This is a genomic window from Billgrantia antri (assembly GCF_019430905.1).
Lineage (GTDB): Bacteria > Pseudomonadota > Gammaproteobacteria > Pseudomonadales > Halomonadaceae > Halomonas > Halomonas antri.
The window spans coordinates 1-56,883 of sequence record NZ_JAHYCA010000007.1 but is presented as its reverse complement, the minus strand read 5'-3'; the positions used below and the strand labels follow the sequence as shown (position 1 = coordinate 56,883).

Annotated in this window: 51 protein-coding genes and 1 other RNA gene (1 of these 52 only partly in view); 31 read left to right on the top strand and 21 right to left on the bottom strand. The window is 64.4% G+C overall.

Annotated features, from left to right (window positions below; all coding sequences use genetic code 11):
- From KPL81_RS17335 to KPL81_RS17320, 4 genes are all read right to left on the bottom strand, one after another.
- On the bottom strand, positions 1-326 hold the 5' end (the start) of the coding sequence (locus KPL81_RS17335; protein WP_219793251.1) for a transporter family protein. 754 nt of this gene lie to the left of the window's left edge; 326 of the gene's 1,080 nt are visible here — the first part of the coding sequence; its start codon is at positions 324-326; its stop codon lies off the left edge, out of view.
- A gap of 37 nt (positions 327-363) precedes the next feature.
- On the bottom strand, positions 364-1,722 hold the full coding sequence (locus KPL81_RS17330; RefSeq protein WP_219793250.1) for a sigma-54 interaction domain-containing protein: 1,359 nt from the start codon (positions 1,720-1,722) through the stop codon (positions 364-366).
- A gap of 53 nt (positions 1,723-1,775) precedes the next feature.
- Positions 1,776-2,447 (bottom strand): LuxR C-terminal-related transcriptional regulator, encoded by a 672-nt coding sequence (locus KPL81_RS17325; RefSeq protein ID WP_209475087.1) that lies wholly within the window; start codon positions 2,445-2,447, stop codon positions 1,776-1,778.
- A gap of 472 nt (positions 2,448-2,919) precedes the next feature.
- Complete coding sequence (locus tag KPL81_RS17320) at positions 2,920-4,296, bottom strand: sigma-54 dependent transcriptional regulator (RefSeq protein ID WP_219793249.1); 1,377 nt, start codon at positions 4,294-4,296, stop codon at positions 2,920-2,922.
- A gap of 416 nt (positions 4,297-4,712) precedes the next feature.
- Here KPL81_RS17320 and rdgB point away from each other — a divergent pair, with 416 nt between their 5' ends.
- The 4 genes from rdgB (at position 4,713) to KPL81_RS17300 (ending at position 8,176) form a co-directional block, all read left to right on the top strand.
- Entirely contained in the window at positions 4,713-5,324 is a 612-nt protein-coding gene (rdgB, locus tag KPL81_RS17315) for an RdgB/HAM1 family non-canonical purine NTP pyrophosphatase (protein ID WP_219793248.1), read from the top strand.
- Positions 5,324-6,523 carry a radical SAM family heme chaperone HemW gene (gene hemW, locus KPL81_RS17310; RefSeq protein WP_219793247.1) on the top strand — a complete coding sequence of 400 codons (1,200 nt, stop codon included), beginning with the start codon at positions 5,324-5,326 and terminating at the stop codon, positions 6,521-6,523. Before rdgB ends, hemW begins: the two co-directional genes overlap by 1 nt.
- A gap of 28 nt (positions 6,524-6,551) precedes the next feature.
- Positions 6,552-7,235, top strand: a complete 684-nt coding sequence (locus KPL81_RS17305) for a YiaD family glycine zipper/OmpA-like lipoprotein (RefSeq protein WP_219793246.1) — start codon at positions 6,552-6,554, stop codon at positions 7,233-7,235.
- 95 nt (positions 7,236-7,330) lie between these two features.
- Positions 7,331-8,176: a 23S rRNA (adenine(2030)-N(6))-methyltransferase RlmJ gene (locus tag KPL81_RS17300; protein WP_219793245.1), complete on the top strand. Its 846-nt coding sequence runs from the start codon at positions 7,331-7,333 to the stop codon at positions 8,174-8,176.
- A gap of 9 nt (positions 8,177-8,185) precedes the next feature.
- Here the strand turns inward: KPL81_RS17300 and mnmE are convergent, their stop codons facing one another.
- The 4 genes from mnmE to rpmH all read right to left on the bottom strand — a co-directional run bounded on the left by mnmE (position 8,186) and on the right by rpmH (position 11,988).
- Positions 8,186-9,556 carry a tRNA uridine-5-carboxymethylaminomethyl(34) synthesis GTPase MnmE gene (gene mnmE / locus KPL81_RS17295; protein WP_219793244.1) on the bottom strand — a complete coding sequence of 457 codons (1,371 nt, stop codon included), beginning with the start codon at positions 9,554-9,556 and terminating at the stop codon, positions 8,186-8,188.
- Between the two features lie 106 nt (positions 9,557-9,662).
- On the bottom strand, positions 9,663-11,351 hold the full coding sequence (gene yidC, locus KPL81_RS17290; protein ID WP_219793243.1) for a membrane protein insertase YidC: 1,689 nt from the start codon (positions 11,349-11,351) through the stop codon (positions 9,663-9,665).
- A 117-nt stretch (positions 11,352-11,468) separates the two neighbouring features.
- Entirely contained in the window at positions 11,469-11,840 is a 372-nt protein-coding gene (gene rnpA, locus KPL81_RS17285) for a ribonuclease P protein component (protein ID WP_209475100.1), read from the bottom strand.
- Positions 11,841-11,853: 13 nt separating this feature from the next.
- The gene (gene rpmH / locus KPL81_RS17280) at positions 11,854-11,988 is read right to left on the bottom strand and encodes a 50S ribosomal protein L34 (RefSeq protein WP_010626003.1); all 135 of its coding nucleotides are present in this window, start codon (positions 11,986-11,988) and stop codon (positions 11,854-11,856) included.
- A 473-nt stretch (positions 11,989-12,461) separates the two neighbouring features.
- On the opposite strand from rpmH, the gene dnaA reads away from it, so the two are divergent.
- From dnaA to gyrB, 4 genes are all read left to right on the top strand, one after another.
- On the top strand, positions 12,462-13,934 hold the full coding sequence (dnaA, locus tag KPL81_RS17275; protein ID WP_219793242.1) for a chromosomal replication initiator protein DnaA: 1,473 nt from the start codon (positions 12,462-12,464) through the stop codon (positions 13,932-13,934).
- 63 nt (positions 13,935-13,997) lie between these two features.
- Positions 13,998-15,101, top strand: coding sequence for a DNA polymerase III subunit beta (dnaN, locus tag KPL81_RS17270; protein WP_219793241.1), 1,104 nt, complete (start codon positions 13,998-14,000; stop codon positions 15,099-15,101).
- Positions 15,102-15,185: 84 nt separating this feature from the next.
- Positions 15,186-16,310, top strand: coding sequence for a DNA replication/repair protein RecF (recF, locus tag KPL81_RS17265; protein ID WP_219793240.1), 1,125 nt, complete (start codon positions 15,186-15,188; stop codon positions 16,308-16,310).
- A gap of 3 nt (positions 16,311-16,313) precedes the next feature.
- Positions 16,314-18,734, top strand: a complete 2,421-nt coding sequence (gene gyrB / locus KPL81_RS17260) for a DNA topoisomerase (ATP-hydrolyzing) subunit B (protein ID WP_219793239.1) — start codon at positions 16,314-16,316, stop codon at positions 18,732-18,734.
- A gap of 125 nt (positions 18,735-18,859) precedes the next feature.
- Here the strand turns inward: gyrB and gmhB are convergent, their stop codons facing one another.
- The 3 genes from gmhB to glyQ all read right to left on the bottom strand — a co-directional run bounded on the left by gmhB (position 18,860) and on the right by glyQ (position 22,674).
- Positions 18,860-19,414: a D-glycero-beta-D-manno-heptose 1,7-bisphosphate 7-phosphatase gene (gene gmhB / locus KPL81_RS17255; protein WP_219793238.1), complete on the bottom strand. Its 555-nt coding sequence runs from the start codon at positions 19,412-19,414 to the stop codon at positions 18,860-18,862.
- Between the two features lie 176 nt (positions 19,415-19,590).
- Positions 19,591-21,657: a glycine--tRNA ligase subunit beta gene (gene glyS / locus KPL81_RS17250; RefSeq protein WP_219793237.1), complete on the bottom strand. Its 2,067-nt coding sequence runs from the start codon at positions 21,655-21,657 to the stop codon at positions 19,591-19,593.
- A complete protein-coding gene (gene glyQ, locus KPL81_RS17245) occupies positions 21,658-22,674 on the bottom strand; it encodes a glycine--tRNA ligase subunit alpha (RefSeq protein WP_240549358.1) in 1,017 nt (338 codons plus the stop codon).
- A 98-nt stretch (positions 22,675-22,772) separates the two neighbouring features.
- On the opposite strand from glyQ, the gene rfaD reads away from it, so the two are divergent.
- Together rfaD and waaF are read left to right on the top strand one after the other, a co-directional pair.
- Positions 22,773-23,738: an ADP-glyceromanno-heptose 6-epimerase gene (rfaD, locus tag KPL81_RS17240; RefSeq protein ID WP_219793236.1), complete on the top strand. Its 966-nt coding sequence runs from the start codon at positions 22,773-22,775 to the stop codon at positions 23,736-23,738.
- Positions 23,735-24,784 (top strand): lipopolysaccharide heptosyltransferase II, encoded by a 1,050-nt coding sequence (gene waaF, locus KPL81_RS17235; RefSeq protein ID WP_219793235.1) that lies wholly within the window; start codon positions 23,735-23,737, stop codon positions 24,782-24,784. The genes rfaD and waaF overlap by 4 nt, the downstream gene beginning before the upstream one ends.
- Positions 24,785-24,790: 6 nt before the next feature.
- On the opposite strand, the gene KPL81_RS17230 is transcribed toward waaF, so the two are convergent.
- Positions 24,791-26,470, bottom strand: a complete 1,680-nt coding sequence (locus tag KPL81_RS17230) for a sulfatase-like hydrolase/transferase (RefSeq protein ID WP_219793234.1) — start codon at positions 26,468-26,470, stop codon at positions 24,791-24,793.
- Between the two features lie 151 nt (positions 26,471-26,621).
- Between KPL81_RS17230 and KPL81_RS17225 the strand changes: the two genes are divergently transcribed.
- On the top strand, positions 26,622-27,401 hold the full coding sequence (locus KPL81_RS17225; RefSeq protein ID WP_219793233.1) for a glycosyltransferase family 2 protein: 780 nt from the start codon (positions 26,622-26,624) through the stop codon (positions 27,399-27,401).
- Here KPL81_RS17225 and KPL81_RS17220 read toward each other — a convergent pair.
- Entirely contained in the window at positions 27,355-28,458 is a 1,104-nt protein-coding gene (locus tag KPL81_RS17220; RefSeq protein WP_219793232.1) for a glycosyltransferase family 9 protein, read from the bottom strand. The genes KPL81_RS17225 and KPL81_RS17220 overlap by 47 nt on opposite strands.
- A gap of 43 nt (positions 28,459-28,501) precedes the next feature.
- Here KPL81_RS17220 and KPL81_RS17215 point away from each other — a divergent pair, with 43 nt between their 5' ends.
- Positions 28,502-29,626 (top strand): glycosyltransferase family 4 protein, encoded by a 1,125-nt coding sequence (locus KPL81_RS17215; protein ID WP_240549357.1) that lies wholly within the window; start codon positions 28,502-28,504, stop codon positions 29,624-29,626.
- Here KPL81_RS17215 and KPL81_RS17210 read toward each other — a convergent pair.
- Positions 29,617-30,312, bottom strand: coding sequence for a 3-deoxy-D-manno-octulosonic acid kinase (locus KPL81_RS17210; protein ID WP_219793231.1), 696 nt, complete (start codon positions 30,310-30,312; stop codon positions 29,617-29,619). The genes KPL81_RS17215 and KPL81_RS17210 overlap by 10 nt on opposite strands.
- Between KPL81_RS17210 and KPL81_RS17205 the strand changes: the two genes are divergently transcribed.
- The 3 genes from KPL81_RS17205 to waaA are packed head-to-tail and all read left to right on the top strand — an operon-like array spanning position 30,311 to position 34,132.
- Positions 30,311-31,408, top strand: coding sequence for a glycosyltransferase family 9 protein (locus KPL81_RS17205; RefSeq protein WP_219793230.1), 1,098 nt, complete (start codon positions 30,311-30,313; stop codon positions 31,406-31,408). The genes KPL81_RS17210 and KPL81_RS17205 overlap by 2 nt on opposite strands.
- Positions 31,398-32,828 (top strand): bifunctional D-glycero-beta-D-manno-heptose-7-phosphate kinase/D-glycero-beta-D-manno-heptose 1-phosphate adenylyltransferase HldE, encoded by a 1,431-nt coding sequence (hldE, locus tag KPL81_RS17200; RefSeq protein WP_219793229.1) that lies wholly within the window; start codon positions 31,398-31,400, stop codon positions 32,826-32,828. Before KPL81_RS17205 ends, hldE begins: the two co-directional genes overlap by 11 nt.
- The gene (waaA, locus tag KPL81_RS17195; RefSeq protein ID WP_219793228.1) at positions 32,828-34,132 is read left to right on the top strand and encodes a lipid IV(A) 3-deoxy-D-manno-octulosonic acid transferase; all 1,305 of its coding nucleotides are present in this window, start codon (positions 32,828-32,830) and stop codon (positions 34,130-34,132) included. Before hldE ends, waaA begins: the two co-directional genes overlap by 1 nt.
- A gap of 25 nt (positions 34,133-34,157) precedes the next feature.
- Here the strand turns inward: waaA and rpiA are convergent, their stop codons facing one another.
- Positions 34,158-34,832, bottom strand: coding sequence for a ribose-5-phosphate isomerase RpiA (gene rpiA, locus KPL81_RS17190; RefSeq protein WP_219793227.1), 675 nt, complete (start codon positions 34,830-34,832; stop codon positions 34,158-34,160).
- A gap of 170 nt (positions 34,833-35,002) precedes the next feature.
- Here rpiA and ilvA point away from each other — a divergent pair, with 170 nt between their 5' ends.
- Entirely contained in the window at positions 35,003-36,517 is a 1,515-nt protein-coding gene (gene ilvA / locus KPL81_RS17185) for a threonine ammonia-lyase, biosynthetic (protein WP_209475130.1), read from the top strand.
- 362 nt (positions 36,518-36,879) lie between these two features.
- Here the strand turns inward: ilvA and KPL81_RS17180 are convergent, their stop codons facing one another.
- The 3 genes from KPL81_RS17180 to KPL81_RS17170 form a co-directional block, all read right to left on the bottom strand.
- A complete protein-coding gene (locus KPL81_RS17180) occupies positions 36,880-37,509 on the bottom strand; it encodes a 5-formyltetrahydrofolate cyclo-ligase (RefSeq protein ID WP_219793226.1) in 630 nt (209 codons plus the stop codon).
- Positions 37,510-37,517: 8 nt separating this feature from the next.
- A non-coding RNA gene (ssrS, locus tag KPL81_RS17175) (6S RNA) lies at positions 37,518-37,702 on the bottom strand.
- A 36-nt stretch (positions 37,703-37,738) separates the two neighbouring features.
- On the bottom strand, positions 37,739-38,059 hold the full coding sequence (locus KPL81_RS17170) for a cell division protein ZapA (RefSeq protein ID WP_219793225.1): 321 nt from the start codon (positions 38,057-38,059) through the stop codon (positions 37,739-37,741).
- A 157-nt stretch (positions 38,060-38,216) separates the two neighbouring features.
- On the opposite strand from KPL81_RS17170, the gene KPL81_RS17165 reads away from it, so the two are divergent.
- The 4 genes from KPL81_RS17165 to KPL81_RS17150 all read left to right on the top strand — a co-directional run bounded on the left by KPL81_RS17165 (position 38,217) and on the right by KPL81_RS17150 (position 42,770).
- On the top strand, positions 38,217-38,792 hold the full coding sequence (locus KPL81_RS17165) for a UPF0149 family protein (protein ID WP_219793224.1): 576 nt from the start codon (positions 38,217-38,219) through the stop codon (positions 38,790-38,792).
- A 40-nt stretch (positions 38,793-38,832) separates the two neighbouring features.
- On the top strand, positions 38,833-40,170 hold the full coding sequence (pepP, locus tag KPL81_RS17160) for a Xaa-Pro aminopeptidase (protein WP_219793223.1): 1,338 nt from the start codon (positions 38,833-38,835) through the stop codon (positions 40,168-40,170).
- Positions 40,171-40,246: 76 nt separating this feature from the next.
- On the top strand, positions 40,247-41,458 hold the full coding sequence (gene ubiH / locus KPL81_RS17155) for a 2-octaprenyl-6-methoxyphenyl hydroxylase (protein WP_219793222.1): 1,212 nt from the start codon (positions 40,247-40,249) through the stop codon (positions 41,456-41,458).
- A 64-nt stretch (positions 41,459-41,522) separates the two neighbouring features.
- Positions 41,523-42,770, top strand: coding sequence for a UbiH/UbiF/VisC/COQ6 family ubiquinone biosynthesis hydroxylase (locus KPL81_RS17150; protein ID WP_219793221.1), 1,248 nt, complete (start codon positions 41,523-41,525; stop codon positions 42,768-42,770).
- Positions 42,771-42,812: 42 nt separating this feature from the next.
- On the opposite strand, the gene KPL81_RS17145 is transcribed toward KPL81_RS17150, so the two are convergent.
- The 3 genes from KPL81_RS17145 to gpmI all read right to left on the bottom strand — a co-directional run bounded on the left by KPL81_RS17145 (position 42,813) and on the right by gpmI (position 46,946).
- Positions 42,813-44,117, bottom strand: a complete 1,305-nt coding sequence (locus KPL81_RS17145) for a S41 family peptidase (protein WP_219793220.1) — start codon at positions 44,115-44,117, stop codon at positions 42,813-42,815.
- A gap of 71 nt (positions 44,118-44,188) precedes the next feature.
- Complete coding sequence (locus KPL81_RS17140; RefSeq protein WP_219793219.1) at positions 44,189-45,352, bottom strand: murein hydrolase activator EnvC family protein; 1,164 nt, start codon at positions 45,350-45,352, stop codon at positions 44,189-44,191.
- 25 nt (positions 45,353-45,377) lie between these two features.
- Positions 45,378-46,946, bottom strand: a complete 1,569-nt coding sequence (gene gpmI / locus KPL81_RS17135) for a 2,3-bisphosphoglycerate-independent phosphoglycerate mutase (protein WP_209475148.1) — start codon at positions 46,944-46,946, stop codon at positions 45,378-45,380.
- Between the two features lie 319 nt (positions 46,947-47,265).
- On the opposite strand from gpmI, the gene KPL81_RS17130 reads away from it, so the two are divergent.
- From KPL81_RS17130 to KPL81_RS17080, 11 genes are all read left to right on the top strand, one after another.
- Entirely contained in the window at positions 47,266-47,688 is a 423-nt protein-coding gene (locus KPL81_RS17130; RefSeq protein WP_219793218.1) for a rhodanese-like domain-containing protein, read from the top strand.
- A 40-nt stretch (positions 47,689-47,728) separates the two neighbouring features.
- Positions 47,729-48,256 (top strand): protein-export chaperone SecB, encoded by a 528-nt coding sequence (secB, locus tag KPL81_RS17125; protein WP_209475152.1) that lies wholly within the window; start codon positions 47,729-47,731, stop codon positions 48,254-48,256.
- Positions 48,257-48,267: 11 nt separating this feature from the next.
- Complete coding sequence (locus KPL81_RS17120; RefSeq protein WP_219793217.1) at positions 48,268-49,023, top strand: 16S rRNA (uracil(1498)-N(3))-methyltransferase; 756 nt, start codon at positions 48,268-48,270, stop codon at positions 49,021-49,023.
- 138 nt (positions 49,024-49,161) lie between these two features.
- Entirely contained in the window at positions 49,162-50,079 is a 918-nt protein-coding gene (gene kdgD / locus KPL81_RS17115; RefSeq protein ID WP_219793216.1) for a 5-dehydro-4-deoxyglucarate dehydratase, read from the top strand.
- A gap of 48 nt (positions 50,080-50,127) precedes the next feature.
- Positions 50,128-51,120 carry a TRAP transporter substrate-binding protein gene (locus KPL81_RS17110; protein WP_219793215.1) on the top strand — a complete coding sequence of 331 codons (993 nt, stop codon included), beginning with the start codon at positions 50,128-50,130 and terminating at the stop codon, positions 51,118-51,120.
- 58 nt (positions 51,121-51,178) lie between these two features.
- Complete coding sequence (locus KPL81_RS17105; protein WP_219793214.1) at positions 51,179-51,712, top strand: TRAP transporter small permease; 534 nt, start codon at positions 51,179-51,181, stop codon at positions 51,710-51,712.
- 1 nt (position 51,713) lies between these two features.
- The gene (locus tag KPL81_RS17100) at positions 51,714-52,994 is read left to right on the top strand and encodes a TRAP transporter large permease (protein ID WP_209475161.1); all 1,281 of its coding nucleotides are present in this window, start codon (positions 51,714-51,716) and stop codon (positions 52,992-52,994) included.
- 34 nt (positions 52,995-53,028) lie between these two features.
- Positions 53,029-54,165, top strand: a complete 1,137-nt coding sequence (locus KPL81_RS17095) for a mandelate racemase/muconate lactonizing enzyme family protein (protein WP_219793213.1) — start codon at positions 53,029-53,031, stop codon at positions 54,163-54,165.
- Complete coding sequence (locus KPL81_RS17090; RefSeq protein WP_240549356.1) at positions 54,162-55,034, top strand: amidohydrolase family protein; 873 nt, start codon at positions 54,162-54,164, stop codon at positions 55,032-55,034. Before KPL81_RS17095 ends, KPL81_RS17090 begins: the two co-directional genes overlap by 4 nt.
- Positions 55,035-55,063: 29 nt before the next feature.
- On the top strand, positions 55,064-55,861 hold the full coding sequence (locus KPL81_RS17085; protein WP_219793212.1) for an NAD-dependent epimerase/dehydratase family protein: 798 nt from the start codon (positions 55,064-55,066) through the stop codon (positions 55,859-55,861).
- Between the two features lie 45 nt (positions 55,862-55,906).
- Positions 55,907-56,662 (top strand): FadR/GntR family transcriptional regulator, encoded by a 756-nt coding sequence (locus KPL81_RS17080; RefSeq protein ID WP_240549355.1) that lies wholly within the window; start codon positions 55,907-55,909, stop codon positions 56,660-56,662.
- Positions 56,663-56,883 lie beyond the last annotated feature (221 nt).

Below are 56,883 nucleotides of genomic sequence, written 5' to 3'. Positions count from 1 at the left end.
GTCCAGACGTCCCGTTCGGCCTCTTCGGCGCTGAACACCCCAATAAGAAGGGTGCTGAGAATCTCGACGCCGCGAAAGGTCAGGCGGTTGACCCCTGAATGGGAGTACTGCAGCGAAGGTTCCAATACCAATCTTCCGCGTGGCGTCAGTACGCCACCGATGTCCGCGATGGCCTGGACTTCGGGCTGCTCGGGCGGCGCCTCAACCGGCGCTTGGCCTACCGGCGACGTGATGCCGCCCGGAGCTGCGGTGTCCTGGGCCGCGACGCCCTGAGAAAGGGCGAGACCCAGTGCGGTGTTGAACAGCAAGAAGTTAATTTTATTCATGTTTCTCTTCCCTTGAAGTTCCAGTTCCGAGGAACCGTCATGGTGGATGTCGGTCATTGGTTCGCTGGATGTCATACTTGTCCAGCAGGCGGTAGAGGGTGACGCGAGAGACCCCTAGCTCTCGCGCTGTGCGTGCAATATTGTACCGGTTTCGCTTGAGCGCATTGAGGATGGTGTGGCGTTCGGCCTGCTCTCGGATTTCCTCCAGGGTGGGTGGCTGATGAGGCGTGCCAGGGTTGGCGATCGGTATGTCCTCCTCCTCGATATGGGGAGGATTCGACATGAGCATGGCGCGGCAGACCGTATTCATCAGTTCGCGAATATTGCCCGGCCAGTCATGGTTCTGCAGGAGCGATATGGCTTGAGGACTGAAACCCTCAAGCCCATCAGGCCGGTACTGGCTGAACTGCTCGAAGAAGTGTTCGACGAGTGGCGCAATGTCCGCTTTTCTTTCTCGTAGTGGTGGAATCGTGATCTCGAGCACGTTCAGGCGGTAGAAGAGATCCAGCCTGAAACGTCCCTCTTCTACGAGGGTAGGGACATGCCTGTTCGTCGCCGCAACGATGCGCACGTCAGCCTGGGTTTCCTTGCGGCTGCCGAGACGGAAGAAGCAATGACTCTCGATGAAGCGCAACAGGGTCGCCTGGAGGTCATAGGGAAGCTCGCTGATCTCATCCAGGAACAGGGTGCCCCCGGAGGCGGCCTCGATCTTCCCCATGCGCTGGCAATGGGCATCCGTGAATGCGCCCTTTTCGAAGCCGAAGAGTTCGGATTGAATCAAGTTGGGCGGAATGGCCCCGCAGTTGATCGCAACGAACGGAGCATGCGCACGGGAGGAAAGCTCATGGATGGCCCTGGCGGCCAGCTCCTTGCCAGTCCCCGATTCGCCGCTGATGAACACTGGGGCATCGACGTCAGCCAAGGTCCGGATCTTCTTCACGACCCGACGCATGCTGGGTGAGGTACCGATCAAGCTCTTCTTGGCAACATGGAGAACGGCTTTCCTGTCGGCATTGAGTGATACGGCACGCTGCCGGTAAATGCTGCGCAACAGGCAAACCAGACCGGCCAGATCCTCTTGGAAATGAACGCTGTGGAACATCCGGGCAAGTGCCGGACGAATACGGGGATCGCTGGCTTGACGTGGATTGGCCAAGGCTACCCAGTCAAAGCCGCTGTCGAGAACCAGGCTTTCCAGCATCGACACGTGATCCGCATCTTCTTCCAGAAGCTGCACGAGTCCGACATCGAAATCGTCATTTGCCATGGCATGGCGTGCTTGCTGATGATTCTCGGCGAGCGTAACGAGACAACCCTGCTCGTCGAGTGCCGCCAGCATCTTGCATGAGCGTTCAGAAACCCGGTCCAGCAGCATGACGTTGGGGGGCGTTTCCATGACGGATATCCCTATTGGCTGCGCTCAAGCATTACTTCAATTCCTGGCCTGCCTCAGTGGCGTGCCTCGCGCTTATAGCTGGGAGGTACGCTGAACAGGTTCCGTCTGGCCCAGTTCATGGCTTGTAGCCGGTTGTGAACCTTTATTTTCCTGAAGATGTTGTAAAGATGGGATTTTACGGTATGTTCGCTGACGAACAGTTTTTCGGCGATCTCCGAATTGGTGGCTCCCGTGCCGAGAAGCCCGATGATCTCCAGTTCACGCTGGGTCAATCCACAGGCTGGACGATAGGAGTTCATCTGCTGGCGACGTAGAAGCTGGATCATGCGAGACATCAAAGTTCGCGACATCCAGAGACTGCCGCTCTGGAGTGCCTCGATTCCCTTGCAGATTAGCTCTACGCTGTCGTTCCGATAGAATATGCCCTGTAGGTTGAGTGACGAGAGCAGCTCGACGGCGTGTCCCTCGTCGCGCACGTTGAAGGCCGCGAGGCTGATGGTTTCCTTGCCATCCGCTGCCGCCTGCCAGCGCTGCATGTTGGCTTCGCCCAAGTGGTCCAGATCGAGTATCACCAGGACGTTATCTCCCTCACTCATGGATGGCATGGCCTCGGTATCGACAGCGACGACCTCATGCTCCAGCTGTTGCTGGAGGTGCTCGATGAACAGCTTCGACTGGGGATTGATGGCGGTTACCAGAAAGATCCGAAAGTCCATGCTTGTCATGATCCCTTCCCCCTTATTTATTCGTAGTCCTACATGTAAAGAAATGTAAATTTTGCCGCCATTTTCGAGTCTCGGTCAAAAACAGCAAGGTGGTTAATATGTTTTTTTCATGAAAATATTCTGCTTATTACTTTTCTCTATGTAGTCTCATACCAAGCGCTGCCTCCTCTGGTACTGAATTGACTAGGCACGCGGGTCCACTTTTTTCTTAGCTGCAGAGTTATTTTCAGTAAAAACAATAATTTATAAATATTCGCCCGTGTGATGGAGGTGCCTCTTAGGACAAAATTCCCCATTGCTCTCGCCTCCTTGAGGTATGAGAGTGTAGCGGATAGAGAAGTATTTTTTTCATACTAAACGACAGTGGAAAGCACCATTCTGCGCTGCCCTGACCAACCCATCCTCGCCCTAGGTGGGCACCCATAGGGCTGCGCCGAGATACCCGTTGGTGCGGCCGCAAGGAGCAGCAGGCTCATGCCGAGGTGAAGGGACAAGCGGTCTCTTCGGTCGTTCTGTCCAGGCCGTGCTTTTCAATCAGTCGATAAAGCGTTACCCGTGATACGCCCAGTTCTTCGGCGGCTTGCTTGACCTTTTGCCTGTTGCGACCCAGGGCTTGTCGCAAGGCATCTCTCTCGGCGCAGTTGCGAGCCTCCTCCAGGGTCACGACATGGCGACTGGATGCGCGTCGTTCTAGGCCCAGATCCGACGGCTTGATCAGACGCTGCTCACACATGACCATGGCGCGACGTACACGATTGATGAGCTCCCGAATATTGCCCGGCCAGTGATGCTGCTGCATGAGTACCAGAGCATCCTGGCTGAAACCCTGTACTTTCAAGGATTTTTCTTCGGCGAATTTATCGAAGAAAAACCTGGCCAGGATTTCTATGTCCTCCTGGCGTTCTCTCAGCGGTGGAATGGCGACCTGCAGCACGTTGAGGCGATGGTAGAGGTCCTCGCGGAACCGTCCCTCCTCGATTGCCTTCGTTAGATCCACGTGGGTAGCCGAAAGGACGCGAACATCGACGTGTACCTCTTCGAGTGCACCGATGCGCTGAATCGTTTTTTCCTCGAGAAAACGCAGCAGATTGACTTGCAGTTCAAGGGACAGGTCACCGATCTCGTCGAGGAACAACGTGCCGCCCGAGGCGGCTTCGATCTGGCCGATCTTACGTTGGTTGGCGCCGGTGAAGGCACCTTTCTCATGACCGAACAGTTCGGACTGAATCAGGTTGCTGGGTAGGGCACCACAATTCACGGCAACGAAAGGCGCAGTAGCGCGTCGTGAGCGTTCGTGTATGGCGCGGGCGGCAAGTTCCTTGCCCGTGCCCGACTCACCGCTGATGAATACGGGAGCCTCCACGGAGGCTACCCGGCGTATGGTGTCGAACACCTTTTGCATGACCGGTACCGTGCCGACCATGTCGAATTCGGTCTCCCTTGGCCGTTTTGATGCGGCCTCCTCCTTCCTGAGCCGTTTCATGGCCACTGCGTGCCGCAGGAGGCAATCGACCTGCTCGATGTCGATCGGCTCCGCCTGGTAGGCCATGAAAAGGCTTCCCAGCGCTTTGCAGATCCAGGGGTCGTCGAGCACGGACTCACGCACCATGGCGATCCACTCCATTCTCGATCGAGCGATCAACTTTTCTATATTTTTCAGTTCGTTAGCTTGGTCATGATGAAGAAAGCAGATACCTGCCTCATGTTCGGTTTCATTCAGCAGAGATTGTGCCGCTTCCAGGCTCTCGGCAAGGTTGATATGCCACCCTTTGCCTGCCATGCGCTCAATGAATCTTTGCCTGTCATCTGACACGGAATCGATCAACAAGAGTGCTGTGTCTTTTTCCATGAGTCGCTCGTCTTCATTGAATACGTAATAGGATTCCTTCTGCTCCTAGCGAGCTACAGCGAAACCGTCGAAGGCTAGGTTGGATAGAAGGAAATTTCTGGAAAATAGCGACCAGCCGTCACTGGTTGATCTAATATTACTAATGTAAGTGTCAGTTAGTTCTGCTCGGGTTTTCATCAACTGATCGACGCATTTCCATCCGGCAGTCGCGCCACACTGTTGCCACCCTACGCAAGCCCAGTGTAAAGATAGGTTACAAAAACGGTATCAACAAGCTGCAGGTGCATTGCCTCGTGGTCGTCTTGTAACGACTTTTATATTGTGCTTCGACGCGCAAGTCGCGACAGCGAAGGCAGTTCTGCCAAGTCCTTGCGTCGTGTAACATACTGGAGTGACATCCTGCATGAGGAGCGGTTGTGTCCCCCACAGATGAGCTGGTTCTGGCCAGCGCCAATCCCGGCAAGATCCGCGAGTTCCGCCAGCTTTTCGCTGACCTGGGATTACGTGTCCGTCCCCAGTCGGAATTCGGCGTGGTCGATGTCGAGGAAACCGGGCTCACCTTCGTCGAGAACGCCCTGCTCAAGGCGCGTGCCGCCAGTCGTGCCAGTGGCCTGCCGGCACTGGCCGACGACTCGGGGCTCGAGGTGGATTTCCTTTCGGGACGGCCGGGCATCTATTCGGCACGCTACGCCGGAGAACCCAAGAGCGATGCGCGCAACAATGCCAAGCTGCTGGAGGCCCTGAGCGGGGTATCGGGGCCCGCTCGTAGCGGGCGCTACTGGTGTGCGCTGGTCTACCTGCGTCACGCCGACGATCCGGTACCGCTTATCGTTCAGCGCAGCTGGGAAGGGGAGATTCTGCAGCAGCCGCGAGGAGAGGGGGGATTCGGCTATGACCCGCTGTTCTGGCTGCCGTCGCTCGGCAGGAGCGTGGCGGAGCTCGATAGCGAGGAGAAGAACCGCCTCAGCCACCGCGGACGTGCCCTCGAAGCGATGCTGGCGGCCCTGCGCGAGGCGAGCCGGCGCTGATGCCAGCCGCAATTCGGGACGTATCGATTCTGCCCCCCCTGGCCCTCTACGTGCACGTGCCCTGGTGCGTGCGCAAGTGCCCCTACTGCGATTTCAATTCTCATAGCGTCGGCAGGGGAGGCGAGTTGCCGGAAGACGAGTATCTGGCCGCCCTGCTCGACGATCTCGATGCCGACCTGCCGCTGGCGGCGGGCCGGCCCCTGGTCAGCATCTTCATCGGCGGCGGGACGCCGAGCCTGATGTCGGCTGGGTTCTACCAGCGCCTCCTCGCTGAGCTGGCCCGGCGCCTGCCGTTTGCCGAAGACATCGAGATCACCCTGGAAGCCAACCCCGGCACGCTGGAGCGCGGGCGTTTCCGGGGCTACCGCCGGGCTGGCATCAATCGGCTATCGCTCGGCGTGCAGAGTTTCCAGTCGGCCCAGCTCGAGGCCCTGGGGCGCATACACAGCGGCGAGGATGCCGTGACCGCGGTCGAGGAGGCGCGCACGGCCGGCTTCGACAACCTCAATCTCGATCTGATGCACAGCCTGCCCGGGCAGACCCCCGAGCTGGCCCTGGCCGACCTGGAGCGTGCCCTGACGCTGACGCCGGAGCATCTTTCCTGGTACCAGCTCACCCTCGAACCCAACACCGAGTTTCACTCCAGGCCACCAGTGCTACCGGAGGAGGAAGTGCTGTGGGACATCCAGGACCTTGGCCATGAGCGGCTCGAGGCCGAAGGGTTGTCGCGCTATGAGATTTCCGCCTATGCGCAACCCGGGCGACGCTCCCGGCACAACCTCAACTACTGGCGCTTCGGTGACTACCTGGGCATCGGGGCCGGCAGTCACGGCAAGCTGAGTGCCGTGGACGAGTCGGGGCGGCTCCAGATAGAGCGCCGCTGGAAGACGCGCCAGCCCGAGGCCTACCTGCGCCGCCGTCGCGATCCACGCGGCTTCGTGGCCGGCAGCAGCCGGGTCGGTGAGGCCGAGCTGCCGCTCGAGTTCGCCATGAATGCGCTGCGCCTCGTCGACGGCGTGGCCATGGCTGACTGGCAGGCCCACACCGGGCGCCCTCTCGCGGTGCTGAACGAGCGGCTCGCTGTGGCATACGAAAAAGGACTTCTTGTGGAAGATCGCGAAAGGCTTCAGGCTTCACCGCGAGGTCTATTATTCTTGAACGAGTTGCTGGCGCTCGTGGACGACGCCGGCACGGAATGATCTCGTTACCCTGATCTGGAGATTGCTCATGCTCAAAGCTACCCGATTCGTTGCCCCTCTTGCGGCTGCCTTGCTGCTTGCCGGTTGTGCCACCACCGATCCTTATTCGGGGCAGACCCAGCGCAACAAGACCCTATCGGGAGCCGGGATAGGGGCAGCGGTTGGTGCCGCCGCCGGTGCTCTCTCGGGCGACGGCAGCACCAGCCGACGCGATCGCGCGCTGATCGGGGCCGCCGTGGGTGCGGCGGCGGGTGCCGGTATCGGTGCCTACATGGATCGCCAGGAGCAACAGCTGCGCGAAAGCATGCAGGGCACCGGCGTCGGCGTCGAGCGCCGCGGCGATGATATCGTGCTCAATATGCCCAGCAGCGTGACGTTCGGCTTCGACTCCAGCGATCTTACCGTACAGGCGCGCAATGCGCTCAATGACGTGGCCAACGTGCTGACCCAATATACCGATACCCGCGTCAACATCGCCGGGCATACCGACAGCACGGGCGACGACGCCTATAACCAACGCCTCTCTGAGCGCCGTGCCCAGGCCGTCGGCGAGTACTTGGCACAGTCGGGCGTGGCACGCAACCGACTCTCCATGACCGGTTACGGCGAGAGCCAGCCGGTAGCAAGCAACGATACCGAGGAAGGCCGAGCCCAGAACCGTCGCGTCGAGATCACGCTGACGCCGATCGAGTCACAATTCCAGCAGCAGTAAGCGCCAAACGCAGGCGTTGCCTTGCGGGCCCGCCACTGTGGATGAGTGGCGGGCCCGCTTGTCTGTGCCCCTGACGGCGCGTGAGGTTACCGTTCATGCTCTCCTATCAGCACGCCTATCATGCTGGCAATTTCGCCGACGTTCACAAGCATCTCGTCTTGTACGCCGTCGTCGATCACTTGCTGCGCAAGGCCTCGCCGATCACCTTCCTCGATACCCATGCTGGACGCGGCGTCTATCCGCTGGATGCGCCCGAGACTCAGCGCCTCGGCGAGTATCGACATGGTGTGTTGCCGCTGTGGCAGGAGCGGGGGCGTCTGGCTGACGAGCCGCTGCTGGCGAGCTGGCTCGAGGCCATCGCCCGCGTGCAGCCCGATTCAAGCCGGCTCGAGCGCTATCCCGGTTCGCCCTGGTGGCTCGGTCAACGGCTGCGCAAGGACGATCGGCTGCAGCTGTTCGAGCTCCATCCGGGAGAACACGAGCATCTGACCCTGCAGCGGCTTCCCGTCAACGTCAGGCGGTCGCATGCCGACGGCCTGACCGGGCTGCTCGCCGGACTGCCCGCCGCCACGCCGCGGCTGTGCGTGCTGATCGACCCCAGCTACGAGCGCAAGGCGGAGTATGGTGAAGTCGCCGAGACACTGCTGGCAGCGATGCGCAAGGTGCGTCACGCCGTGGTGCTGGTGTGGTACCCGTTGCTGCCTGCGGCGCGCCACCGCGAGCTGCTCGAACACCTGCGTGACGGCGGGCTGCGCAAGATCTGGCGCAGCGAGCTGACCCTTCATGAGCCGGGCGAGGAGCGCGGCATGTACGGTAGCGGTATGCTGGTAGTCAATCCGCCTTGGGGGGTGGACGAGCGTCTCGCCGCGGCCATGGCTCGGGTCGTACCACTGCTGGGCGCGACTAGCCGCTACACGGCCGACTGGTGGGTGGAGGAGTAGCGCCGCCGGCTACTTGCCGATACAGAAGCTGCCGAAGATTTCGCCCAAGAGATCGTCGGCGCTGAACTCGCCGGTGATCTCGCCCAGCGCCTGCTGGGCGTCGCGCAGATCCTCGGCCAGCAGCTCGCCGGCGCCGTAGCCGGATAGCTGTGCCTCACCGCTCTCGAGGGCCTGCTGTGCCCGGTCGAGGGCCTCCAGATGGCGGCGGCGGGCCGAGAAGCGCCCCTCGGTGGTCGTGGCGTACCCCATCACTGCCTTGAGGTGCTCTTTCAGGTTGCCGATACCCTCGCCGGTTCGCGCCGAGAGGCGAATCACCGGTGGAGAGGTGGACAGCTCGGCTGTCGGGGCCTCGCGACTGGCATCGATCTTGTTGCGCACCAGGGTCAGGCGCTCTGGGTCGGGCAGACGCGCAACGAACTCGGGCCAGATCGCCATGGGGTCGGTGGCGTCGGTGGTGGCGGCGTCCACCAGCAGCAACACGCGATCGGCCTTCTCGATCTCGGCCCAGGCGCGAGCCACGCCGATCCGCTCGACTGCATCCGGTGTGTCACGCAGCCCCGCCGTGTCGATTACGTGCAGCGGCATGCCGTCCAGGTGAATATGTTCGCGCAGTACGTCGCGGGTGGTACCGGCGATTTCCGTGACGATGGCTGTCTCCTGCTCGGTGAGGGCGTTGAGCAGGCTCGACTTGCCGGCGTTGGGGCGCCCGGCGATCACCACGCTCATGCCTTCACGCATCAGTGCCCCCTGGCCGGCGGCGGCACGCACCTCGGCGAGTTCGGCCTGAACGACGCCGAGCATCTCGGCCACCCGGCCGTCGGCGAGAAAGTCGATCTCCTCCTCGGGGAAATCGATCGCCGCTTCCACGTACATGCGCAATTCGATCAGCCGCTGCACGAGTGCCTCCACGCGGCGTGAGAACTCGCCCTGCAGTGAGCGTAGGGCGTTCTCCGCCGCCGTTCTCGAGCTGGCCTCGATCAGATCGGCGATGGCCTCGGCCTGGGCCAGGTCCAGCTTGTCGTTGAGGAAGGCGCGTTCGGAAAACTCACCGGGCCTTGCCAGGCGGGCACCGAGCTGTACGCAGCGCTCCAAGAGCAGGTCCATGATCACCGGCCCGCCGTGCCCCTGCAGTTCCAGCACGTCCTCGCCGGTGAAAGAGTGAGGGCCGGAAAAAAAGAGGGCTATGCCTTCGTCGATGACTGTGCGGTCGCCGTGAAAGGGGCCGTAATGGGCGCGACGGGGCTCGGGGCAGTGGCCCACCATGGCCTCGGCGATCGTCGTGCACTGCGGCCCCGAGACGCGGATGATGCCCACCCCGCCGCGCCCCGGCGGGGTGGCCAAGGCGGCGATGGTGTCCGGGTGATAGAGCGGATCCGACATGGGTTGGCCCTGTTGATGGTGAGGCACGTGCCGCATTGTCCCGTTGCGGGCTCTGAAACGCCAGACCCCCGCGAGGGCGGGGGTCCGGGATGTTGCCGGGGTGCGCTCAGCGCTTGCTCTTGGCTGCCTTGCCCACACTGGGGTCGTTCTCGATCTTGCGCGTGATCACGTACTGCTGGGCGATCGAGATGACGTTGTTGACCACCCAGTAGATGACCAGGCCGGCCGGGAACCACAGGAAGAAGAAGGTGAAGACGATCGGCAGCATCTTCATGATCTTCGCCTGCATGGGGTCGGGCGGCGTCGGGTTGAGCATTTGCTGCACGAACATCGAGGCGCCCATCAGGATCGGCAGGATGAAGTACGGGTCCTTCATCGACAGGTCCTGGATCCAGAACATGAAGGGCGCGTGGCGCAGCTCGACCGATTCCAGCAGCATCCAGTAGAGGGCGATGAAGACCGGCATCTGCACCAGTATCGGCAGACAGCCGCCCAGAGGATTGATCTTCTCCTTCTGGTAGAACTTCATCATTTCCTGGGACATCTTCTGGCGATCGTCGCCGTATTGTTCCTTGAGCCGCTGCATCTCGGGCCCCAGCTTGCGCATGCGGGCCATGGACTTGTACGCCTTGGCGGAGAGCGGCCACATGGCCAGCTTGACCAGGACGGTCAGGAAAACGATGGACCAGCCCCAGTTGCCGATGATGTCCTGGATATGATCGAGCAACCAGAACAGCGGATTGGCAATGAACCACAGCCAGCCGAAGTCGACGGTCAGGCGCAGGTTGGGCGCCACTTCCTCGAGGTAGCTCTGCACCTTGGGGCCCATGTAGAGCGTGGCGCCCAGGCGAGCCTCGCCGTCGGCGGAAACCGTGGTGACCGGACCGGCGAACGCGGCGACGTTGCGGTTGCGCGAATCCGTGGTGGCGTATTGCAGGTTCTGCTGATTCTGTGAGGGGACCCAGGCCGAGACGAAATAGTGCTGGATTATGGCCACCCAGCCACCCTGGACGTCACGGTTGTTGAAATTGCCCGCCTGGACATCATCGAAATCGACTTTCTGGTAGCGATCCTCAGGTGACGAGTAGGCGGCACCGAGGTAGGAGCTCATGCCCATCGAGACGCCGCTCGAGGGATCGGGGCTATTGTCCCGCGCGAGCTGGCCGATGAAGCGCGCCGTGACCGGCTCCTCGGTGTTGTTGGCCAGGTAATAGCTGACGTCCACCGCGTAGCTGCCGCGCTCGAAAGTGAAGCGCTTGATCACGTCGACACCGTTCACTTCGCCGCGGAGATCCACGTCGAGGCTGCCCTCGTCGTCGGTCAGACGATAGCTGGTGTTCTCCGCAGTGAAGCCGATACGGCCGCCATGGCCGTCTACCTGCAGTCCTGAACGAGCCACGTAGCTGCGCGTCTCGTTGTCCGAGAGCAGCACGTAGGGGCGATCGGAGCCGAGCGCAGCGCGATGCTGGGGCAGGGCAGCGTAAACGATGTCACCTCCCTGGGGATCGATGCGGACATCGAGCACGTCGGTCACGACGGCGATCAGATCGCGAGAGCCACTCGTCTGCTCGGTCTCGGTCGGCATGTCGCCGGCCATCTGCCGTTCCGCCTGAGGAGCGGCGGGCACGGCCAGGCCATCCTCGTTGGCTGGCTGCTGTTCATCGGCTGCCGGTGCGGTGATCGCGGGAGCATCGGGCTCAGGAGCAACCTGGCCATAATCCTGATTCCACTGCACGACAAGCAAATAGGCGAGCACGGCCAGTGGGATCAGCAATAGGAGTCGTTTTACGTCCATGAGGGTTCTGCCCGGTGGGTAGTGAACATGCCGCTGGAACGAAATCCGCTGTCATGTAGGAAAGGTCGATAGCCTGACGAGACAGGCTATCGAGGCGGAGAAAGACTCCGTATCCGGTCAGGAGGCCATCGACTTTCGGGCGTCACGCTCCAGGCGACGCCACATGCCGTAGAACTGGCGATGCAGCGTTGCTCTGTCCAGCTCGTTCGCGCCACGCCGAGCCAGCAGGACAATGTCGACGGCGGGTAGCGAGCACTGCTGCAGGCGAATGGATTCTCGAGCGAACCGCTTGAGGCGATTGCGATCCACAGCCTTGCGCACGTTCTTCTTGCTGATGACCAGGCCAAGGCGGGGGTGGTCCAGTCCATTGGGGCACGCCAGGGCCATCAGCCCCTTGCCATGTACCTTGAATGAAGCGTGATCGAAAACGTATCGATAATCCCCGGCAGTCAACAAGCGCAGCTGCTTGGGGAAGCCATGACCGGACACGCGCAATCCGCTATCAGGCGCTCAGACGCTTGCGGCCCTTGGCGCGGCGGCGAGCCAGAACGGCGCGACCATTCTTGGTGGCCATGCGCGCACGGAAACCGTGGACACGCTTGCGCTTCAGAACGCTGGGTTGAAAGGTACGTTTCATAACACTCGATTCCCACGTGGTTTATTGACGGAACGTCTTACAGGAATGCCCTGGCTCCCATCAGGAACCAGGGGCAGATTCGGTTCAAGACCGGAAATTGTAGAGACTTCGGCTGTCCGACGCAATTGTTCCGCTCGATCCGAGGGGCTGGCGCGGTGGATAGGCGGGGCAAGATCGCGGGTGCTGGCGCCATGTCGGTTCGGCATACGCTGTGGTCAATATTGGGGACGGGCACTGTTGATAAGTCCTAACTTTGATGCCTAATCAACTAGGTAGGCAGTGCCCAGGAGTGTGGAAAAACCGTTCGCAAATGCTTTTCTGCCGAACTTGGCTCCCCATTTGGCGACATGATGCGATGCGTCTCTCTTGCCGGCGTTTTCCACAGGGACGGCAGGTGACGAACCGCATGTGGATAACCCGCCGGGCGAAGGATACAATGTCCGGTCATGCATCAACGGGTATGGTGAGGTCGAGTGTCTCTTGCTCTCTGGCAACAGTGTCTGGATTACCTGCAGGACGAGCTGAACGCACAGCAGTTCAATACCTGGATTCGCCCGCTTCAAGCCGAAGAGGGGGAAGCCAGCGAGTTGCGTCTGCTGGCGCCCAATCGCTTCGTCCGCGACTGGGTTGGTGACAAGTATGCCAAGCGCATCAATGAGCTGCTCAGGGACCTGGCTCCTGCCAAGCCGCCGCGGGTAGTGCTGACAGTCGGCAGCCGCAAGGCGGCGGCGGTCAAGCCGCAGCCGCGCGACCTGGGGACGCCGGTGTCGGCCAGCCCCCATTCCCCCCTGGCCCCGGCCGTGCAGGTACCGCCGCGAGGTGATATCGGCGACGAGCGCGAAATCGACCAGATGCGCGAGGAGGGAGCTACGGCGCGGCGTTCCGGCGGCGATCGCGAAGTGCAGGTCGAGGGCAGCCTGAAGCACAGCAGTGGGCTCAATCCCGGCTTTACCTTCGAAACCTTCGTTGAGGGCAAGTCCAACCAGCTTGCCCGCGCCGCGTCGAGGCAGGTGTCGGAAAATCCCGGTGGCGCCTACAACCCGCTGTTCCTCTACGGCGGCGTGGGCCTCGGCAAGACTCACTTGATGCACGCCGTGGGCAACGCCTTGGCGGCCCGGCGCGAAAACGCCCGTGTCGTCTATCTGCACTCCGAGCGCTTCGTGGCCGACATGGTGAAGGCGCTACAGCTCAACGCGATCAACGACTTCAAGCGTTTCTATCGCAGCGTCGATGCGCTGCTGATCGATGACATCCAGTTCTTTGCCGGCAAGGAACGCTCCCAGGAGGAGTTCTTCCATACGTTCAATGCCTTGCTCGAAGGCGGTCAGCAGATGATCCTCACCTCGGATCGCTATCCAAAGGAGATCAGCGGCGTCGAGGAGCGGCTCAAGTCGCGCTTCGGCTGGGGGTTGACCGTGGCCATCGAGCCTCCCGAGCTGGAGACGCGGGTCGCCATCCTGATGAAGAAGGCAGACCAGGCCAAGGTGGATCTGCCCCATGATGCCGCATTCTTCATTGCCCAGAAGATCCGCTCCAACGTACGCGAGCTGGAGGGGGCGCTCAAGAAGGTCATTGCCGACTCCCACTTCATGGGCAAGCCCATCACCCAGGACTTCATCCGCGAGTCGCTGAAGGATCTGCTGGCGCTGCAGGACAAGCAGGTGGGAGTGGATAACATTCAGCGTACCGTTGCCGAGTATTACAAGATCAAGCTGGCCGATCTGCTCTCCAAGCGTCGCTCACGCTCGGTGGCACGGCCGCGTCAGGTAGCCATGGCGCTGGCCAAGGAGTTGACCAATCACAGCCTGCCGGAAATTGGTGACGCCTTCGGCGGGCGTGACCACACGACGGTACTGCATGCCTGTCGCAAGGTTCAGGCGCTGCAGGAGGAGAGTGCCGACATTCGTGAGGACTACAAGAACCTGCTGCGCTTGTTGACCAGCTAGCGGCAGTCATTCAACGCCCAGCATTGCCCGACACCCATCTACAGGACGAGACGTGGAGCCGACATGAGATTTTCCATTACCCGCGAAGCGCTGCTACGGCCGCTGGCATTGGTGGCAGGCGTGGTGGAGCGACGTCAGACCCTGCCGGTACTGTCCAACGTACTGATTCAAGTCGACCAGGAGCAGGTGGCCCTGACCGGCACCGATCTCGAGGTTGAACTGATTGGACGCACGGCAGCGTCGCAGGTCGATGTAGCAGGTGCCGTTACCGTACCGGCCCGCAAACTGATGGACATCTGCAAGTCACTGCCCGATCAGGCCGAACTGCAGTTCAGCCTGGAAGATGGGCGTGCCGTACTGCGAAGCGGCCGCTCTCGTTTCACCCTGTCGACGCTACCGGTCGCCGAGTTTCCCAATATCGAGGACAGCGCCGGTGACGTGGAGCTCAGTTTGCCACGTGGTACGCTGAAGCATCTCATCGATGCCACGTCCTTCGCCATGGCCCAACAGGACGTGCGCTACTACCTGAATGGCATGCTGCTGGAGCTGCGTTCCAACCTGGTGCGTACCGTCGCGACCGATGGTCATCGACTGGCCGTCTGCTCGCGCCCGGCGGAAATCCAGGTGGAGCCGGCCCGCAAGCTGATCGTGCCGCGCAAGGGCGTGCTCGAGCTGGTGCGGCTGCTCGATGACAGCGACGAGCCGGTAACGCTGACGCTCAGTGCCAGCCACGTGCGTGCGCATACCGGTGATTTCACCTTCACCTCGAAGCTGGTCGACGGCAAGTTCCCCGACTACGAGCGCGTGGTGCCGCGTGGCGGCGACAAGGTCTTCATCGCCGAACGTGCCGAGCTGCGGCAGGTGCTATCGCGTACCTCGATTCTCTCCAACGAAAAGTACCGTGGCGTTCGCCTGCACCTGCGGGAGGGCAATCTGCAGGTAATGGCCAACAACCCCGAACAGGAGGAGGCCGAGGAGAACGTGGCCGTCGAGTACGGGGGCGATGGCCTCGAGATCGGGTTCAATGTTGGCTATCTTATTGATGTTCTTAATGTTATTGGCGAAGACAGGGTGCAGATGACACTCGCTGACTCGAATAGCAGCGCCTTGATGGAGGAGCCCGGCGGTGGCGATGCGCTGTATGTCGTCATGCCGATGCGGCTGTGAGGCAGCCATCCTGACCCTCTCTCCCTGCACCCGGACGAGCCATGGTTCGTCCGGGTGGTGCTGCCCAACTGCGCGCGACCCTTCATGCTGATCGACCGCCTCGCCTTTGCCGGTCTGCGAAACCTGGAAATGCTCGACGTCACGCCGAGTCCCGGCATCAACCTCATCGTCGGTCGAAACGGTAGCGGCAAGACCAGCCTGCTCGAAGGATTGTTCATTCTTGGCATGGGTCGCTCCTTTCGCACACGCCAGCTCAGGCATGCCATCGCTCATGACAAGGAGGAGATGACTCTCTTCGCTCGCCTTGGTGGCGAGCCGCCCGTGCCCATCGGGGTGCGTCGCGCACGGCATGCGGCCGAGCTGGAGCTGCGCATGGGAGGAGAACGCGTTTCACGCCTGGCGAAATTGATCGAGGCGCTGCCCTTGCAGCTGGTCAACCCCGACGCCTTTCGTCTGCTCGAAGGAGCTCCGGCCGGTCGGAGAGAGTTCCTCGACTGGGGTGTGTTTCACGTGAAACACGACTTTTATGATGCCTGGCGCCGCGCCAAGCGTGCGTTGAAGCATCGGAATGCACTCCTCAGGCATGGTAGAATGGATGCCAATAACTTGGCCGTCTGGGAGCAGGAGCTGGCTGCTTGGGGGGGGCGGGTCGATGAACTGCGCCGCGAATGGATAGCCAGTTTCATCCCCGTTTTCGAGGAGACATTGGGTAGCCTGATCGATCTCCCCGACCTGACCCTGCGTTATTCTCGCGGCTGGGACAAACAGCGCTCGTTACGGGAAGTGCTCGAGCAGGGGCGAGCGACCGATCAGCAGATGGGCTTTACCCAGAACGGCCCGCAGCGTGCCGACCTGCGCATCCGGCTGGGTCGTCGCCCTGCCGTCGAAGTATTGTCGCGGGGCCAGCAGAAGTTGGTAGTAAGTGCGCTCAAGTTGGCGCAAGGAAGATTGTTGGAACGTACGACCGGGCATGGCTGTCTCTACTTGGTCGACGACCTGCCTGCGGAGCTGGATGCCGAGCATCGTCGTGTGTTTTGCCGACTTCTCGAAACCATGCGCTGTCAGGCTTTTATCACCAGTGTCGAACACGATGCCTTGGCGGGATCATGGAAATCCCGTACGCCGATTGCGATGTTTCACGTGAAACAAGGCGTGTCGGGAGCAGGGCAGCTAGTGCCACGGGCACAGATAGACTTCACGACGGAGTAGTCAATGAGCGAGCAAGCTTACGACTCATCGAGCATCAAGGTTCTCAAGGGGCTGGATGCCGTGCGCAAGCGTCCCGGGATGTATATCGGCGATACCGATGACGGGACAGGTCTGCACCACATGGTGTTCGAGCTGGTGGACAACTCCATCGATGAAGCCCTGGCCGGATATTGCAGTGAAATTCGCGTCATCATTCACCCGGACGAATCCATAACCGTCAGCGACAACGGTCGCGGCGTGCCTACCGATATCCACGAGGAAGAGGGCGTGTCGGCGGCGGAGGTGATCATGACGGTGCTGCACGCCGGCGGCAAGTTCGACGACAATTCCTACAAGGTGTCAGGCGGGCTTCACGGCGTCGGTGTGTCGGTGGTCAATGCGCTCTCCGAAGAGCTCAAGCTGACCATCTGGCGAGCGGGGCAGGTCCACGAACAGATCTATCGGCACGGGGTTCCCGAAGCGCCGCTGGCCGTGGTCGGCAAGACCGAGAAGACCGGTACCCGGGTTCACTTCAAGCCCTCTTCCGATACCTTCGCCAATATCGAGTTTCACTACGACATCCTGGCCAAGCGACTGCGCGAACTCTCCTTCCTCAACTCCGGTGTGGCGATTCGCCTGATGGATGAGCGAAGCGGAAAGGAGGAGCTGTTTCACTACGAGGGCGGGCTCAAAGCCTTCGTCGACCACCTCAACAGCAACAAGACCGTGCTCAACCCGGTGTTTCACTTCGAGGCCGAGCGCGAGGACGGCGTCGTGGTTGAAGTGGCCATGCAGTGGAGTGACTCGTTCGCCGAGAATATCTTTTGCTACACCAACAACATACCGCAGCGCGACGGCGGCACCCACCTGGCCGGTTTCCGTGCCGCGCTGACACGCACGCTCAACGGCTACATCGAATCCGAAGGCTTGCTCAAGAAGTCGAAGGTCGCCACGTCCGGTGACGATGCTCGTGAGGGACTGACAGCGATCATCTCGGTCAAGGTGCCGGATCCGAAGTTCTCTTCGCAAACCAAGGACAAGCTGGTTTCCTCCGAAGTGAAGACGGCGGTAGAGCAAGAGATGGGGCGGCTGTTCTCTGACTATCTGATCGAGAGTCCCAACGATGCCAGGGCAATCGTCAACAAGATGCTCGACGCCGCCCGTGCCCGGGAAGCCGCACGCAAGGCCCGCGACATGACCCGCCGCAAGGGGGCCCTGGACATCGCCGGATTGCCCGGGAAGCTCGCCGACTGTCAGGAGAAGGATCCCAGCCTTTCCGAGCTGTTCCTGGTCGAGGGGGACTCGGCCGGTGGCAGTGCCAAACAGGGTCGCGACCGCCGCACCCAGGCGATCCTTCCGCTCAAGGGCAAGATCCTCAACGTCGAGAAGGCTCGCTTCGACAAGATGCTCTCCTCCGCCGAGGTGGGCACGCTGATCACGGCGCTTGGCTGTGGCATCGGCCGCGAGGAGTTCAATCCCGACAAGCTTCGCTACCATTCGATCATCATCATGACCGATGCGGACGTCGATGGATCGCACATCCGCACCCTCCTACTGACCTTCTTCTTCCGCCAGATGTCACAGCTGATCGAGCGCGGGCATGTGTTCATTGCTCAGCCGCCGCTCTACAAGATCAAGCGAGGCAAACAGGAAACCTACCTCAAGGACGAGCAGGCCCTGGTCGACTATCTGACCACGACGGCCATGGACGGAGCCAGACTCTACGTCAATCCCGAGGCGCCGCCGGTCACCGGGGCGCAACTCGAATCGCTGGTCGGTCAGTACCGCGATGTGATGAAGCGCATCGATCGCCTTTCGCGCGTCTATCCCAACGAGGTCTTGCGCAAGGTCGTGCACGCCGCACGCCTCGAGGGGGAGGCGAGCCTCAAGGACCGCGTCACCATGCAGAACTGGATCGCCTATCTGCAGGCAGAGATGGACGCGCTGGTGGCCTACGAGGGCGGGCCGCGCTACACCTTCCGCCTGGAGGAGGATGCAGAACGCGAGCTCTTCCTGCCGGCGGTGACGCTTACGGCGCATGGGGTCAGCTCCGATTACGTCTGGGGTATCGACTTCTTCACTAGCGCCGACTATCGCGCCATGGCGGCACTGGGCGAAACGTTGGAGGGGTTGCTCGACGAAGGTGCCTATATTGCACGTGGTGAACGCAAGAAAGGCGTGGCCACGTTCTACCAGGCGCTCGAGTGGCTGATGGCCGAGGCGCAGCGGGGGCTTTCGGTGCAGCGCTACAAGGGCCTGGGCGAGATGAACCCGGACCAGCTGTGGGAGACCACCATGGACCCCGAGACGCGCCGTCTGCTGCGGGTCTCGATCGAGGATGCAGTCGCCGCGGACATGATGTTCAACACCCTGATGGGCGATGAGGTCGAGCCGCGCCGTGCCTTTATCGAAAGCAATGCGTTGGTGGCTAATCTGGACGTCTAAGACGCTGCGGTGTTTCACATGAAACACTGCTTAAAGAAAGAGGGTCAGTTCAATCTGAACTGACCCTTTTCTTTTGCGATGTGAAACCTGCTGCTCTGTGGTCGGTAAACAAAGTCATCGGTCACTCAGCACTTGTCGAGCAACCAGTCCACGAAACCGGCCAGCTCGTCAAAAATCAACGCACCCTCGAGCCCCTCTCCCTGAGCTTCTGTCTTGCTTCCCTTGCCGGTTCTGACCAGTACCGGGCGGCAGCCCATCGGCTCTCCGGCCTGAAGATCGCGCAGGCTGTCGCCCACCATCCAGCTGCCGGCGAGGCTCTCCAGTCCCAAGGCAGCACGAATTTCCTCGAGCAAGCCGGGGAGAGGCTTGCGACATGAGCAGCCGTCATCGGGACCATGTGGGCAGTAGGCGATATACGCTATTTCGCCGCCTGCATCACCGACCTGTTTCTCGAGCTCGGCATGCATGGCTTCCAGCGTTGCTTCATCGTAGTAGCCGCGAGCGATGCCGGACTGGTTGGTGGCGATGGCGACGTCCCAGCCGGCGCGTGACAAGCGTGCGATGGCCTCGATCGAGGAGGGGTAGGGGATCCACTCATCCAATGACTTGACGTAGGCATCGGAATCCCGGTTGATGACGCCATCCCTGTCGAGGATGACGAGCCTGGAAGCATCGGGCATGTCGAGCACCTGGGCTAGAAAGCAGAAGAAAGAGAAGTGTTCCACGTGAAACACGTCTTGCCAAGGACCGGCAGACGTAGCTGACATACTCGGTTGCGTTTCACGTGAAACATCAGAAAGGAGAATAAAAAACCGGCCGGGCAATGGCACCGCGGCCGGTAAGGTGACAGGCGCTGTTACTGCTGAAGCAGAGCGATATCGGCGACCTCGAGGAAGAGTGCCTGAAGCTGGGCCAGCAGTGCCAGGCGGTTGCGACGAATGGCATCGTCGTCGGCCATGACCATGACATCGTCGAAGAAACCATCCACCGGAGCTCGCAGGCCAGCCAGGATGTCCAGTGCCTCGCGATAGCGTCCCTCGGCGAACAGCGGCATGACTCGCTCGCGGCTCGACGAGACGGCATCGAACAGAGCCTGCTCGGCGGCTTCCTGCAACAGCTTGGCATCGACCTGACTGCCGACTTCATCGGCCTGTTTGGCCAGGATGTTGGAGACCCGCTTGTTGGCGGCTGCCAAGGCAGCAGCTTCCTCGCGTTGAGTGAAGGCATGCACGGCCCGCGTGCGGCGGGCGAAGTCCAGCGGCTTGGTCACCGGGCGGGCGCGAACCGCGAGGTAGACCTCGGCGGGAATGCCCTCGTCCTGCCCCCAGGCGCGGAATCGATCGAGCATGTAGCCGAGCACTTCCTCGACCAGATTCTCCGCATAGGGCAGCTCCTGGTGCTGTGCGGCGGCCAGCTCGAGGAGCTCGCGCAGGTCCAGATCCAGCTCTGCTTTGATCAGGATGTTGAGCACACCGATGGCGGCGCGGCGCAGGGCGAACGGGTCCTTGGTGCCGCTGGGGCGTTGGCCGATACCAAAGATACCGGTCAAGGTGTCCAGGCGGTCGGCCAGGGCCAGGGCCTGGCCGGTGGAGCTGGCCGGGATCTCGTCGCCGGCGAAGCGCGGCAGGTACTGCTCCTCGAGCGCCTGGGCGACTTCGGCGGGCTCGCCGTCATGGGTGGCATAGTAGCGTCCCATGATGCCCTGAAGCTCGGGGAACTCGAGCACCATCTCGGTAACGAGGTCGCACTTGGCGAGTTCGGCGGCACGCCGAGCCTGGGCCACGTCGCCACCGATCCGGCCCGCGATGAAGGCGGCGACGGCGGCGCTGCGATGAGCCTTGTCAGCCAGCGTACCAAGTTGCTGCTGGAACACCACGCTGGCCAGGCCGCCGATGCGTTCGGCCAGCGGCTGCTTGCGGTCGGTGTCGAAGAAGAAGGCAGCGTCTGCCAGGCGCGGACGAATGACCTTCTCGTTACCCTCGATAACCAACTGGGGATCCCGGCTGTCGATGTTCGAGATGGTGATGAACTGCGGCCTGAGCCGACCCTGCTCGTCAAGCAGATGGAAGTACTTCTGGTTGGCCTTCATCGAGGAGATGAGGCACTCCGAAGGCACCTCGAGGAAACGCTCGTCGAAGCTGCCGGTGAGTGCCACCGGCCATTCGACCAGTCCGCTGACCTCGGTGAGCAGCGTCTCGTCGATGACGGCCTGAGCCTCATGAACCTCCGCTTCAGCCAGCACCTGCTCGCGGATGCGCTCACGACGCAGTTCGCGGTCGGCCAATACCCAGGCCTGCTCGAGTGCCTCGAGATAGGCGTCGGCATGACCCAATTCAATGGGCTCGGGTGCGTGGAAACGATGTCCTCGGGTGATACGGCCGGCCTTGAGCCCCAATGCTTCGGCTTCGACCACCTCGCCGCCGTAGAGCATGACCAGCCAGTGCACCGGCCGCGAGAACTCGACCCGGGAGGCACCCCAGCGCATGTTCTTGGGTACCGGCAGGGCAGAGATCGCCTTGTCGACGATGGCGGGAAGCAGAGCCGTGGTGGCTTCTCCACGCTGCCGCTCGCGATAACCGAGCCAAGTGCCTTTATCTGTTTCGAGATGGATCAGATCGCCCACTTCGACCCCACAGGAGCGGGCAAAGCCTTCGGCGGCCTTGGTCGGCTGACCATCCTTGAAGGCGGCGGCGAGCGCCGGTCCGCGGCGCTCCACTTCGCGGTCCGGCTGCTTGTCGGTGAGTTCGGTCACCTGTACCGCCAGACGACGTGGCGTGGCATAGGCACGAACGGCGTTGAAGGTCACCTCGGCTTCGGCAAGGCCGCGGCGAAGGCCCTCGGCCAGCGCGTCCGAGAGCGAATCTATGGCGCTTGGCGGCAGTTCCTCGACGCCCAGTTCGATCAAGAAGGTGTTGGCGGCCATTTACGCGTCTCCCTGTTCGGCGGTCGTGTCCTGGGCCAGCAACTCCTGGCGCAGGGCCTCGGGGGCCAGCGGAAAGCCGGCCGCCTTGCGTGAGGCGTAGTAGGCGTGGGCCACGTCGCGGGCCATGGTGCGCACGCGCAGAATGAAGCGCTGACGTTCGGTTACCGAGATGGCGTGGCGAGCATCGAGCAGGTTGAAGGTGTGCGAAGCCTTGAGCACCTGCTCGTAGGCGGGCAGTGGCAGGTTGGCCGCGAGCAATTTGGCGCACTCCTGCTCCTGGTGATCGAAGGCGGCGAACAGGGCCGGTACGTCGGCATGCTCGAAGTTATAGGCTGACTGCTCGCGCTCGTTCTGCAGGTAGACGTCGCCGTAGGTGACCTTGGTGCCATCCGGGGCAATGGTCCATATCAGGTCGTAGACGCTGTCGACGTTCTGCAGGTACATGGCGATGCGCTCGAGTCCGTAGGTGAGCTCGCCGGTCACCGGGAAGCACTCGAGGCCGCCGGCCTGCTGGAAGTAGGTGAACTGGGTCACTTCCATGCCGTTGAGCCAGACTTCCCAGCCCAGGCCCCAGGCGCCAAGGGTCGGCGACTCCCAGTTGTCCTCGACGAAGCGAATGTCATGCACCAGCGGATCGAGGCCGAGGCGAGCGAGCGAGCCCAGGAAGCGCTCCTGCAGGTCGTCAGGGGAGGGCTTCATGACGACCTGAAACTGGTAGTAGTGCTGCAGGCGGTTGGGGTTCTCGCCGTAGCGGCCGTCAGTGGGGCGCCGCGAAGGTTGCACGTAGGCGGCGTTCCAGGTTTCCGGGCCGATGGAGCGGAGAAAGGTGGCGGGGTGGAAGGTGCCGGCCCCTACCTCCATGTCCAGCGGTTGAAGCACCACGCAGCCTTGTTCTGCCCAGTACTGCTGAAGGGCGAGTATCAGGCCCTGGAACGTGGTCGCGTCTGGCGTCGACCCTGTAGCCGAGGTCGACGAAGATGTCGAGAGCGTCTGCGATGGGTTTGGCGAGGGAGTCATGTGGAAGCACCGTTGGCCATGAATTCACTGGGCGTCAAGTATACAATCACAGGCACATCGGTTATAGGCGCAGCGGCTGCGCCCCAGTGAGGTTCACAATGATCGTAGTGACAGGTGGCGCCGGCTTCATCGGCTCGAATCTGGTCAAGGCCCTCAACGCGCGCGGGCGCAATGACGTGCTGGTCGTCGACGACCTGCGCGACGGCACCAAGTTCGTCAATCTGGCGGACTGCACCCTGGGTGATTATCTCGACAAGGACGACTTTCGCGAGCGTGTCGAGGCGGCGCTGCGCGGCGAGCCCTCTCGCCTGCCGCCGATCGAGGCGATCTTTCACGAAGGCGCCTGCTCGGACACCACCGAGTGGGATGGGCGCTTCATGCTCGACAACAACTTCGAGTACTCCAAGGTGCTGCTGCACTACTGCCAGCAGCAGGGCATCCCCTTCCTCTACGCCTCCTCGGCGGCCACCTACGGCGGCAGCCAGGTCTTCCGTGAGGAGCCCGAGTACGAGAAGCCCCTCAACGTCTATGGCTACTCCAAGCTGCTGTTCGACCAGTACGTGCGCCAGCACTGGGACAGCTTCAGCAGCCAGGTGGTGGGCTTCCGTTACTTCAACGTCTACGGGCCACGCGAGCAGCACAAGGGCAAGATGGCGAGCGTTGCCTACCACAACCACACCCAGGTGCGTGCTGGCCAGGACCTCCGCCTGTTCGGCGCCTGGGACGGCTATGAGGCCGGCATGCAGAGCCGCGACTTCGTCTATGTCGGCGACGTGGTCGACGTCAACCTGTGGTTCCTGGACAACCCCGGCAAGTCCGGCATCTTCAATCTCGGCTCCGGCCGCGCCGAGCCGTTCAAGGCCATCGGCGAGGCGGTCATCGATTTCTACGGCCGTGGCCGCATCGAGTACATCGATTTTCCCGAGGAGCTCAAGGGTCGCTACCAGAGCTATACCCGGGCGGACATCTCGCGCCTGCGCGAGGCGGGCTACGCACGCGAGTTCCATACCGTTGCCGAAGGCGTGAGGGCCTACCTTGAGTGGCTGAACGGGGCGCAGGGATGAGGCAGGCGGCAACGCCGACATCTCGCATACTGATCGTCGGTCCTTCCTGGGTCGGCGACATGGTCATGGCGCAGAGCCTCTTCAAGAGCCTCAAACAGCGTCAGCCCGAGTGTCGCATCGGTGTGGTGGCGCCAGGTTGGTCGCAGCCGATCCTCGAACGCATGGAGGAGGTCGACGAAGTGGCGACCCTCGATGTCGGCCACGGCGAATTCGGCTGGGGTACCCGGCGCGCCCTGGCGCGACGGCTGCGGGGTCGCTTCGACAGGGCCATCGTGCTGCCGCGCTCATGGAAGTCGGCACTGGTGCCGTTCCTGGCCCGTATTCCCCGGCGTACGGGGTACACCGGCGAGCAGCGCTATGGCGTGATCAACGATCGGCGCGAACTCGACAAGACGGTGCTGGACCAGACCGTCAAGCGCTTCGTGGCGCTGGGCCTGGCGGCGGAGGAGGTGCGGCATGGCGAGTTTGCCATTCCCCGCCCGCGGCTGAGTGTCGATGCCGACAACCTGATCGAGCTGCGCATCCGCCTGGGACTGACGTCTCGTCCGGCCATCGGCCTGATGCCCGGCGCCGAATACGGCCCGGCCAAGCAGTGGCCGTTGGGGCATTTTCGCGAGCTGGCCGAGCGCCTGGTGGCCGAAGGTTTCGAAATACGCGTGCTGGGCGGGCCCAAGGATGTCGCCGCCGGGGAGGCCATCGCCGAGGGGGTGGCTCACGTGCACAATCTTTGCGGCCAGACTCGGCTGGCCGATGCGGTCGACCTGCTCGCCGATTGCCAGCAGGTGGTGACCAACGACTCCGGTTTGATGCACGTGGCCGCAGCGGTGGGCACCCGAATCCACGCGCTCTATGGCTCATCGTCGCCGGGCTATACGCCACCGCTGACCGATAGCGCCGTCGTACACTATCTGGGATTGGACTGCTCGCCCTGCTTCGAGCGCCGTTGTCCGCTGGGCCACACCAATTGCCTGGTGCAGCTCTCACCCCAGCGGGTGCTGGCCGCCATACTGGCTGCACCCTCCCCGAAGGTCTTCGCCAGCGGCTGATGCGTCCTACTGTACCTGGGCCGGTTCCTCGCCGGTGGCATCCTCGGGGGTCTCTACCACCTGCTCCTGGATCACTTCCTCCTCAGGTGCCTGGCTGGGAGGGGCAAGGCCCTCCCAGAGCCGTTCCTGAAGCACGATCTCTTCCCGCATCCGGGCGTTGAAGAATTCCGCACCATGCTCCTCGAGCAGGGTTGGCTCGTCGGAGAGCAGCGAGACGCCGAGGCCGGCGCGATGCCAGTCGATGGTGAAGCCCATGGCCTCGAGGATGGTGGGGAAGGCATCGACCATGGAGGCTTCGCGGCGCTGTCGTCCTTGAGGAATGCCGGGCCCCAGCAGGATGAAGGTGTTGTCCCGCTCACCTTCGATCAGTTGCTCCCAGGCCGATACGCGCATGGTCAAGTGATCGCTGGCAATGACCACCAGGGTGTCGTCGAGCAGTCCCTCGGCCTCGGCCCGGGCAAGGAAGTCCCGGGCCAGCCAGGTCGAACATTCCACCGAAAACAGGATGTCGACGCCATCGAACTCGCCCTGACGGTCGAGGCAGGCCTGGGCGGGATAGCCGTAGGGGGCATGACCGGCCAGGGAGAGGGTGACCAGGCCCCAGGGGCCGTCCTGTGCATTCAGGTGGCGGAGCTCCTCGAGGCTGTAGTCGTAGAGAGAATCATCATAGAGCCCCCAGTTGTTGACGTATTCGGGGTCGTCGAGGCGGGGCTGCAGCTCCTCGCGGCCAAGCACGTTGTCGAAGCCGTGCCCTTCGTAGAACAGCCCCTTGCCAGCGAAATTGACGCTGGCGCCACCCATGTAGGTGAGCCGGTAGCCCTGTGCCGAGAGCAGGTCGCCGAGACAGTCGACACCGGGCACCACCTTGTCCAGCGGCGAGAACTGGCGATCGTGCAGCAGCCCGGCCGGCATGAGTGGCGTGCCGCACTGGCTGGCGATCATGCCGGCCATGGTCCAGCCGGTATTGTCGACCTGCTGGATGCCTTCGAAGACCAGGCCACGCTCACCGAGCTGGTCGAGAATGGCATAGGCATCGCCGAAGCGTTCGCGGTCGGCGTAGGTGCGCTCGATGCTCTCCAGATACAGCACCAGCAGATTGGGAGGATCGCGGGGAGACTCGAGCAGAACCGGCTCGACGTAGTGGCGCTCGAGCCAGGCGCCGGGCTTGGTGACGATGGCGGCGCCGCGCTGGCCCATGCCATAAAGCAGCGGGTTGCTCACCAGCAGCACGAGGGCCAGCAGCGGCTCGCCGCGGCGCCAGCGATGGTCATGGCGTATCAGCCAGGTGAAGGAGACCAGCAGCGCGGCCATGGAGAGGGTATAGAAGAATGCCGCGCCGATCCGGCTGACCCCACCATGGTCGGCCATGCCGGCCTGCAGATGGAAGAATACCGCGCTCAGGTCGACGATGCCGAAGCTCTGGGCGAGATAGAGATACAGCCCCCATAACGCAATGGGAAGCAGCGCCCAGGGCCACTTGCGCGGCGGGGCCGAACGCGATGCCGGGCCGGGCGATCCCCAGCGAAAGGTGTAACCCAGTCCCATCCAGGCCAGCGTCAGGAAGGGCATCCCCCAATGGGGCACCCGAGTGAGCAGGATAGTGGCATGGCTCAGGCACAGCCCGATGACCAGCAGCGATAGCCAGCGCGGGCGAGCCAGAGCGAGAAGTGCAGCCGTAATCGTCATGTAGTGGATTCTTCCATTGAATTCGCTCCCAGATTACAAGTCGCCCCCGTCTTGTACCACGTATCGTCTGGCGGGTGGCCAACCACCGGTTTGCCGGCCTCGCGGCCACGGCAGTAAACTGGCCAGCCGCCGAACCGACGAGGAGAGGTCGATGACCCTGGCCGCGGTACTGATCGTCAAGAACGAGGCTGCCCACCTGCGCGCCTGCCTGGAGACGCTACGCTGGGCCGATGAAATCGTGGTGCTGGATGCCGGCAGCCAGGATACGACCTGCGCCATCGCCCACGAGTTCACCGACAAGGTGAGGGTGAATGCCGACTGGCAGGGGTTCGGCGTGCAGCGCCAGCGCGCCGAGGCTGCGGCCGAAAGCGACTGGATTCTCATGGTCGATGCCGATGAGCGGGTGTCCCCCGAACTGGGTGAAAGCATAAGGCGCGCCGTGGCCACCGGCGAACCGGCTATCTACACCTTGCCGCGTCTCTCCTGGTGCTTCGGCGATTTCATTCGCCACTCCGGCTGGTATCCCGACCGGGTGGCGCGGCTCTATCCCAAGGGCAGGGCAGGCTATGATGACGCCCTCGTCCACGAGAAACTGACCAACCCGCACGGACTGCCGGTCAAGGCATTGTCGGGGGATCTGCTGCACTACACCTACCGCGACCTGCGCCACTATCTGGAGAAGTCGGCCCACTATGCCCAGGCTTGGGCCGAGCAGCGAGCCGCTCGCGGCAAGCGGGGCAGTCTCGCGGCCGGCCTGGTGCATGGGCTGGGCTGTTTCCTGCGCATGTACCTGCTGCGAGCGGGCTTTCTCGACGGTCGCCAGGGGCTGCTTCTGGCGCTGCTGTCGGCACACTCCACCTTTGCCAAGTATGCCGACCTGTGGATCAGGACGCAGACCTTGCCGCCACCCGACGACGCACCAGGGCGCTGATCGCGTCGGCCGCGTTTTGCAGGTCGATGGCCGCCATGTCGCTCTCGCCTGCGTCTGTCGGCGGGCTGAAGGCGAGGCGGAGCGTTGCGTCATTGCAGGTCTGCCAGCGCAGGGCCGTGGCCGAGCGGTGGGCCGGATAGAAGCCCGCCGTGGCAAGGTTGAGGCAGCCGGCGATATGCAAGGGCCCGGTGGAGCCGGCGATCAGAAGATCGGCGACGGCGAGCGTCATGGCAAAATCCGCCAGGCTCTCGCGCGATGGCAATACCGCGGCTTGGAGTCCCTGGGCGCCGAGCGAGTCGCGCAGTTCGCAAGCGGTCGGTTCCTCACCGGGGCCGGCCGTGAGCAGCCACTGCGGGCGAATGCCACGCACGGCAAGACGCGAATCGACGGCTATCGCCAGCTCGGCGTACTGGGTCGATGTCAGATTCACCGCCGAGCCGCCGCTACCGGCATGCAGGAACAGCCAGGGGGCGCACGTATCGAGGGCCAGCTCGGTGGCGAGCGACTCGCGCCGGGCAACTGTCGTGCCGGGAGGCAGTGGCCAGAAAGGCGGGGATGGACGAGGGGCCGGAGTGCGACCCGTGGCCCCGAGCAGCGCCTCGGCGAGTTCGATGTTGTACAGGTATTCCGGTTTAGCCGAGCGTGACCTGCGCTGGACGATACGATGATTGTAGAATAGCTGCGCCCATTTGGTGGCGGGCGCCAGGCGACACGGAATACCGGCGCGCCAGCCCAGCCAGCCGATACGCGGGGTGGAGAACAGCGTCAGCATGGCCGTGAAGCGTTCGCGGCGCAGCCGCTCGAGTAGCTCGCGCTGCGCTGCTCTTCCGGTATCGCCGGGATCGAGAATCACCTCATCGATCCATGGGCACTGCCGCGCCAGTGGCGCCGTATAGCTCGGTACCAGTACGCTGACCCGTGCTTCGGGCGCGCTGGCCTTGAGGCAGGCGAGTGCCGGCCAGGCGAGCATGAAGTCGCCAAGCTTGTCGTTGCGCACCACCAGGATGTGTGGCGGATCCGTTGCGTGGCGACCGGCCACGGTGGAAGAAGACATCATCTGGGCTCCCGAGCCCCGGTTGATCGACACGAAGGAGAAAGCCTTGGCGCACAAGGTCATGCACATCTGCCTTTCGGACGGCTGGGGCGGACTCGAAATGTATCCTGCGCGGATTATACCCGAGCTGCAACGCCAGGGGTGGGAAGCGCATGGTCTGGCGCTGGCCGGCTCCCGGGTAGCCGTGAGTCTGGCGGCCGCCGGCATCGAGCCGCTGACGGTGCCTTCGAGGGGCCGGGCCCTGCTGCAGGTGGGCCCTGTGCTGACCTACCTGAAGCGTCACGGCATCGAGGTGCTGCACTGCCATAAGTCCAGCGACCTGCGCCTGGGGGCTCTGCTGGCGAGCCTGCGACCGGGGCTCAAGCTGTTCTTCACCGACCACATGGGCGTGACCCGGCCGAAGAAGGGGCTCTACCATCGCTGGGCCTATGGGCGCGTCACGCGGCTGTTCGCCATCAGCGAAGCGACACGTGCTCGCAACCTGGCGGCCTTTCCGCTGCCTGCCACACGCATCCAGCGGCTCTACCTGGGCATCGACCTGGCCCCCTACGCCCCGCAGCTGGACGAGGCGGCACGTCAATCGTTGCGACTCGAGCTGGGCGTGCCGGTCGGCAGCGTGGCAATCGGCCTGCCGGGGCGGTTGACCGACGGCAAGGGCCACGAGGTGTGGCTGGAGGGACTGGCCAGACTGCGTGAGCTTGCATCCGACCTGGCCTGGCACGGGGTATTGATCGGCGGGCTGACGGCCGGTGAGGGCAGCGAGGAGAGCTATGTGGCGCGACTGCGCGAACGCGTGGTTGCTCTGGGGCTGCAGGAGCGAGTGACCTTTACCGGCTTTCGCCATGACCTGCCACGGCTGTTCGAAGCATTGGACGTGGTCTGCGTGCCGTCGCGCAACGAGGCCTTCGGCCTCACCGTGGTCGAGGCGATGGCCGCCGGCAAGGCGGTCATCGGGGCCGACAGCGGGGCGATTCCCGAGCTGCTGGAGGCCGATAGCGGGCGTCTCGCCGCCCCAGACTCACCTGACGCTTGGGCTGCGGCCATGGCGGAGCTCGGGCGGGATGCGGCACTGCGCAGCCGGCTTGGCCAGGCGGCCAGGCTCAGGGCCGAACGTCAGTTCGGGGTGACGGCTCACGTGGCAGCCCTGGGCGAAGCGTACTCTCAGGCGTAACCACGACGAATCGCCGCCATGTGTTCGGTGGCGCCGAACTTGGCCAGCGAGCGGTCCAGGCGATCGAGGTTGGCCTCGCGCCAGGGGCCGGGCGCGCGCAGCCGGCAGCGGTCGAGGTCGATCAGCCAGACGGCGCCGTCGGCATCGACAAGCAGGTTGCGGGCATTGAGGTCGACGTGGTCGAGGCCGGCCTCATGAAATTGGCGCACGGTGGCTCCGACCCGTTCGAGCAGGGCCGGCTCGATATCGTCCAGATGCTCGGCCAGAGCGCGAGCGCCGGTAATTCGCACCGTGATCAGGGCCGCCGAGTAGGTCGGCCCAAGGCGGGTCACGCCGGCTGCCACCGGTCGCGGTACCGGCAGGCCCTGGGCGTGGAGGTGGGCAGTGAGGCGCAATTCGCGGAAGGCGCGAGTTCGCTCGAGCCCCGTCCACAGGTAGCGTGTCGTGCTGATCCGAGCGGCCAGGCCGCCGCGGCGATAGGGGCGCAGTACCCACTGCTCGCCACCGGCATCGAGAAACAGGCTGCTGCCGCGACCAGGGGCTGCACCGATCACCCTCCCGGCGCGATGCCAATGGTCGGGCTCGAACAGCGCGGGTCCGATTTGTGGCGCCGACTCGGCGTCACATACACTGTCCGCATCATATAGAATGAAAACCTTTCCCGTCCGACATGTTGCCAAGTGCATGAAGCATCCTCTGCCTGCCCAACCGCGCCATATCGCCGTGCTGCGACTCTCCGCTCTCGGCGACGTATGCAATCTGGTACCCACCGTACGCGCGCTGCAGCGCCAGTGGCCCGACGCTCGCATCACCTGGATCATCGGCAAGGCGGAACACAGTCTACTGGCCGGCCTATCGGGGGTCGAGTTCGTCGTCTACGACAAGGCCTCGGGGCTGGCCGGCATGCGCCGGCTGTGGCGAGAGCTCGACGGTACCCGCTTCGACGTGTTGCTGCACATGCAGCAGGCGCTGCGGGCCAGCGTGCTCTCGCTGGGGCTCAAGGCCGACGTGCGGGTGGGCTACGACAAGGCGCGGGCCAAGGATGCCCAGCACTGGTTCACCCATCGGCAGCTGGCCCCGCATCCACGAGCCCATGTGCTGGAGTCGTTTCTCGACTTCGCTCGCCTGATGGGAGTGGAAGATCTATCGCTCGAATGGGACCTGCCGTTACCCGGCGAGGCCATCGAAGAAGCCGGCGCCATCACCGGCGATGCGCCTTACCTGTTGATGAGCCCCTGCGCCAACCCGCGGCTGCGCAACTTCCGCAACTGGTCGGCCGAGGGCTACGCCGCCGTCATCGAACATGCCTGGGCCCAGTATGGCTTGAAGACGGTGCTCACCGGCGGTGGCAGTACGCTGGAGCGGGAGATGGGCGAGCGTATCGCGGCGCTGTCGCGTCCGGAGGCGGTAATCGACGTCATCGGTGCCACCTCGCTCAAGGGCCTGCTGGCGCTGATCGCCTCCGCCCGGGTCGCAATCGCGCCGGACTCCGGGCCGGTGCACATGGCCAACGCCATGGACACGCCGGTGGTGGGCCTGTTCGCCACGACCAACCCGGATCGCGCGGCACCCTATCGTTGGCGCGATTTCGTGGTAAACCGCTACCCCGATGCCGTGCGCGCCTACCTGCACCGTGAGCCCGACGAAATCACCTGGGGCCAGCGTGTGCGCCACCCCGATGCCATGTCACTGATTCGCATCGACGACGTCGTCCAGCGGCTCGATGCGCTGTTGACGCGTTCGGACGACCGCAAGGAAGAGGAACGACCCGATGAAGCTTGACCTGACCGCGCTGGAGCAGGCGCACGTGCTGGTGGTGGGCGACGTGATGCTCGATCGCTACTGGCAAGGCGCCACGTCGCGCATCTCACCGGAAGCCCCGGTGCCGGTGGTGCGGGTGGAGGAGAGTGAGGACCGCCCCGGCGGAGCGGCCAACGTGGCGCTCAACATCGCTTCCCTGGGTGCACATGCCGCGCTGAGCGGCATGGTCGGCGACGACGACAATGCCCGCCGCCTGGTCGAGCGCATGCAGGCTGCCGGCGTCGAGACCTATTTCGAGAGCAGCCCGGGGATTCCCACCATCACCAAGCTGCGTGTGATGAGCCGCAACCAGCAGCTGATCCGCCTCGACTTCGAAGAAGGACTCGAGGAGCTCGATACCCACGGGTTGCTGGCGCGAGTCGAACAAGGGCTTCCCGACTGTGACCTGGTGATTCTCTCCGATTACGGCAAGGGGACCCTCAACCGGGTCGAGGAGCTGATCGCGCTGGTGCGCGGTGCCGGCAAGCGGGTGCTGATCGACCCCAAGGGCAACGACTTCGCCAAGTACCGCGGCGCCAGCGTGATCACGCCCAATCTGGCCGAGTTCGAGGCGGTCGTGGGTCACTGCCGTAGCGATGACGAACTGGCCGCCAAGGGAGCGGCGCTGTGCGCGGAGCTCGGGCTCGAGGCGCTGCTGATCACCCGTAGCGAAAAGGGCATGACCCTGATTCGTGGCGATCACGAGCCGCTGCACCTGCCGACCCGGGCGCGTGAGGTGTTCGACGTCACCGGGGCCGGCGACACCGTGATCGGCGTGCTGGGGCTGGCACTGGCGGCCGGCCACGGTTTTCCCGAGGCCATGACCCTGGCCAACCTGGCCGCCGGCTTGGTGGTGGCCAAGCCCGGTACCGCCACGCTGTCGATTGCCGAGCTCTACACCGCGGTACATGGCGACAAGCTGGCCGAATTCGGAGTCATCGGCGAGGCGCCGCTGGTCGAGGCGGTGCGCGCCGCCCAACTGCGCGGTGAGCGGGTCGTCATGACCAACGGCTGCTTCGACATCCTGCATGCCGGCCACGTGGCTTACCTGGAGCACGCCCGCCAGCTCGGCGACCGGCTGGTGGTCGCAGTGAACGATGACGCCTCCATCGGCCGGCTCAAGGGGCCCAGACGCCCGATCAACCCGCTCGCCCGTCGCATGCAGGTGCTGGCCGGCCTCGGCGCGGTGGACTGGGTGGTGCCGTTCAGCGAGGACACCCCGCAGCGGCTGATCGAAGCAGTGCTGCCTGACGTGTTGGTCAAGGGCGGCGACTACCGCGTCGAGGACATCGCCGGCGGCGAGGCGGTGCGTGCCGCTGGAGGTGAGGTCAAGGTGCTGGGCTTCGAGGATGGGGTATCCACCACCGCCATGATCGCTACCATCCTCGACCGCGAAAGCTGATGAGGGCAGTGTCCGGGAACTGGCCCCGCTGGCTTTACTCGGCGGCGCTCTATCTGCTGTCGCCCCTGGTCTGGCGGCGTGTCTGGCGTGAGCATGCACACACTAACCTGCGCCGGGAGCGGCTCGGGTTGATAGCGCGCCCGTCTGCGGCTGCGCCCCGCCTGTGGTTGCACTGTGCCTCGGTGGGCGAGGTGCAGGCCGCCCGGCCGCTGATCGAGGCGCTGCTGGCGCACTATCCCCGCCATGAGCTCGTGGTCACCACCATGACCGCCACCGGCGCCGAGCGGGTGCGCGCGCTGATGGCAGCGCGGCGCCAGGCTGGCCAGCCCGAGCGGTTGCAGCACCACTTCGTGCCGCTCGACTACCCCGGTGCCGCGCGGCGTTTCGTTGCACGGTTGTCGCCCTCGCTCGCCCTCTTCTTCGAGACCGAGATCTGGCCCAACCTGCTGGCGGCATGTCGCCGCCATGGCGTGCCCACGGCGGTGGTCAACGGGCGGCTGTCACCACGGGCTTTTCGCGGCTACCGTCGCTTGCGTCCGTTGATGGCGACGGCTCTGGGGCAGCTCGATTGGCTGGCCGCCAAGTCGCGCGGCGACGCCGAGCGCTTTCGTGCACTGGGCATGCCGACCACGCGAATCGATGTGGTGGGGTCGCTCAAGTACGACCTGACTCCGGATGACGCTTCGAATGAGGCCAGCAAGCGCCTTTGCACGCACCTGGGTTCGCGCCCGGTGTGGGTCGCCGGTTCGACCCACCCCGGGGAGGAAGAGCAGCTGCTGGAGGCGCATGCGCGCCTGCGCCAGTCCTATCCCAACGCCCTGCTGATACTGGTACCACGCCACCCGCAGCGCTTCGCGGCGGTGGCCGAGCTCACCCGGGAATCCGGCATGAGGCTGGCACGGCGCTCGCTGGGCGAATGGCCTGACGAGCGTACCGCCGTCTACCTGGGTGACACCATGGGCGAGCTGCTCACGCTCTACGGTGCGGCCGATCTGGCCTTCGTCGGCGGCAGCCTGGTGCCGGTCGGCGGGCACAACCTGCTCGAGCCGGCGGCCATGGGCGTGCCGGTGCTGACCGGCCCCGAGCTTGCCAACTTCGCCGACATTGCCGAGACCCTGCGCCAGGGGGGCGCGCTGGTCGAGGTGGCCGACAGCACGTCATTGGCCGATACCCTGGTCACCCTGTTCCTCGACGAGGCCGAGCGTCACCGCCTGGCCGAGGCCGGCCTGGCGGTTGTGGCGGCCAATCGCGGTGCGCTGGCTCTCACACTGACCGGGTTGGAACGCCTGCTGCCCGGTAAGTGAGTGTCCACTCACCGTCTGGCGGCGATCAGGCGGGGGTCAGGCGCTCCACCCCCTGCTCGGTCCCCAGCAGCAGCACGTCGGCACCGCGGGCGGCGAACAGGCCGTTGGTGACCACGCCGACGATGGCGTTGAGGCGTGCCTCCATGCCTACCGGGTCGTCGATCATGAATTCGTAGCAGTCGATGATCTGGTTGCCGTTGTCGGTCACCACCCCTGCGCGGTAGACCGGGTCGGCACCCAGCTTGACCAGTTCGCGCGCGACATAGGAGCGGGCCATGGGAATCACCTCCACCGGCAGCGGGAAGCTGCCGAGGCGCTCGACCCTCTTCGAGCCATCGGCGATGCAGATGAAACGCTCGGCACAGGCTGCCACGATCTTCTCGCGGGTCAGCGCGGCTCCGCCGCCCTTGATCATGTGTAAGTGAGCGTTCACTTCGTCTGCGCCATCGATGTAAAAGGGTACCGTACCCACACTGTTGAGTTCGAACACCTCGATGCCGTGGCTCCGCAGGCGCTCGGCGCTGGCCTCCGAGCTGGCCACGGCGCCCTTGAAATCGTGGCGTAGCCGAGCGAGGCGGTCGATGAACAGGTTGGCGGTAGAGCCGGTGCCGATGCCAAGGATGGTGTCGCGCTCGAGTTTCGATTCGATTTCCGCGATGGCGGCGGCGGCCACGGCGTCCTTTAGTTCGTCCTGGGTCATGTCGTGCTCGCGTCAATGGGTGGCGGGTACGGCGCCATTATAGGCCAGACGGGGCCTGCTGCCGACGCGTTCGCTGGACGGCAAGGTTGCAGAGATGCTACCTATAGGGGTTCTCTGCAATGCAGCAGACGCTGCCGCTCCTCTGCGCCACTTCCTTCCGGGACATCAGGATGCTCGAAGCTACCGTCAAGAAGATCCTCCAGGCTCATGTCTACGAAGCCGCTCGTGAAACGCCGATCTCACCTGCCCCCTTCCTTTCACGGCGCTTCAACAACCAGATTCTGATCAAGCGCGAGGACCTGCAGCCCGTCTATTCCTTCAAGATTCGCGGCGCCTACAACAAGATGGCGCAGCTCTCCGAGGAGCAGAAGGCCAAGGGCGTGATCGCCGCCTCGGCCGGCAACCATGCCCAGGGACTTGCCATGGCGGCCAAGCTGATGGGCGTCAAGGCGGTGATCGTCATGCCGCGCATCACGCCGGAGATCAAGGTCCAGGCGGTACGGGCCCGCGGAGCCAAGGTCGTGCTCAGGGGCGACGCCTTCGCCGCCGCCGCCGAGCACGCCCAGGAACTGATCGCCGAGCACGGTTACACCTACATTCCCCCCTTCGACGACATCGACGTGATCGCCGGACAGGGTACCGTGGCCATGGAAATCCTGCGTCAGCACAGCGGGCCGCTGGATGCCATCTTCGTGCCGGTAGGCGGCGGCGGACTGATTGCCGGCGTAGCGGCTTACGTCAAGTACCTGCGACCCGACATCAAGGTGATCGGCGTCGAGGCCGAGGACAGCGCCTGCCTCAAGGCGGCGCTTGCGGCCGGCAAGCGCGTATCGCTCGACCAGGTCGGCGTGTTTGCCGAGGGCGTGGCGGTGGCGCAGATCGGCAAGGTGCCGTTCAAGATCGTGCGTGACCTGGTCGACGACGTCATCACCGTCAACGCCGACGAGATGTGCGCGGCAGTCAAGGACATCTTCGACGATACCCGTGCGGTATCGGAGACTTCGGGGGCGCTGTCGCTCGCCGGCCTCAAGAAGTACGTCCAGCAGACCGGCGTCGAGGGCCAGACCCTGCTGTGCATCAATTCCGGAGCCAATACCAACTTCGACCGCCTGCAGCACATCGCCGAGCGCACCGAACTCGGCGAGCAGCGCGAGGCGATCCTGGCCGTGACCATCCCCGAGCGTCCCGGCAGCTTCAAGAAGTTCTGCCGCACCATCGGCAAGCGCATGGTCACCGAGTTCAACTACCGCTATGCCGATCCCGAAGAGGCGCATATCTTCGTCGGCGTTCAGGTGAAGCCGGGTGGTGATGATCGTCAGGCGGTGATCGACAAACTGCTCGAGGCCGGCTACCCGGTAGTCGACCTCACCGACAATGAGCTGGCCAAGCTGCATATCCGCCATCTCGGCGGCGGGCGCCCCAAGGAACACTTCGATGAGGAGGTCTATCGCTTCGAATTTCCCGAGCGCCCCGGGGCCTTGATGAATTTCCTCACCCACTTGCCCCAGGACTGGAACATCTCGCTGTTCCACTATCGCAATCATGGCGCTGCCTTCGGTCGCGTGCTGGTCGGAATGCAGGTTCCCAACGGGGATCGCTCACACGTCGAGGAGTATTTCGACGAGATCGGCTATCGCTACTGGAAGGAGTCCGACAACGACGCCTACCGCCTGTTCATGGCCTGAACCCGAAAGGGGGCGTGTTGGTAAGTGGTAACTTACGCCAAAGGCGGGAATTGGCTTGAGTTTCGTTATGTAATCGAAGCATGAACCAGTTGTCTTCAACCCGTGACAAGCCCTATAGTCGGCGCTGTCGCGGGCTTCCTGCGACGAGGTTCAATAACGGGAACGTCAGGAGCAGGTAACAATGAAGCGTAAGCCCGATCTGGTCATGGCACTGGTGCTGGCGTTTGGCATCGGTGTGGTGGTCACTGGCTATGCCCAGGCGCTGGCAGGCGGCTGAGTCGGCAAACAGTGCCATGATCAGACAAACTGAGAACCGGTCGAAGCGAGGCTTCGGCCGGTTTTTTATTTGCTGTTGCCCCGGGTCAGGGGCGTACGAGCCGCCTGTCGCTGACGATGGCATCCAGCGGTACGTCCCAGGGGGCGACGGGCAGGCGGTCTACTCGCTGGCATTCGTGGGCCAGCCCGATCAGCGTGGGGCGCGGCCCGGGGCGGCGGGTGAAGGCGAGGCTGCGGTCGTAGAAGCCGCCGCCCATGCCCATGCGCTGGCCCCGGTCGTCGAAGCCCACCAATGGCAGCAGGATCAGATCCAGCGCCCAGGTCGCCACCCGTCTGGCCCGGTGGGCACCATGGCGTGTGTGCGGCTCGGGAATGCCGAAGCGGTTACGCCGCATGGGCGTGCCAGGGTGATAGTGCACGAACCACAGACTGTTGTCCGACAGCGGCTTGAGTACGGGAAGGTAGACACGGACGCCGCGGCGGGTCAGCCAGGGGATCAGCGGCCGGGGATCGATCTCGCCATCGTTGGGCAGGTAGAGCGCCACGCGTCTGGCACGGCGGACCTCCGGCAGCTGGCGCAGGCGCCGGCACAGGGCACGGTCGGCCTGTTGGCGTTGGCGCGGGCTCAGCGCACGCCGCCGCCGCCGAAGTTCCTGGCGCAGCTGACGCCGGGAAGAGAAGGTCTCGGAGACGAGAGCGTCTTGCAGGGCATGCATATTCGGTAGAGTTCCCCAGAGTGCCGCTGTCGTTCTGGCCCTTGAACCCTTGGTTCAAGGTGGGTGGCCGCAGCCGAACCGTCAGGCTTTCCGACGCACGGACATGCACACGGGTCCGGCTAGCCAATGGCCGCCCTGGGTATTGCTCATAGGCTCGAGGGACTTTAACGACTGGCCAACACCCCAGGGAACACCCTCATCCTATCAGAGCTCACGGGCGGGTCCAATGTCATTCGGCGGGAGTTGGGTGACTCGGCACCGCGCCCGCCATGGCCTGTTCCAGGCGTTCGCTCAGCCGGTCGAGCTGCTGCTCCTCGCTGCGTCGTGTATCCAGCACTTCGAGCAGTTCATGGGTGATGTTGAGTGCGGCCATGAGCGCCACGCGTTCGCTGCCAAGCAGGTTATTCTGGGAGTGAATCCCCTGCATGGCCCGGTCGAGATAGCGGGCGGCCCGCTCCAGCTTTCGCTCTTCGCCGGGATTGCAGGCGAACATGTAGTGTCGGCCCAGCAGGGTCACCTGTGCGGTGGGGCGAGTGGCATCGTCGCTCATGGCGGGCTCCAGTGTCGGCTTGTTGGCCCGATGCGTTAACATCCGGTGAAACAAGACACATCAATTCAGTCATTCACTATAAGAGAGCCCTTCGCAGGCGGTCAACGCAGCGCGGCCTGCGGGAGGCAACTCACGGCAAATCGACTAGGGGTTCTGCATGTCACTGAGCGACGATCGTCCGGACTTTTCCACCATCGCCGACCTGTTCCTTTCCCATGGCAGCATGCAGTCGCCGGCCTTTCTCGACGGTCGGCTGTGTGCCGAGCTGGCGCTCCACGATCTCACCGCCGAGGCCTGGCTGGAAGAGGTCTGTCATGGGCTCGGCGTCGAGCAGCCTCGCGATCGCGAGAGCGCCGAGACGCTGCTGGCCTGGCGTCGCCAGACGCTGGATGCGCTCGCCGATAGTTCCCTCAACTATGAACCGTTGCTGCCCGACGACCTGTTTTCGCTGGCCGAGCGTGCCCGAGGGCTGCAGGAGTGGACACTCGGCTTCCTCGAGGTGATCGAGGATACCGGCGACGCGCCGCGACAGGGCTGGTCGCAGGCGCTACGTGAAGCGATCGACGATCTCGGGGCGCTGGGCGATATGGAGACCGATATCGACGACAGTGCCGAAAACGAGAACGACCTCTTCGCGCTGACCGAGCATGCCCGCATGGCGGCCATGCTGCTTTACACCGAACAGCACCCGGGCCAGCCGCAGGTGGAGTCCGGCGAGCCTACGCAGCATTGATGCCCGCATTTTCCTTTTCCTTAGCTCGCAAGGAGCCATGATGCTACCCGATCCCCTCCCCCGGCCTGTGCCAATCGGCAATGAGGAATACCGTGCCCGCCGGGCGGCGCTGATGCGGCAGTTGCCGCCGGACAGCGCCGTGCTGCTGCCCGGAGCCGGGCTCGTCACCCGCTCTCGCGACAGCGACTACCCCTTCCGCCAGAACAGTGACTTCCACTATTTGACTGGCTTTCCCGAGCCCGACGCCCTGCTGCTGCTGTTGCCGGGGCGTATCGAAGGCGAGAGCGTGCTGTTCTGCCAGGAGCGCGACCCGAGCCTGGAGGCCTGGACCGGCATACGTCTGGGGGCCGAGGGGGCCGTGCGCGAGCATGGCGTCGATCAGGCCTACGAGAACGGCGAGCGCGACGCACGCCTGGAGGCGCTGCTCGATGGGCGCACGACGCTCTATCTGATGCTCGACGATGTCGAGGCCATGGCGCTGGCCGATGATGTGAGGGGGCGCTTGGCGGCGCGGGTGCGGCGCGGGGCTCGTCCGCCGCGCAGCTATGCCGACCTGGCACCGCTGCTGCACGAGCAGCGACTGTTCAAGAGTGACGGCGAGCTCGCCCTGATGCGCCATGCGGCACGGATCTCGGCGCTGGCGCACCGGCGCGCGATGCGTGTCTCCCGACCCGGTCTGGCCGAATTTCACCTGCAGGCGGAGCTCGAGCACGAGTTTCGCTGGCACGGCGGCAGCGGGCCGGCCTACGCCAGCATCGTGGGTGGCGGCGCCAATGCTTGTGTGCTGCACTACATCGAGAATAACAAGCCGTTACGCGAGGGCGAGCTGGTGTTGATCGATGCCGGGGCCGAGTTCGAGCTGTATGCCGGAGACATCACCCGCACTTTTCCCGTCGGTGGCCGCTTCAGCGACGCCCAGCGTGCGCTCTACGAGGTGGTGCTGGCGGCTCAGGAGCGTGCCGTGGCGGCGGTTCGTCCCGGGGCCACGCTGGCCGAAATCCATGACGGCGTGGTGCGCGATCTCACTGTCGGCTTGATCCATCTGGGGCTGCTGCAAGGCGAGGTCGAGGCGCGCATCGAGGATGAGAGCTACAAGCGCTTCTACCTGCACTCGACCTCGCACTGGCTGGGACTCGATGTGCACGACGTGGGCGAGTATCGCCGCGAGGGAGCGCCACGCCCGCTGGCGCCGGGCATGGTGCTTACGGTGGAGCCCGGCCTGTATATCCCGATCGACGATGACATCGCTCCCGAGTTTCGCGGTATCGGTATTCGCATCGAGGATGACGTGGCGGTAACCGCCGAGGGGCATGAGGTGCTGACTGCCGATGTGCCCAAGCGAGTGGCAGATATCGAGACCCTGTTGGCCAGCAAGTAACCACTGAGGCATCGGCTTTCCATGTTATTACGTAATTTACACTACATTATTTACACTCATAGCATAGGCTCTCGCCATGCAGACACCTGTTAGCCGCCAAGTCGACATCGCCATCGTCGGCGGCGGTCTGGTGGGGGCCAGCCTGGGCTGTGCCCTGGCGCCGCTGATCGAGCGTCATGGCCTGTCGGTGGCAGTGATCGAGGCCGCGCCTGTCCTCGACAGCGTGGCGGCGCCCTGGCAGCCCAGCTTCGATGCCCGCTCCAGTGCCATCGCCCAAGGCTCGGCGGAGCGCTTTCGTGCCATGGGACTGTGGTCGGCGATGGCCGAGCAGGCGGCAGCCATCCAGCTCATTCACGTCAGCGAGAGAGGCCGGCTGGGCGTGACCCGGCTTACCGCCGCCGAGCTCGGCCAGCCGGCGCTGGGCTACGTCGTCCCTAACGCCTGGATGGGGCGCGTCATGCACCGACGCCTGACCGAACTGCCCATCGATTGGCACTGCCCCGCCAGCGTCGAGGCGATCACCCCCGAGGCAGAAGGCTATCGACTCGCCCTCTCCGATGGCTGTACGCTGCGGGCCGGACTGACGGTGCTGGCCGACGGCGGCCGCTCGGGGCTCAAGGAGCAGTTGGGCATCGCCAGTGACGCGGCGCCCTACGATCAGGTGGCCTTGATAGCCAATGTCGAGATGAGTCGGCCCCACGACGGTGTCGCCTACGAGCGCTTCACTCGCGAGGGGCCGATTGCGCTGCTGCCGCTGCCGGGACAGCAGATGGCGCTGGTCTGGACCCACCCCGCAGGGCGCGAGAAGCCCCGCCTGGAGCTGGGCGACGGTGACTTCCTGGCCGAATTGCAGCAAGCCTTTGGCGATCGTGCGGGTCGCTTCCGTCGCATCGGCAGTCGCCATGCCTATCCGCTGACACTGGTCACCGCCCGGGAAACCATCCGGCCGGGGCTGGCGGTGCTGGGAAACGCTGCCCATTCGCTGCATCCCGTCGCCGGCCAGGGCTTCAATCTGGCGCTGCGCGGCGTGACCGACCTGGCGGCCGCACTGGAGCTGGCGCTGACCGGCGGCGAGCCGCTCGGCGGTATGCTGACGCTGCGCGACTTCGAGGCCAGGCGCATCGTCGACCGGCATCAGGTGATTCGCTTCAGCGACGGCCTGGTGCGACTGTTCGGCATCGACAACGGCCTGCTGGCGCATGCCCGAGCGGCGGGACTGGTGGGGCTCAACCTGCTGGGTCCGCTGCGCCGCGGCCTGGCACGCCGGGCCATGGGGCTGGAACGTTGAGGCAGCGTCGGGACCACAGGCCGAACCCGCCGCCTGCGGGTGGCCGAGAGCGAGAGAGTGACGCATGACGAACACGGCCAAGCAGCCGACAACGCAATACGAGGTCATCGTGGTGGGCGGTGGCATGGTGGGCGCTGCGCTGGCAGCTCTGCTGGGCCGGGCCGGGGTCGCCGTGGCTCTGCTCGACCCGCGTCCCGCGCCGCTGGCGGCCGACGACGTGGGAAGAGGTCCGCCAGCGATGCGCGTCAGCGCCCTGACGCCGGTTTCCCAGCGTCTGCTCGACGGCTTGGAGGCCTGGCCGTGGATGGCGGCGCGCCGGGTGACGCCCTACCGCTTCATGCAGGTCTGGGACGGTGAAGGCAGTGGTGAAGTAAACTTCTCGGCGGAGCAGGCCGGGGTGCCGATGCTCGGCCATATCGTCGAGAACGACGTGATCCTGGCCGCCCTCGAGAGGCGCCTGGCCGAATTGCCCTCGGTCGCCGTGCATCTGAGCGCACGGGTGATTGGCCTGGACGTGGAGAAGGCGGGGCGCGCCGTGGTGCTCGAGGATGGCCGCCGGCTGTCGGCACCGCTGGTGGTGGCAGCCGATGGCGCACGCTCGCCGCTGCGCGAGCTGGCCGGCATCAAGGTGAAGGAGCGAGACACCGGCCACGTGGCCGTGGTGACCACTGTGCGTACCGAGCACGGGCACGGCGGCGTAGCGCGCCAGGTCTTCCTCGCCACCGGCCCACTGGCGTTCCTGCCGCTGACGGTGGAGGGGGACGAGCGCTACTGTTCGATCGTCTGGTCGACCACGCCCGCAGAGGCCGAGCGGTTGACGGCCCTGGTCCCTGCAGCATTGAGCCGCGAACTGGAAGCCGCCTTCGAAGCCCGCCTGGGGGCGGTCGAGGTCGTCGACCGGGCCTTGGCGGTGCCGCTGGCCCAGCGCCATGCCGAGCACTACGTGCAGCCGGGCTTTGCCCTGGTGGGCGATGCAGCCCACAGTATCCACCCGCTGGCCGGTCAAGGCGTCAACCTGGGGCTGATGGACGTGGCGGTACTGGCAGAAGAGCTTCTCGAGGCGCGGCGCCGTGGCATCGGTCTGGGCGAGCCACGCATGCTCGAGCGCTACGCGCGCCGGCGCCGCGGTGACAACGCGGCGATGCTGGCGCTGATGGATGGTTTCCGCTTGCTGTTCGGCACGCGCCACCCTTTGGCTACCCTGACGCGCAACCTGGGTCTTGCCGGCGTCGACCGGCTGGCGCCGGTCAAGCGACTGCTGATGCGCCAAGCGGTTGGCGAGCGCGGCCGCCTGCCGGCCTCCTGTCGCTGAGATGTGTCCCGGCCCGGGTTGAGGGCCGGAACACGCCATGCCTTAACCCTGGCGACGTTCCAGCACGTTCAGTGCCTTGAGCAGGTTGAGTGCCTCGCCGAGCTGGTAGTCCTCGCGCAGTCGGGCGGACCTTTCACTGGAGGTACGCGGCTCGCCGCTCGAGCGCAGATGCCCTTCCAGGTCGGCCTCGCGCAGCTGTCGGCTGCTCTCGGTCACCTCGATACGGCCGCGTACCACGGTCACATCGGGCTCGATGCCCAGGGCCTGGATCGAGCGCCCGTTGGGCGTGTAGTAGAGCGCGGTGGTCAGCTTCAGGCCCTCGCCGTTGCCCAGAGGCAGGACCTGCTGCACCGACCCCTTGCCGAAGCTCTCGGTGCCCATGATCACACCGCGGCGCTGGTCCTGCAGCGCACCGGCGACGATCTCCGCGGCGGAAGCACTGCCGCCGTTGATCAGGACCACCAGCGGCACGTCGGGCGCTGCCGTCTCGCGACTGGCGGAGAAGCGCATCTCGGTGTCCGGCAGGCGCCCTTCGGTGTAGACCACCAGGCCGCTGTCGAGGAAGGCATCGGCCACCGCAACGGCAGCCTGCAGAACGCCGCCGGGATTGTTGCGCAGATCGAGAATCAGGCCCTGCAGCGGTGCGTTGCGCTCCAGCTGGCGGATGGCGTCGTTGACCTGGTCGCCGGTGCGGTTCTGGAACTGGCTCACCCGCAGGTAACCGTAGCCCGGTTCCAGCAATTCGCTGCGCACGCTCTCGGTGCGGATGATCTCCCGCGTAAGAGTGACCTCGACGGGGGCCTCCACGCCGCTGCGCTGGAGGGTCAGGTGGATCTCGCTGCCCGGCTCGCCACGCATCAGCGTCACCGCCTCCTGCAGCGAGAGTCGCTCGGTGGGGGTGTCGTCGATCGCCAGAATGATGTCGCGCGCCTGCACCCCGGCGCGCGATGCCGGGGTATCGTCGATCGGCGTGATGACGGTCAGGCGGCCCTCCTCGAGGCCCACCTCGATGCCGATGCCGCCGAATTCCCCCTCGGTGGACTCGCGCAGGCTCTGGAATTCCTCGCTGTCGAGATAGGCGGAGTGCGGGTCGAGTTCGCTGAGCATGCCGCGCATGGCGTTGCGCAGCAGGGTGCTGTCGTCGACCTCCTCCACGTAGGCGCGCTTGATGCGCTCGAACACTTCGGCGAAGGTCTGGATGTCCTCCAGCGGTAGCTCGTTCACCGCCGGCTCGTCCTGCGCATCGGCGGGGACGGGCATGAGGGGCAGGGCCAACAGCGTCATCGGCAGCAGCGCCGCCAGCAGGCGTCGTGGTGCGGGCAGGAGGCGGACAAGGCGTGAGGACATGCGAACTCCGCGGTTTCGAGGCGAGGCTGTCCAGCATATCCCGTGGCCTGGGGCTTGTGAAATCTCTCTTGTCATCTTCGTGCGATCCATGCCTGAGGGTCGATGGGGTCGCCGTTGCGGCGAACTTCGAAGTAGAGTGCCGGCGTGCCGTGACCGCCGCTGTTGCCGACCATGGCGATGACCTCACCGCGCGAGACGGCCTGGCCGACCTCGACGCCGAAATGCTGCAAATGGGCATAGAGGGTCATGATGTTGTCGCCATGGTCGATGATCAACAGGTTGCCGAAACCACGCATCCAGTCGGAAAACACCACTCGCCCGGCGTGTACTGCCTCGACGGGGGTTCCCGCACGGGCCTCGATCAGCATGCCGTTGTAGTGCACGCCGTCGCCGCGCTGGTAACCCGCGGTGACATTGCCCTGAACCGGCCAGGGCAGGTCGCCCCGGGTGCGTTCGATGGCGGTGGAGGGCGGTGGGCGCTCCAGCCGGGCTAGTTCCTCGCGTACCCGCTCGAGAACCCGTTCCGCTTCGCTGCGGTCCTGATCGAGACGCGCCAGCCGCGACTGCTCGTCGCTGTAGCGTGCGTCCAGCTCCGCCACCAGGCGCTCGCGCTCGGCCATACGCTCAGCCAGCTCGCTGCTGCGCTCGCCGAGTTCCTCGGCCAGACCGTCCAGCCGCTCGCCGCGGTGCCGCTGCTCGCGGCGATTCTCGGCCAGCTCGGCGTCGAGGCGGGCGATCTCGTCGAGCCGCGCGTTACGGGCGCGGGCCAGGTGGTTGAGATAGGTCTGCAGCCGATCGAGCCGGGCCGGGTCGTCCTGATTGAGCAGCAGCTTGAGCTGCGGGGTGAGGCCCAGGCGATAGAGCGCATCCAGTTGCACGTTGAGCGCCTCGACCTGTTCGGCCCGTTCAGCCTGCAGCGCGTCGCGGGCGGCGTCGAGGGCAGCCATCTCATCGGCCAGGCGGCGACGATCGGCCTGGATAGCGTCCAGCCGGCGGTGGGTTTCGGCCAGGGCGGTCTCGACCTCACGCAGCGCTCGGGAGGCCTCGTCCTGGGCCTGCCGCGTCTGGCCAAGACGATGATTGAGCGCCTGGATCTCGCTGCCGATGGCATCGAGTCGCTCGCGGGCCTCCCGCTCGCTGGGCTGGGCCTGCGCACTGGCTCCGATCAGCCCCGGCAGCATGGCGAGAGTCACCAACAGGGCTCTCAGTGGGTGTCGCCACCGGGTCCGACTCATGGTTGCATGGGCTCGCAAGCGCTGGTCAAGCCGGTTCTATCAGCACCCGGCCGGTCATTTCCTCGGGAATCGGCTGCTCCATCATGGTCAGCAGGGTCGGCGCGATGTCGCACAGGCGGCCATCGTCGAGCAGCTTCACCGAGCGAGGGCCAACGTAGATCAGCGGCACCTCGAAGGTGGTGTGGGCGGTCTGGGCCACGCCGGTGTCGGGGTTGACCATCTGCTCGGCGTTGCCATGATCGGCGGTGATCAGGCAGGCGCCCCCGGCACGCTGGATCGCCTCTACCACGCGGCCGACGCAGGCGTCTACCGCCTCGATGGCCTTGACCGCGGCGTCGAAGTCGCCGCTATGTCCGACCATGTCGCCGTTGGCATAGTTGCACACGATCAGATCGTAATGGCCCGAGTCGATCGCCTCCACCAGGCGGTCGGTCACCTCCACGGCACTCATCTCGGGCTTCTCGTCGTAGGTCTTGACGTCTTGGGGCGAGGGCACCAGCACGCGGGTCTCACCCTCGAACTCGGCCTCGCGGCCACCCGAGAAGAAGAAGGTCACGTGAGCGTACTTCTCGGTCTCGGCGATACGCAGCTGGGTCAGGCCGCGTTGCTCCATGACTTCGCCCAAGGTGTCGTTCAGGTCGGCGGGCGGGAAGGCGGCCGGGGCGGGGATGTCGGCGGCGTACTGGGTCAGGGTGACCAGGCTGCCTCCGGCGAGCGCCGGACGTACGCGGCGCTCGAAGCCGCTGAAACCCTCCTCGACAAAGGCGCGGGTCAGCTCACGAGCACGGTCGGCGCGGAAGTTCATGAAGATGGCAGCGTCGCCGTCGCCGATGGTCGCCGGCCCCTCGCCGTTGCGTACCACGGTGGCGCTGACGAATTCGTCGTTCTCGCCGCGCTCGTAGGCGGCGCGCAGGCCCTCTTCGGCACTGCTGGCCTCGAACTCGCCGACGCCTTCGGTGAGCAGCCGGTAGGCCTTCTCGACGCGGTCCCAGCGGTTGTCGCGATCCATGGCGAAGTAGCGGCCGATGATCGAGGCGACGCAGCCGTTGTCGGCGCCGACCAGCTCTGCGAGGCGGGCGTTGGTGCGCTCGAGGGAGGCCAGGGCGCTACGCGGCGCGGTGTCTCGCCCGTCGAGGAAACCGTGTACGTAGATGCGCTGGGCGCCGCGCCGGGCGGCCAGCTCGGCCATGGCCAGGATGTGGTCCTCGTGGCTGTGCACGCCGCCCGGCGACAGCAGGCCGAACAGATGTACGGCACGGCCCGCGCTCACGGCGGCGTCGATGGCATCGGTCAGCTCGGCGATGGTGTCGAGGTCGCCATCCTCGATCGCCTTGGAGATACGGGTGAGCTCCTGATACACCACGCGGCCCGCCCCCAGGTTCATGTGGCCGACTTCGGAATTGCCCATTTGCCCCTCGGGCAGGCCGACGTACTTGCCGTCGGTATGCAGCAGCGCATGGGGACGCTCCTGCCACAGCCGGTCCATGTTGGGCGTGCGTGCGGCGGCCACGGCATTATCGGTAGGGTCGGGGTTGTGGCCATAGCCATCGAGGATGATCAGGGCAACGGGGCGAGGGACGGTCTGAGTCGTCATGGGAGCGCGGGCCTCTTGAACGTGGTGGGCGCGACGTTTGGCCGTCCGGGAGGCTGTCCGCGCCCTGCCTGGCTGGCGATGTCGCGGGAGCGAGCACCGGCATCGATTTCGGGCCGCGCGGGACAGGCGCCTGGACGACGGGGGTCGCGACTTGAATCGGCTTGCGGCATCATAACGCACGGTCGGGCGAGCGTCATGGTCCCGGCGCATGGCCGGCGGGTCATGCCGCGGAAGCGACCGCATGGTGTATACTCTCGCCTTTCGGGTGTCCTGCCCGATCGTTGTCCTCGCTATTTCGCAACAAGAGTGTGCCGGATCCATGATCGATCAGCTGTTCGAATTCGTGCAGAATCACCCGCTCCTGGTGGGTGCCTTCCTCCTGGTGCTGACCGCCTGGATCGCCTACGAGGCCCGCAACAGCGCCTCCAGCGGCGTATCGTCCAGCCAGGCGACCCAGCTGATCAACCGCGAAGATGCGGTGATCGTGGATACCCGCGAGGCGGGCGATTTCAAGGCCGGCCATATCGCCGGCGCGCGCAATATTCCCCAAAGCCGCATCGACGAGCGCGTCGGCGAGCTTGAGAAGGTCAAGGACAAGCCGGTTATCGTGGTCTGCAAGAGCGGCCAAGCCTCCGGTATCACCGTGGCCAAACTGGCCAAGGCCGGCTTCTCGCGGGTCTACAAGCTCAAGGGCGGCATGATGCAGTGGCAGGCCGACGGTCTGCCGGTGGTCAAGAAATAGCCAATACACAAGACGCAAGCACGCAAAAGGAACCTTTCCCATGGCCGAAGAGAACAGCCAGAACGCCGCCGGCGGCAACCAGGCCGCTGCCGACCAGCAGAACCGGCAGCAGCTGCAGTTCGCCGTGCAGCGCATCTACGTCAAGGACATCTCCTTCGAGGCGCCGAACTCGCCGGCGGTCTTCCAGCAGCCGTTCAAGCCCAAGGTCGGCCTGGACCTGAACACCAGCAGCAGCAAGGTGGGGGAGGACCTCTACGAGGTGACGATCAAGGTCACCGCCCAGGTGCGCCACAGCGAGGAGGGCACCACTTCCTTCCTGGCCGAGATCGAACAGGCCGGCCTGTTTCGCATCAGCGGCATCGAGGGCGCGCAGCTTGAGCACACCCTGGGCGCCTTCTGCCCCAACGTGCTGTTCCCCTACGCCCGCGAGTGCGTCGACAACCTGGTCAACCGCGGCGGCTTCCCGCCCCTGATGCTGGCGCCGGTCAACTTCGAGGCGATCTACGCCCAGAAGAAGAAGCGCGAGGCCGAGCAGGCCCAGCAACAGGGCGAGCAGACCACCCAGTAAGGGCACAATACGTGTCCACGGGGCCGCGCATCCACGTCGCCGCCGACTTCATCGTCGGCGGCGATGTCGTTCTGCCCGAAGGGCCCGCCCGCCACGTGGCTCGGGTGCTGCGCCTGGGCGAGGGCGCGCCGGTGCGATTGTTCGACGGCGCCGGCCTGGAGGCCCGAGCGGTACTCGTCGAGGCCGGCCGCAAGAAGGTCGTGGCACGCATCGAGGCCGTCGCGCCGGGCCGCGGTGAATCGCCCCTGCCGGTGCACCTGGGCCAGGCCATCTCCAAGGGCGATCGCATGGACTACGCCGTCCAGAAGGCCGTCGAGCTGGGCGTCGCCGCCATCACCCCGCTCTACACCGAGCACGGTGACGTGCGTCTCAAGGGGGAGCGCGAGGCGAAGAAGCTCGACCATTGGCAGGCGGTCGCCGCCAGCGCCTGCGAACAGTGCGGCCGCGCCGTGGTACCCACCGTACACCCTCCCTTGCCTCTGGCTGAGTGGCTGGGCCAGCGCAGCGAGCCGCTGCGCCTGGTGCTGCACCCGGGTACCGCAGGCGCGCTCGTGCGTAACGACACACCTGCCTCAGTGGCCCTGCTGATCGGTCCCGAAGGCGGCCTTTCCACCAGCGAAATCGAGGCCGCCATGGCCAGCGATTTTTCCCCGCTCTCCCTCGGCCCGCGCATCCTGCGTACCGAAACCGCGCCAGTGGTGGCGTTGTCACTGCTGCAGTATCGCTTCGGCGACCTGGATGGATCTCTTCCCCACGAAGCGGATTGAACTTTAGTCGCTATTGCCGATGACTGGCTTGCGCACGGTCGTTCTCCTGATTAACTTGTATGATGTATGACAACTAAGGACCCCACCGGACCGAAGTTGCCTTCCAACGGGCCGATGCATGAACAAGAGGATGTCTCCGTGAAGTTTTCCAGAGCAGCCGTGATGGAAGCCTTGGGCGATGGATTGCTGTCTTTCCCCATTACCGATTTCGATAAGGAGGGGCGATTCGATGCGGACAGTTACCGTCGTCGTCTGGAGTGGTTCATCAGCCATGAAATCTCGGCCGTTTTCGTCGCCGGCGGCACGGGGGAGTTCTTCAACCTCTCGCTCGACGAGTACCGCGATGTGGTTCGTGTGGCCGTGGAAACCGTCGCTGGCAGGCTGCCGGTCATCGCCAGCGCGGGCCTGAGCGTCGCCAGCGGCAAGGCCTTCGCCAAGGCAGCCGAAGAAGCGGGGGCCGACGGCATCCTGCTGATGCCGCCCTACCTGACGGAATGTCCCCAGGACGGACTCGTCGAGTATGCGCGCGAGATTTGCGACTGGACCGATCTCAACATCATCTATTACAACCGCGGCAACGGTGTGCTCGATGTCGATGCGGTCCGGCGCCTCGCCGACAGCTGTCCCAACCTGATCGGCTTGAAGGATGGCAAGGGCGACATCCAGGCGCTGAACAGAATCATCAAGACCATCGGCGACCGGCTGGTCTACGTGGGCGGCGTGCCCACTGCGGAGATTTTCGCCGAGGCCTATCTCGCCATCGGGGTGAATACCTACTCATCCGCAGTGTTCAACTTCGTGCCGGACATGGCCGTCAAGTTCTATCGGGAACTGCGAGCGGGAAATGCCGAGGTCGTTAAGCGCATTACTCAAGATTTCTTCATTCCCTTCGTCGATCTCAGGGATCGTAAGCCAGGTTATGCCGTCAGCCTGATAAAGGCGGGCGCAGAAATCATCGGCCTTCCGGCCGGTAGTGTCAGGGCACCTTTGGTCATGCCCACTTCGGAGGAGCGCAGTCAGCTGGAAAAACTCGTCGGCATCGCTCAGCAGTTGTAAACCTCACCCACGCAAGCTCATACCTTGGAAAAAAGCGAGGAGCACGTCATGAAAACAACCTCAACAACCAAGACGTTCTATGCCATTGCCGCTTCCGCCACCCTGGTGACCATGGCGCTGCCGGCCCAGGCCGACAGTTGGCGCGGCTGGAACATCCACCCGCCGGGATATCCCAATACCGAAGCGCTGGAAGCCTTCGCCGAGAACGTCACCGAGCGCACCGAGGGGCGCCTCGAAGTACAGGTCTACAACAACGGCGTGCTTGGCGATCAGCCCGATGCCATCGAGCAGACCCGTAACGGCGCGCTGGATTTCGCCAACTTCAACATGGGACCGATGGGCCCCATCGTGAAGGAGACCAACGTGCTCTCGTTGCCCTTCATCTTCAGCAGCATCGATCATATGCACGAGGTGATGGACGGTGAGGTCGGCCAGCAGTTCGCCGACGCCTTGGCGGAAAAGAACCTGATCGCGCTCTCCTGGTTCGACTCCGGCGCCCGTAGCCTCTACAACACCGAACGTCCCATCCTAACCCCCGATGACGTGCAGGGGCTGAAGATTCGGGTCATGAACAACGACCTCTACGTCGACATGATCGAGGCGCTTGGCGGCAATGCCACCCCGATGGCCTACGGCGAGGTCTATCAGGCACTCAAGACCGGCGTGCTCGACGGTGCGGAGAACAACTACCCCTCGTTCGAGTCCAGTAACCATTACGAAGCCGTCGACTACTATTCCCTTACCGAACACCTGATCATTCCCGAGTGCCTGTGCATCGCCAGGGCGAGCTGGGAGGCGCTTTCCCCGGAGGATCAGGAGATCGTGCGCGAGGAGGCGATCAAGGCCTCCGAGTTGCAGCGCCAGTTGTGGGTAGAAGGCTCCCAGGCAAGCCAACAGATCGTGAGGGATGCCGGTATCGAGATCAACGAGGTGGAGGACAAGGCAGCCTTCCAGGAGAAGATGGAGCCCGTCTACGCGGCTTTCATCGAAGAGAACCCTGACCTCGAAGGCCTGATCGACGCCATCCGGAACTCGAACTGAGTCTCGCTGCGATGCCCCCTTGGTGCCAGGTGCACCAAGGGGGCAGGAGGCTAATGCCATGAGAAGCTATGTCGAGGCTGCCGTGACGCTCCCCCGCCTGCACAAAATCACCAGCAAGATACTGGATGGCCTGGCCAACGCCTGTCTGGTGGCGGCGGGCGTCATGCTGGTCTTCCTGATCGCCATCTTTGGCTGGCTGGTCTTTGGTCGCTATGTGCTCAACAACACCCCGACCTGGGTAGAGCAGGCATCGCTCGTGCTGGTGGTCTACATCACCTGCCTGGGAGCGGCGGCAGGCGTCAGGGGCAACACCCACTTGAGCATCGACTTCGTCCGCGAAGGCATGCCCGAGCCCTTCAGAACGATCTTCCGCTATGTCGCCGATCTCTTCGTGGTCGCTTTCGGCGCTTTCATGACCTACCAGGGGTGGGGGCTGGTGATGACCAACCTCGAGCGGGCGATACCGATGATCGGGCTCTCCGAGAGCTGGCGCGCCGCGCCCCTGGTGATCTGCGGCGTGCTTATCGTTCTGTTCTCCATGGCCAATATCGTGTCCCGGCTCTTTGCCAATGACGATAAGGAGGGCAACTGACATGGGCCTTGCCATTCTGTTCGGACTCTTCTTTCTCGGCTTGCTGGCAGGAGCGCCCGTGGCCTTCGCCGTTGGGCTCGCCGCGGTAGCGGCCTTCCTCTACGAGGGGCTGCCGCTGTTCGTGGCGTTCCAGCGCATCCTGTCGGGGATTTCGGTCTTTTCGCTGCTGGCCATTCCGTTCTTCATCTTCGCCGGCGAACTGATGCTGCATGGCGGCATTTCCACCCGCCTGGTGCGCCTGGCATCCGCTGCAGTGGGCAAGATGCGTGGCGGCCTGGGCATCGTCAATGTCAGCTCCTCGATGCTGTTCGGCGGAATCTCGGGCTCCGCCGTGGCCGATACGTCGGCGCTCGGCTCGATCCTGGTGCCGGTGATGAAGGAGAAGGGCTACGATGCCGACTATGCCGTCAACGTCACGGTGACCTCATCGGTCGCCGGGGTGGTGATCCCGCCGAGCCACAACATGATTCTCTATGCCGTGGCGGCCGGCGGCGGCATTTCGGTCACCCAGCTGTTCATCGCCGGCATCGTGCCGGGCATCCTGATGTGCCTGACGCTGGCCGTGGCCGCCTATCTGGTGGCGGTGAAGCGCGGCTACCAGGGCGAGACTTTTCCGGGGTGGGACGTACTCATCATCAGCCTGGCCGCGGCCCTGCCGGGCCTGCTCACGGCGGTCATCATCGTCGGCGGGGTGCTGTCGGGCATTCTCACCGTGACCGAATCCGGGGCCTTCGGTGCCATCTACGCCATCGTGGTCACGGCGCTGGTCTACCGCGAACTGCGCTGGGCCTCGTTCAAGGCGGCAGTGATGCAGTCGGTGAAGACCACCGCGCTGGTGATGATCCTGGTCGGCTGCGCCTCGGCGTTCTCCTACCTGCTGGCGCTCTACAACGTGCCGATGCTGCTGACCGACATGCTGCTGGCGCTCTCCGACAAGCCCATCGTCATATTCCTGCTGCTCAACCTGCTGCTGCTGGTGCTCGGCATGATCATGGACATGGCGGCGCTGATCCTGATCTGCACACCGATCTTCCTGCCGGTGGCCATGCAGTTCGGCATGGATCCGATCCAGTTCGGCATCATCATGATGATGAACCTGGGGCTAGGCCTGTGCACGCCGCCGGTGGGAGCCTGCCTGTTCGTCGGCTGCGTGATCGGCAAGATCAAGATCGAACAGGCCGTGCGCACCATCTGGCCGTTCTACCTGGCCCTGTTCGTCGCCCTGATGCTGGTGACCTACGTGCCGGCCGTCTCGCTGTCGCTGCCGGCGCTGTTCCGCTGAGTACACTTTCGACCGAACCGTAACGGACTCGATGATGAAAATTGCAGCCGTACATACCCATATTCTCGACCACGTGCTCGATACCACCTTCGAGAGCGCCTCGATGCACTTCGCCCGGCGCCAGCACTGCCTGGTCGAGATCGTCTGCGACGACGGCACCATTGGCTGGGGGGAGTGCCTGGGGCCTGCCCAGCCCAACGCCGCGGTGGTCAAGGCCTATAGCGCCGCGCTGATCGGCCAGGACCCGCTGCAGACCGAGAAGATCTGGCTGGAGCTTTACAACCGACTGCGCGACCAGGGCCAGCGCGGCCTGACCGTCACCGCCCTGAGCGGCATCGACATCGCCCTGTGGGACATCAAGGGCAAGCGCTTCGGGGTGCCGATCTCGACCCTGCTGGGCGGGTGTTTCCGTGACAGCGTAAGGGCCTACGCCACCGGTTCCTTCCGCCGGGAAGGCGTGGATCGCGTGGAGGACATCGCCCGCGAGGTGGCGGGCTACCGTCGCGAAGGCTTTCACGCGGTCAAGATCAAGATCGGCTTCGACGTCGAGGAGGACCTGCGCGTCATCGAGGCGGTGCGCGAGTCGATCGGCCCCGACATGCGCCTGATGATCGATGCCAACCACGGCTACGACTATCTGGAAGCCGTCGAGGTGGGCCGGCGGGCGGCAAAGTTCGGCATCGACTGGTTCGAGGAGCCGGTGCTGCCCGAGCACGTGTCGGCCTATCGGGCGGTGCGTGCCGACCAGCCGATTCCGGTGGCCGGTGGTGAAACCTGGCATGGCCGCTATGCCATGCAGGAGCCGCTTGCCACCCGCGCCGTGGACATCGTCCAGCCCGACATCTGCGGCGTCGGCGGATTCACCGAGATCCGCCGGGTGGCTGACATGGCGGCGCTGCACGGTGTGCGCCTGGTGCCGCACGTATGGGGTACGGCGGTGTGCCTGGCCGCCAGCCTGCAGTTCATGGCGGCGCTGCTGCCCAATCCGCCGCGGCGCGATCCGATCGAGCCGATTCTCGAGTTCGACCGCACCGAGAACCCCTTCCGTCAGGCGGTGGTGAAAACCCCCATCGAGCATGACCGCGGCGTGGTGACGATACCTCACGGGCCCGGGCTCGGCATCGAGATCGACCGCGAGGCGCTCGCCCGTTTCGCCCTGCAGGAGGCATGAAGGACGTGACAGCGATACCCGACAATACCCGACTGCTGGACGGCCCACCGCCGCGGCTGGCCGCGCCGCCCGGGGCCACCGACTGCCATATGCACCTCTACCTGCCGGGCTTCGCGGCCCAGCCCGGCGGGCCCGGCATCGCCGAGCTGGCAACGGTGGAAAACTACCGCCGGGTGCAGGCGCGCCTGGGGCTGGAGCGGGTGGTGGTCACCCAGTCCAATGCCTACCAGCTCGACAACGGTGCGCTGCTCGAAGCCCTCGGACAGCTGGGCAGCGACACGGCACGCGGGGTGGCGGCAGTGGCCCCCGGCACCGCCGAGGCCACGCTGCGCGAATGGCATGCCCTGGGCGTTCGCGGGGCCCGGATCATGAACCTGCCTGGCGGTGCCGTGACCCACGCCGACATGCATGCGGTCGAGCGGCTGGTACGTCCGCTGGGCTGGCACCTGATGGTGCAGTTCAACGGACGGCATCTGGACGACTACCTCGACGGCCTGCGGCGCCTCGAGGGCGACTACATCATCGACCATATCGGCAAGTTCATGCCGCCTGTGCCAGCGGACGATCGCCGCGTCGACGCCATCCTGCGGCTGCTCGATCGCGGTAACGCCTGGTTCAAGCTGTGTGGCGGCTATGAGACCAGCGAGACTGGCGGACCGCGCTACGAGGACGTGGGCGCCATCGCCTGGCGCGTCATCGCCCATGCCCCCGAGCGCGTGATCTGGGGCTCGAACTGGCCGCATGTCGGGGTGCCGCGCGAGCACTATCCCGACGATGCCGAACAGCTCGACGTCTTGCTCGGCTGGGCCGGGCCCGAGGCTCGTCGCCGGATCCTGGTCGACAATCCCGCCGCCCTGTACGGCTTCTGAACCATTATTTACGTGAAGGAGGAAAATGCATGATTGATCGTCTGTTGGTAACGGGAGCCGCCGGCGGCATGGGTCGCATTATCCGGCCCCATCTGGCGAAGCTGGCGCGCACGGTGCGGCTGTCGGACATCGCCGATCTCGGCGAAGCGGCCAGCCACGAAGAGCTCATGCCGTGCGATCTCGCCGACGCCGAGGCGGTGGGCGAGCTGGTCCAAGGCTGCGACGCAATCATCCATCTGGGTGGCGTATCGGTGGAGAAACCCTGGGCGAGCCTGCTGCAGGCCAACATCGTCGGCACCTACAACCTCTACGAGGCGGTGCGTCGGCACGGCAAGCCGCGGGTGATCTTCGCCAGTTCCAACCACACCACCGGCTATTACGAGCGCACGCAGCGGATCGACACCGACGTGCCGCATCGACCCGACTCGCTCTACGGCGTGACCAAGTGTTTCGGTGAGGACCTGGCATGCCTGTACCATGACAAGTTCGGCATCGAGACGCTCAGCGTGCGCATCGGCTGGTGCCACCCCAAGCCGACCGATACGCGCAAGCTGGCGATCTGGCTCAGCGCCGAGGATTTCGTCAGCCTGGTGGAGCGGGCCCTCGTCACGCCCCGGTTGGCCCATACCGTGGTCTACGGATTCTCGAACAATGCCGAACGCTGGTGGGACAACGGCAAGGCCGCCTTCCTCGGCTGGGTGCCGAAGGACAGCTCGGAGCCCTGGCGCGAGGAGATGGAAGCGCTCGATGCGAATCTCGACTCCACGGATCCGGCGGTCATCTACCAAGGTGGGCCCTTTGCCACGTCCGGGCACCCCGACGATTGAGGGGCAGCCTACCCTTACCACGAACCATGATCGATGGATGGCGATATGGCAGGTAAATCCGATATCACGGCCGACTTCAAGCAACTGAAAGTCCAGAAGCTTTCACGCGAAGGCAGCCTCTCCCTGCATGTCGCCGACCAGCTCGAGGCGCTGATCGTCAACGGAGGGATCGGCGTGGGTGAGAAGCTACCCACCGAGAACGGGCTGTGCGAGGCCTTCGGCGTCAGCCGCACGGTGATCCGCGAGGCCATCACGCATCTCAAGTCGCTGGGGTTGGTCGAGACCCGCCGCGGCGTCGGTACCACCGTGCTGCGCTCGACCAGCGTCGAGGCGATGCCGGCGAAACGCATCAGCCCGACCACCGTCGAGGACATCCTGCATGTGCTCGAGCTGCGCCTCAATCTCGAACCGGCAGCGGCGGCGCTGGCCGCCGAGCGGCACGACGACGAGGATCGTCGCATCCTGCAAGACAAACACCGGGCCTTCATCGAGGCGCGTGCGGCGAAATCACAGGCTCGTGAGGAGGACTATGAATTCCACTATGCCATTGCCGCCGCCACCAAGAATCCCTTCTTCAAGGTGTTCTACGAGCAGCTCAGCCAGAGCGTGATTCCCCGCGCCAAGCTGATGAGCATCGAGATCAACACCGCGGCTACCGACAAATACCTCGCTCGGGTCGAGGAAGAGCACACCTATATTCTCGAGGCAATCCTGGCCCGCGACCCCCAAGCGGCGCGAGAAATGATGTACCAGCATCTCCACCGCGCCCGAACCATGTATGCCAAGTACCAGGAAGCCTAAGTACCAGGAAGCCTGGCCGACGGCTCTCCTGGCCATGCGATACCGAAAGACAGGAGCCCAACATGTCCCTGGAAGGCAAGATGCTGATCGGCCGCGAGGCCGTCAGCGGCAGTTCCCAGCCCATCAACGCCGTCAATCCCGCCACCGGCGAGACCCTCGCGTCCACCTATGGCGGCGGCACGACCGCCGAGGTCGAGCGCGCCTGCGAACTCGCCGAGAAG

Coding starts and splice junctions, on each gene's coding strand:
- KPL81_RS17330 (WP_219793250.1), bottom strand. CDS start 1,722: ATGGAAACGCCCCCCAACGTCATGCTGCTGGACCGGGTTTCTGAACGC.
- KPL81_RS17325 (WP_209475087.1), bottom strand. CDS start 2,447: ATGACAAGCATGGACTTTCGGATCTTTCTGGTAACCGCCATCAATCCC.
- KPL81_RS17320 (WP_219793249.1), bottom strand. CDS start 4,296: ATGGAAAAAGACACAGCACTCTTGTTGATCGATTCCGTGTCAGATGAC.
- hemW (WP_219793247.1), top strand. CDS start 5,324: ATGCCAGCCGCAATTCGGGACGTATCGATTCTGCCCCCCCTGGCCCTC.
- KPL81_RS17305 (WP_219793246.1), top strand. CDS start 6,552: ATGCTCAAAGCTACCCGATTCGTTGCCCCTCTTGCGGCTGCCTTGCTG.
- KPL81_RS17300 (WP_219793245.1), top strand. CDS start 7,331: ATGCTCTCCTATCAGCACGCCTATCATGCTGGCAATTTCGCCGACGTT.
- mnmE (WP_219793244.1), bottom strand. CDS start 9,556: ATGTCGGATCCGCTCTATCACCCGGACACCATCGCCGCCTTGGCCACC.
- yidC (WP_219793243.1), bottom strand. CDS start 11,351: ATGGACGTAAAACGACTCCTATTGCTGATCCCACTGGCCGTGCTCGCC.
- rpmH (WP_010626003.1), bottom strand. CDS start 11,988: ATGAAACGTACCTTTCAACCCAGCGTTCTGAAGCGCAAGCGTGTCCAC.
- dnaN (WP_219793241.1), top strand. CDS start 13,998: ATGAGATTTTCCATTACCCGCGAAGCGCTGCTACGGCCGCTGGCATTG.
- recF (WP_219793240.1), top strand. CDS start 15,186: ATGCTGATCGACCGCCTCGCCTTTGCCGGTCTGCGAAACCTGGAAATG.
- gyrB (WP_219793239.1), top strand. CDS start 16,314: ATGAGCGAGCAAGCTTACGACTCATCGAGCATCAAGGTTCTCAAGGGG.
- gmhB (WP_219793238.1), bottom strand. CDS start 19,414: ATGCCCGATGCTTCCAGGCTCGTCATCCTCGACAGGGATGGCGTCATC.
- glyS (WP_219793237.1), bottom strand. CDS start 21,657: ATGGCCGCCAACACCTTCTTGATCGAACTGGGCGTCGAGGAACTGCCG.
- glyQ (WP_240549358.1), bottom strand. CDS start 22,674: ATGACTCCCTCGCCAAACCCATCGCAGACGCTCTCGACATCTTCGTCG.
- rfaD (WP_219793236.1), top strand. CDS start 22,773: ATGATCGTAGTGACAGGTGGCGCCGGCTTCATCGGCTCGAATCTGGTC.
- waaF (WP_219793235.1), top strand. CDS start 23,735: ATGAGGCAGGCGGCAACGCCGACATCTCGCATACTGATCGTCGGTCCT.
- KPL81_RS17230 (WP_219793234.1), bottom strand. CDS start 26,470: ATGACGATTACGGCTGCACTTCTCGCTCTGGCTCGCCCGCGCTGGCTA.
- KPL81_RS17225 (WP_219793233.1), top strand. CDS start 26,622: ATGACCCTGGCCGCGGTACTGATCGTCAAGAACGAGGCTGCCCACCTG.
- KPL81_RS17220 (WP_219793232.1), bottom strand. CDS start 28,458: ATGATGTCTTCTTCCACCGTGGCCGGTCGCCACGCAACGGATCCGCCA.
- KPL81_RS17205 (WP_219793230.1), top strand. CDS start 30,311: ATGAAGCATCCTCTGCCTGCCCAACCGCGCCATATCGCCGTGCTGCGA.
- KPL81_RS17210 (WP_219793231.1), bottom strand. CDS start 30,312: ATGCACTTGGCAACATGTCGGACGGGAAAGGTTTTCATTCTATATGAT.
- hldE (WP_219793229.1), top strand. CDS start 31,398: ATGAAGCTTGACCTGACCGCGCTGGAGCAGGCGCACGTGCTGGTGGTG.
- waaA (WP_219793228.1), top strand. CDS start 32,828: ATGAGGGCAGTGTCCGGGAACTGGCCCCGCTGGCTTTACTCGGCGGCG.
- rpiA (WP_219793227.1), bottom strand. CDS start 34,832: ATGACCCAGGACGAACTAAAGGACGCCGTGGCCGCCGCCGCCATCGCG.
- ilvA (WP_209475130.1), top strand. CDS start 35,003: ATGCTCGAAGCTACCGTCAAGAAGATCCTCCAGGCTCATGTCTACGAA.
- KPL81_RS17180 (WP_219793226.1), bottom strand. CDS start 37,509: ATGCATGCCCTGCAAGACGCTCTCGTCTCCGAGACCTTCTCTTCCCGG.
- KPL81_RS17170 (WP_219793225.1), bottom strand. CDS start 38,059: ATGAGCGACGATGCCACTCGCCCCACCGCACAGGTGACCCTGCTGGGC.
- KPL81_RS17165 (WP_219793224.1), top strand. CDS start 38,217: ATGTCACTGAGCGACGATCGTCCGGACTTTTCCACCATCGCCGACCTG.
- pepP (WP_219793223.1), top strand. CDS start 38,833: ATGCTACCCGATCCCCTCCCCCGGCCTGTGCCAATCGGCAATGAGGAA.
- ubiH (WP_219793222.1), top strand. CDS start 40,247: ATGCAGACACCTGTTAGCCGCCAAGTCGACATCGCCATCGTCGGCGGC.
- KPL81_RS17150 (WP_219793221.1), top strand. CDS start 41,523: ATGACGAACACGGCCAAGCAGCCGACAACGCAATACGAGGTCATCGTG.
- KPL81_RS17145 (WP_219793220.1), bottom strand. CDS start 44,117: ATGTCCTCACGCCTTGTCCGCCTCCTGCCCGCACCACGACGCCTGCTG.
- KPL81_RS17140 (WP_219793219.1), bottom strand. CDS start 45,352: ATGAGTCGGACCCGGTGGCGACACCCACTGAGAGCCCTGTTGGTGACT.
- gpmI (WP_209475148.1), bottom strand. CDS start 46,946: ATGACGACTCAGACCGTCCCTCGCCCCGTTGCCCTGATCATCCTCGAT.
- KPL81_RS17130 (WP_219793218.1), top strand. CDS start 47,266: ATGATCGATCAGCTGTTCGAATTCGTGCAGAATCACCCGCTCCTGGTG.
- secB (WP_209475152.1), top strand. CDS start 47,729: ATGGCCGAAGAGAACAGCCAGAACGCCGCCGGCGGCAACCAGGCCGCT.
- KPL81_RS17110 (WP_219793215.1), top strand. CDS start 50,128: ATGAAAACAACCTCAACAACCAAGACGTTCTATGCCATTGCCGCTTCC.
- KPL81_RS17105 (WP_219793214.1), top strand. CDS start 51,179: ATGAGAAGCTATGTCGAGGCTGCCGTGACGCTCCCCCGCCTGCACAAA.
- KPL81_RS17100 (WP_209475161.1), top strand. CDS start 51,714: ATGGGCCTTGCCATTCTGTTCGGACTCTTCTTTCTCGGCTTGCTGGCA.
- KPL81_RS17095 (WP_219793213.1), top strand. CDS start 53,029: ATGAAAATTGCAGCCGTACATACCCATATTCTCGACCACGTGCTCGAT.
- KPL81_RS17090 (WP_240549356.1), top strand. CDS start 54,162: ATGAAGGACGTGACAGCGATACCCGACAATACCCGACTGCTGGACGGC.
- KPL81_RS17085 (WP_219793212.1), top strand. CDS start 55,064: ATGATTGATCGTCTGTTGGTAACGGGAGCCGCCGGCGGCATGGGTCGC.
- KPL81_RS17080 (WP_240549355.1), top strand. CDS start 55,907: ATGGCAGGTAAATCCGATATCACGGCCGACTTCAAGCAACTGAAAGTC.